This is a genomic window from Gilliamella sp. Nev5-1 (genome assembly GCF_001690895.1).
In the GTDB taxonomy this organism is placed as follows: domain Bacteria; phylum Pseudomonadota; class Gammaproteobacteria; order Enterobacterales; family Orbaceae; genus Gilliamella; species Gilliamella apicola_C.
On sequence record NZ_LZHO01000056.1, the window covers coordinates 1 to 57,671 of the forward strand.

The 57,671-nt window shown below is 34.7% G+C and carries 42 protein-coding genes and 2 pseudogenes (1 of these 44 running past the window's edge); 11 read left to right on the forward strand and 33 right to left on the reverse strand.

The genetic code is table 11. The features are described from left to right. Positions 1 to 397 (forward strand): annotated as a pseudogene (locus tag A9G41_RS14300) (antA/AntB antirepressor family protein); the annotation flags it as partial. A gap of 1,315 nt (positions 398 to 1,712) precedes the next feature. After that, positions 1,713 to 2,351 (forward strand): LemA family protein, encoded by a 639-nt coding sequence (locus A9G41_RS07410; protein ID WP_065582493.1) that lies wholly within the window; start codon positions 1,713 to 1,715, stop codon positions 2,349 to 2,351. A 131-nt stretch (positions 2,352 to 2,482) separates the two neighbouring features. Here A9G41_RS07410 and mukB read toward each other — a convergent pair whose 3' ends face one another. The 5 genes and pseudogenes from mukB to A9G41_RS07430 all read right to left on the reverse strand — a co-directional run bounded on the left by mukB (position 2,483) and on the right by A9G41_RS07430 (position 11,224). Further along, positions 2,483 to 6,901, reverse strand: a complete 4,419-nt coding sequence (mukB, locus tag A9G41_RS07415) for a chromosome partition protein MukB (RefSeq protein ID WP_075539505.1) — start codon at positions 6,899 to 6,901, stop codon at positions 2,483 to 2,485. A gap of 2 nt (positions 6,902 to 6,903) precedes the next feature. After that, complete coding sequence (gene mukE / locus A9G41_RS07420) at positions 6,904 to 7,590, reverse strand: chromosome partition protein MukE (protein ID WP_065582551.1); 687 nt, start codon at positions 7,588 to 7,590, stop codon at positions 6,904 to 6,906. 88 nt (positions 7,591 to 7,678) lie between these two features. Beyond that, positions 7,679 to 9,001, reverse strand: a complete 1,323-nt coding sequence (mukF, locus tag A9G41_RS07425; protein ID WP_065582495.1) for a chromosome partition protein MukF — start codon at positions 8,999 to 9,001, stop codon at positions 7,679 to 7,681. Between the two features lie 331 nt (positions 9,002 to 9,332). Continuing rightward, positions 9,333 to 9,717, reverse strand: a pseudogene (locus A9G41_RS15050) (transposase); the annotation flags it as partial. 142 nt (positions 9,718 to 9,859) lie between these two features. Then, on the reverse strand, positions 9,860 to 11,224 hold the full coding sequence (locus A9G41_RS07430) for a hypothetical protein (RefSeq protein WP_075539506.1): 1,365 nt from the start codon (positions 11,222 to 11,224) through the stop codon (positions 9,860 to 9,862). A 280-nt stretch (positions 11,225 to 11,504) separates the two neighbouring features. Here A9G41_RS07430 and pntA point away from each other — a divergent pair, with 280 nt between their 5' ends. Both pntA and pntB read left to right on the forward strand, forming a co-directional pair. Then, on the forward strand, positions 11,505 to 13,037 hold the full coding sequence (gene pntA / locus A9G41_RS07435) for a Re/Si-specific NAD(P)(+) transhydrogenase subunit alpha (RefSeq protein ID WP_065582497.1): 1,533 nt from the start codon (positions 11,505 to 11,507) through the stop codon (positions 13,035 to 13,037). A 15-nt stretch (positions 13,038 to 13,052) separates the two neighbouring features. Further along, on the forward strand, positions 13,053 to 14,444 hold the full coding sequence (pntB, locus tag A9G41_RS07440) for a Re/Si-specific NAD(P)(+) transhydrogenase subunit beta (protein ID WP_065582498.1): 1,392 nt from the start codon (positions 13,053 to 13,055) through the stop codon (positions 14,442 to 14,444). 1,137 nt (positions 14,445 to 15,581) lie between these two features. Here the strand turns inward: pntB and fabR are convergent. Together fabR and oxyR are read right to left on the reverse strand one after the other, a co-directional pair. Continuing rightward, complete coding sequence (gene fabR, locus A9G41_RS07445; RefSeq protein WP_075539507.1) at positions 15,582 to 16,226, reverse strand: HTH-type transcriptional repressor FabR; 645 nt, start codon at positions 16,224 to 16,226, stop codon at positions 15,582 to 15,584. A 38-nt stretch (positions 16,227 to 16,264) separates the two neighbouring features. Further along, positions 16,265 to 17,191, reverse strand: coding sequence for a DNA-binding transcriptional regulator OxyR (gene oxyR, locus A9G41_RS07450; protein WP_065566849.1), 927 nt, complete (start codon positions 17,189 to 17,191; stop codon positions 16,265 to 16,267). Between the two features lie 490 nt (positions 17,192 to 17,681). Between oxyR and pcnB the strand changes: the two genes are divergently transcribed. The 6 genes from pcnB (at position 17,682) to sppA (ending at position 26,255) form a co-directional block, all read left to right on the forward strand. After that, positions 17,682 to 18,956, forward strand: a complete 1,275-nt coding sequence (gene pcnB, locus A9G41_RS07455) for a polynucleotide adenylyltransferase PcnB (protein WP_065582501.1) — start codon at positions 17,682 to 17,684, stop codon at positions 18,954 to 18,956. Between the two features lie 75 nt (positions 18,957 to 19,031). Continuing rightward, positions 19,032 to 21,395: an LPS assembly protein LptD gene (lptD, locus tag A9G41_RS07460; RefSeq protein WP_075539508.1), complete on the forward strand. Its 2,364-nt coding sequence runs from the start codon at positions 19,032 to 19,034 to the stop codon at positions 21,393 to 21,395. Positions 21,396 to 21,477: 82 nt separating this feature from the next. Then, positions 21,478 to 22,791, forward strand: a complete 1,314-nt coding sequence (gene surA / locus A9G41_RS07465) for a peptidylprolyl isomerase SurA (protein ID WP_075539509.1) — start codon at positions 21,478 to 21,480, stop codon at positions 22,789 to 22,791. Next, on the forward strand, positions 22,784 to 23,581 hold the full coding sequence (gene rsmA, locus A9G41_RS07470) for a 16S rRNA (adenine(1518)-N(6)/adenine(1519)-N(6))-dimethyltransferase RsmA (RefSeq protein ID WP_065566853.1): 798 nt from the start codon (positions 22,784 to 22,786) through the stop codon (positions 23,579 to 23,581). The genes surA and rsmA overlap by 8 nt, the downstream gene beginning before the upstream one ends. Before the next feature lie 4 nt (positions 23,582 to 23,585). Then, positions 23,586 to 24,404, forward strand: a complete 819-nt coding sequence (gene apaH, locus A9G41_RS07475) for a bis(5'-nucleosyl)-tetraphosphatase (symmetrical) ApaH (RefSeq protein ID WP_065566854.1) — start codon at positions 23,586 to 23,588, stop codon at positions 24,402 to 24,404. Between the two features lie 27 nt (positions 24,405 to 24,431). Further along, positions 24,432 to 26,255 carry a signal peptide peptidase SppA gene (gene sppA / locus A9G41_RS07480; protein ID WP_075539510.1) on the forward strand — a complete coding sequence of 608 codons (1,824 nt, stop codon included), beginning with the start codon at positions 24,432 to 24,434 and terminating at the stop codon, positions 26,253 to 26,255. Between the two features lie 39 nt (positions 26,256 to 26,294). On the opposite strand, the gene A9G41_RS07485 is transcribed toward sppA, so the two are convergent. The 5 genes from A9G41_RS07485 to moaC form a co-directional block, all read right to left on the reverse strand. Further along, a complete protein-coding gene (locus tag A9G41_RS07485; protein WP_075539511.1) occupies positions 26,295 to 28,139 on the reverse strand; it encodes a DUF3413 domain-containing protein in 1,845 nt (614 codons plus the stop codon). A 178-nt stretch (positions 28,140 to 28,317) separates the two neighbouring features. Further along, entirely contained in the window at positions 28,318 to 29,016 is a 699-nt protein-coding gene (locus A9G41_RS07490) for a Bax inhibitor-1/YccA family protein (RefSeq protein WP_065566857.1), read from the reverse strand. 59 nt (positions 29,017 to 29,075) lie between these two features. Next, positions 29,076 to 29,519, reverse strand: coding sequence for a molybdopterin synthase catalytic subunit MoaE (gene moaE, locus A9G41_RS07495; protein WP_143425438.1), 444 nt, complete (start codon positions 29,517 to 29,519; stop codon positions 29,076 to 29,078). A 4-nt stretch (positions 29,520 to 29,523) separates the two neighbouring features. Further along, on the reverse strand, positions 29,524 to 29,769 hold the full coding sequence (moaD, locus tag A9G41_RS07500) for a molybdopterin synthase sulfur carrier subunit (protein WP_065587928.1): 246 nt from the start codon (positions 29,767 to 29,769) through the stop codon (positions 29,524 to 29,526). An 18-nt stretch (positions 29,770 to 29,787) separates the two neighbouring features. After that, positions 29,788 to 30,264, reverse strand: coding sequence for a cyclic pyranopterin monophosphate synthase MoaC (gene moaC / locus A9G41_RS07505; protein WP_065587929.1), 477 nt, complete (start codon positions 30,262 to 30,264; stop codon positions 29,788 to 29,790). A gap of 214 nt (positions 30,265 to 30,478) precedes the next feature. On the opposite strand from moaC, the gene priA reads away from it, so the two are divergent. Beyond that, positions 30,479 to 32,647 carry a primosomal protein N' gene (gene priA, locus A9G41_RS07510; RefSeq protein WP_075539513.1) on the forward strand — a complete coding sequence of 723 codons (2,169 nt, stop codon included), beginning with the start codon at positions 30,479 to 30,481 and terminating at the stop codon, positions 32,645 to 32,647. A gap of 43 nt (positions 32,648 to 32,690) precedes the next feature. Here priA and A9G41_RS07515 read toward each other — a convergent pair whose 3' ends face one another. The 21 genes from A9G41_RS07515 to accD all read right to left on the reverse strand — a co-directional run. Further along, entirely contained in the window at positions 32,691 to 33,002 is a 312-nt protein-coding gene (locus A9G41_RS07515; protein ID WP_065587931.1) for a ComEA family DNA-binding protein, read from the reverse strand. A 153-nt stretch (positions 33,003 to 33,155) separates the two neighbouring features. Further along, positions 33,156 to 35,012 carry a SurA N-terminal domain-containing protein gene (locus A9G41_RS07520; protein WP_075539514.1) on the reverse strand — a complete coding sequence of 619 codons (1,857 nt, stop codon included), beginning with the start codon at positions 35,010 to 35,012 and terminating at the stop codon, positions 33,156 to 33,158. 135 nt (positions 35,013 to 35,147) lie between these two features. Beyond that, entirely contained in the window at positions 35,148 to 37,583 is a 2,436-nt protein-coding gene (gene lon / locus A9G41_RS07525) for an endopeptidase La (protein WP_082259635.1), read from the reverse strand. 183 nt (positions 37,584 to 37,766) lie between these two features. Next, complete coding sequence (gene clpX, locus A9G41_RS07530; RefSeq protein WP_218837687.1) at positions 37,767 to 39,032, reverse strand: ATP-dependent protease ATP-binding subunit ClpX; 1,266 nt, start codon at positions 39,030 to 39,032, stop codon at positions 37,767 to 37,769. Between the two features lie 19 nt (positions 39,033 to 39,051). Further along, positions 39,052 to 39,654, reverse strand: coding sequence for an ATP-dependent Clp endopeptidase proteolytic subunit ClpP (gene clpP, locus A9G41_RS07535; protein WP_065582516.1), 603 nt, complete (start codon positions 39,652 to 39,654; stop codon positions 39,052 to 39,054). Between the two features lie 92 nt (positions 39,655 to 39,746). Further along, entirely contained in the window at positions 39,747 to 41,048 is a 1,302-nt protein-coding gene (gene tig, locus A9G41_RS07540) for a trigger factor (RefSeq protein WP_075539516.1), read from the reverse strand. A gap of 122 nt (positions 41,049 to 41,170) precedes the next feature. After that, positions 41,171 to 42,184, reverse strand: coding sequence for a UDP-3-O-(3-hydroxymyristoyl)glucosamine N-acyltransferase (lpxD, locus tag A9G41_RS07545; protein WP_075539517.1), 1,014 nt, complete (start codon positions 42,182 to 42,184; stop codon positions 41,171 to 41,173). Beyond that, on the reverse strand, positions 42,184 to 42,672 hold the full coding sequence (locus A9G41_RS07550) for an OmpH family outer membrane protein (RefSeq protein ID WP_075539518.1): 489 nt from the start codon (positions 42,670 to 42,672) through the stop codon (positions 42,184 to 42,186). The genes lpxD and A9G41_RS07550 overlap by 1 nt, the downstream gene beginning before the upstream one ends. 37 nt (positions 42,673 to 42,709) lie before the next feature. After that, positions 42,710 to 45,133 (reverse strand): outer membrane protein assembly factor BamA, encoded by a 2,424-nt coding sequence (bamA, locus tag A9G41_RS07555; protein WP_075539519.1) that lies wholly within the window; start codon positions 45,131 to 45,133, stop codon positions 42,710 to 42,712. Positions 45,134 to 45,158: 25 nt separating this feature from the next. Next, positions 45,159 to 46,529 carry an RIP metalloprotease RseP gene (rseP, locus tag A9G41_RS07560; RefSeq protein WP_179854691.1) on the reverse strand — a complete coding sequence of 457 codons (1,371 nt, stop codon included), beginning with the start codon at positions 46,527 to 46,529 and terminating at the stop codon, positions 45,159 to 45,161. Between the two features lie 13 nt (positions 46,530 to 46,542). After that, entirely contained in the window at positions 46,543 to 47,400 is an 858-nt protein-coding gene (locus tag A9G41_RS07565) for a phosphatidate cytidylyltransferase (protein WP_075539521.1), read from the reverse strand. Positions 47,401 to 47,409: 9 nt separating this feature from the next. Beyond that, positions 47,410 to 48,126, reverse strand: a complete 717-nt coding sequence (locus A9G41_RS07570) for an isoprenyl transferase (protein ID WP_065582522.1) — start codon at positions 48,124 to 48,126, stop codon at positions 47,410 to 47,412. Between the two features lie 52 nt (positions 48,127 to 48,178). Further along, positions 48,179 to 48,811: a cAMP-activated global transcriptional regulator CRP gene (gene crp, locus A9G41_RS07575; RefSeq protein WP_065566905.1), complete on the reverse strand. Its 633-nt coding sequence runs from the start codon at positions 48,809 to 48,811 to the stop codon at positions 48,179 to 48,181. An 82-nt stretch (positions 48,812 to 48,893) separates the two neighbouring features. Then, complete coding sequence (locus A9G41_RS07580) at positions 48,894 to 49,100, reverse strand: YheU family protein (RefSeq protein ID WP_065566873.1); 207 nt, start codon at positions 49,098 to 49,100, stop codon at positions 48,894 to 48,896. Positions 49,101 to 49,242: 142 nt separating this feature from the next. After that, positions 49,243 to 50,325, reverse strand: coding sequence for a hypothetical protein (locus tag A9G41_RS07585; protein ID WP_075539522.1), 1,083 nt, complete (start codon positions 50,323 to 50,325; stop codon positions 49,243 to 49,245). A 143-nt stretch (positions 50,326 to 50,468) separates the two neighbouring features. Then, positions 50,469 to 53,156, reverse strand: coding sequence for an inverse autotransporter beta domain-containing protein (locus tag A9G41_RS07590; RefSeq protein WP_075539523.1), 2,688 nt, complete (start codon positions 53,154 to 53,156; stop codon positions 50,469 to 50,471). A 464-nt stretch (positions 53,157 to 53,620) separates the two neighbouring features. Next, on the reverse strand, positions 53,621 to 55,138 hold the full coding sequence (gene purF, locus A9G41_RS07595) for an amidophosphoribosyltransferase (RefSeq protein ID WP_065582525.1): 1,518 nt from the start codon (positions 55,136 to 55,138) through the stop codon (positions 53,621 to 53,623). A 17-nt stretch (positions 55,139 to 55,155) separates the two neighbouring features. Continuing rightward, the gene (locus A9G41_RS07600; protein ID WP_065566906.1) at positions 55,156 to 55,641 is read right to left on the reverse strand and encodes a CvpA family protein; all 486 of its coding nucleotides are present in this window, start codon (positions 55,639 to 55,641) and stop codon (positions 55,156 to 55,158) included. Positions 55,642 to 55,730: 89 nt separating this feature from the next. Further along, positions 55,731 to 56,318: an SPOR domain-containing protein gene (locus A9G41_RS07605; RefSeq protein WP_065582526.1), complete on the reverse strand. Its 588-nt coding sequence runs from the start codon at positions 56,316 to 56,318 to the stop codon at positions 55,731 to 55,733. A 12-nt stretch (positions 56,319 to 56,330) separates the two neighbouring features. Next, positions 56,331 to 57,602 (reverse strand): bifunctional tetrahydrofolate synthase/dihydrofolate synthase, encoded by a 1,272-nt coding sequence (gene folC / locus A9G41_RS07610; RefSeq protein WP_065582553.1) that lies wholly within the window; start codon positions 57,600 to 57,602, stop codon positions 56,331 to 56,333. 6 nt (positions 57,603 to 57,608) lie between these two features. After that, positions 57,609 to 57,671: the end of an acetyl-CoA carboxylase, carboxyltransferase subunit beta gene (gene accD / locus A9G41_RS07615; RefSeq protein ID WP_065582527.1), read on the reverse strand. The gene runs 828 nt beyond the window's last position; the window shows 63 of its 891 coding nt (coding positions 829-891); the start codon falls outside the window, past its right edge — the gene reads right to left on this strand; its stop codon occupies positions 57,609 to 57,611.

Here is a 57,671-nt window from a genome sequence, read left to right on the forward strand (position 1 = left end):
ACACCTTAAAGAAATCGCACCAGCAATCCAGAAGAAAGCGCTTAATCGATTAAAAGCACGTTTAAAAGTCGCAGATTATAGCCGTCCTATGTGTGACGCTTTAACAGAGCAACGTAAAGCACTGGGAAAAAGCGCAAATAACACCGTATTTACTAATGAATTCGATATGATTAACCGCATCGTATTAGGTACTACATCAAGCAAATACAAGAAAGCCAATAATCTTACTGGTAATATTCGTGACCACCTAAACGAATTTGAATTAAACCATATCGCATACCTTGAGAACGCAAATATAACATTAATCCATATTGGTTACGACTATCATCAGAGAAAAGCTGAGCTAATAAAGTTATCTCATGCTTATTTGATCCGTCATATGGCACAGGTGGCTTAATTATGATGACTACATGCTCATTTAACACCCTAGCTACCCAATCTCTAAATAATCGCTTAAATTGCTATTTTGACGGGATTAACGCCACCAAAAAGATTAAATCATTTTTCTTGATTAGCAATAATTCTAGTTTCCAGTCAAAAAACTATTTTAATGGAAGCCAGTGCAAAAATGCGCACTCAGTGCGCAGCGAAAACCGTTTTTTAATGCGTACTAATCATTACATGGGGTTGAATTTTAAAAGTAGGTTTCTTGAGTTCGTGAAAAGCGCCAAAACAATAAACAGCAACATTCTTTTAAACCCTACAAAGCACATCAACCCCAATAATAACAAGCCTTAAAGTCTATTTTATTGCCCATTAAGTATCAGTAAGGTACATTTACAACCATCGCTTTAGCTATGTGATTTGTTATACAGATAGTATATAACGAAAACCATATAACCACCCTATTGACAGGCTTTCAAATCAAAACAACCAGACCACTGGGTAAAGATTATTGATTGTTAGGTGGTAACAGATTATCTTTATTGATAAAAATTAATGTGTAAAAAGTAGGTGGTTTAATTATTATTGCCCTATTATTAGGCTAGTTCATCCATTAACTTTGGTAGTTATTCTGGAATTCCATTACTACACGCTAGAAAGCAAATAGATGAATTACGCACCAATAACATATCAATGCAAATCAGCCAAAGCCAACAAAATCTTTGTATATAAACAGATCTTAGATATTTATTATTGAAACTATGCAATAAACAAGCACTGTAAGAAAGCAGAAAAGAATCTAAAATAAAGAATATAAATATAAATTTAATTATAATGAATAAATCGGTAGTTAACGCGGGTGGATAATTATAAAAAATAGTATAAATAATTTACATATGTTCTATTTGCGAACAAATTCTTTAACTTATGAAATAAAATTTATTTTGAAAAAAATTCATTCACACTATTTCAAACTAATAAACAGTGTTAGGTTTAAAACTCCATCATTTATCTCACCTGTTATCTACAGACCCTATTTACTGAATAAATAAAATAAGTTATTGTTTTAACATAAGTTGAAAGTAACAAGAATGTGTGATAACGTGCCTATTAATTAGCAAGGTTATAACGGGCTTGATGCGAGCCATATTTACTGAATAGGTGATACTTCTAATATCAATAAGCCAGCTGTAATATATGCTCAATTCTATATATTTATTCAAACCCGTTTCATATTGGCTTGCTTTTATCATATCTTCACAATGAAATATAAAGAAATATTAATTATCTAAATTATAGAAATTTAATTACAACAAAGAGGCAATAATATGTTTTTCTTATTTTTTATTTTGGTCATTGCTGTTTTAGTTTGGCTATTTTTTGCATACAATAAGCTTAGGAGCTTAGCTGAAAATGTAAAACAAAAACAATCAAATATTTATGTAACGATAAAGAAAAGGCACGATATAGCACAAAGATTGTCTGATATCGCGTCTAGTTATGGCGATCATGAAAAGTTAACTCACTTTACCGTGACTGAGAGTAATAATATTGCTACCGCAAATAATGTTGCATCTGAAGCATCTCGAGTTATCGGTAATGTTCAAATGCTAGCAAATCGTTTTCCTGATTTAAAAGCAAACTCGACTTATCAGCAATTAATGGTGCAACTTGATGAGATTGAAAACACGATTTTAAAAAGAAGAGAAGATTATAATGCGGCAGTTCAGATCTATAATTCAACTCGTGGTAGTATTCCTCATTTATTCTATGCAAGTAAATTGGGGTTTGTTGAAGCAACCTATTTTGAAGTCGATGAAAATGGTATAGAACAGCTTGCTTCATTTAAAACCGATGATGGAAAAATTCTTAGAGATACTATGGGAAGAATGGCCTCGGTAGCAACTGAAAATGTCAAAAAAATAAAAGCGAAAAGAGATAATAATACTGAAGAAGTCGAGCCGTAAAATTAACAAAGATCTAGTGATAACATTGGCGCTTTTTTGGTTTGGTTGGAAGAAGGTATATTTTTATCACTTATCATTAAAAATTCGCCGACAATGTCGGCGAAAAAATAAGTAAATATAATTAAAAATTATTACGCAAAACCTTTCAAACCAACCACATGGACATGTTCTTGGTTATTGATAACTTTACGCACAAGTTTATACGTTGTACCTTTTTCAGGACTGATATTTTCTGGGGCAGCTATAATTAATTGCATCTCCAAACGTTCACATAACTCAAATAATGTTGCAATGGATTTTGCATCTAATCGAGCCGCTTCATCTAAGAATAACAAACGACATGGTAAGATATCTTTATTACGTAGCCGCTTGGATTCTTCTTCCCAACTTTGAATCACCATGAGTAAAATTGACATACCAGTACCGATGGCCTCGCCCGTTGATAATGCGCCACTTTCAGCACGTAACCAACCATCAGCTCCCCGATTGACTTCAACATCCATTTCAAGATAATTTCGATAATCAAGTAGCTCTTCACCAATATTTTGAGCGGTTCGTTGTCCCATATCAATATGTGGATTTAAGCGCTGATAAAGTTTAGCTAAAGCCTCTGAGAAAGTAATACGATTGTTACTAAACAGATCTTGATGTTCATTTTTTTCATCAGCAAGTGCAGCTAAAAGTGAGGAATGCGCCTCTCGAACATTAACATTCAAGCGTACCCCATTAACTTGACCAAATGCCACTGCTTGTAATCCTTGGTTAAGTAGTCGGATACGGTTTTGCTCACGTTGAATAGTTTTACGGATAATATTTGACACACTTTTGGAGCTTATCGCTAACTGCTGCTCTCGAGATGTTAATTCTTCGGTCAAACGCGATAACTCAATTTCCATTTGTTCAATAGCTTCAATTGGATCATCAGTTTTTACAATATCTTGGCGAATTCGTTCGCGTAAATGCGCATAAACTGCAATATAAAATTGAATTTTGCGTTCTGGACGTTTTGGATCTTCAGATAATCTTAAGACATCCCGTAGATGTTCATTATCGTTAACCGCTAAACGTAATGATCCTAATGCTTTATCTGACATTGAACGCAGCTCATCGGCACTTAAATAAGCAAGCTCGCGACGATGTAAACGGCGTTCAACGCTATTATCTTTAACTAGTCTTAGTACTAAACACCAACCCACTTTCGCTTGCACTACTTGTTCTCGAAGCTGTTTATAATCACGCAACGTTTGAGTTAAGCGTTTTTGCATTTGCGTCATTTCGCTTTCACACATAATCAGTTGTTTTTCAAGCGATGTACAATGCTGGCGATTACTATTTAATTTGTGATGGATTTCATCACGGCGAGCTCGTGCCCGCTCTTCAGTAATCGCATCGGCTTTTACACCGATTTGCTCAATTTCTTTATGTAGTTCATTTAGCATATCGCGCTTAGTTTCAAAAGCACTTTTTAGCGATGCAAGCGTTTGATTATATTGATTGTATTTATCTTGGTACTGTTGCATTTGGCTGCGTGCTGCAACTTTTTGAGCTTCAACGATTTCTAAGCGAGAACGTAATTGTTCATTTAAATCGCTATTTTCATTTAACATGCCCGCTGAATCTTCATAACTAAAATGAGCACGGCGTTGTATCACTTCAGTTAATGCAAAGACTTGTTGCCGAATGGTTTGTTGCTGTGCTTTGACTATATTGTAATGTTCTCGCAATGCTTCATTTTGCTCTGGATCGCTTTGTAATACCGTCACAATCGGTTCAAGTTCAGAAACTGTGTTACGATTACGGTTAACATATTGCACTGACTCTTGCGCTTCGGCTAATTGTTCACGCAATTCATCAACACGATCAGCTAAATCATCATCAGCAAGTAGATGCATCTGGGCAACAAGTTTATTAATAGTTGCTAATTGCTCTTTATAATTAGCAACTTGTTGTTGGTTTTGTTGATCGATACTTTCTTGAGATGCGAGTTGGCGTTCAATTTCACTACGTCTCATTGTTAATTTTTGAACTTCAGCTTCTGGATCAATATCAAAAGCTACGGCAAGATATTGACCGATAAATTGTCCAACATTTTGCTCAATGCGTTGTAACTTTTGTAAATCAAATGAAATAGTTGCATAACGTTCATGCAATTCATCTCGTTCAGCAGATAATTTTTCTAGATGAATTTCACGTGCTGCACGACCAAATAATGGTACATTAGGAAAACTTGAGAATCGCCATTGGCGCTCACCGGTTTTAACTAACACCGCTTTATTCATCTCTTCACAATCAAAAACACTATCATCAAATGATGATGGATCTCCTTCGATAAAATAAATATCTTCTGGATAATCCTCATCACTTGCGGTCAGGCTTTCTAACTGCTGTTTAACTAGCGATAAATCTGGTACAACAATCGCTTGCCTTGCTGGGCCGTAAAGCGCTGAAAAGTAAGGGGCATCATCGATGGTTACATCTTCATAAATTTCAGAGAGTAAGACCCCATTAAATCGCTCTGAAAGCACAGATAGTCGACCATCATCAACGCCACTAGGTTGATTCAGTTGTTCAATTTGAACATCTAATTGATTACGTCTAAAACTAATTTGATCTCGTTCAGCAACAAGCACACGCTCTTTCTCAAGTAACTTTTGCATATGTTGTGTAACATCTTGGCTGTTACTAAAAGTTTCGCCTGTTTGTTCTTGCAAAGCAATTAGGGAATCTTGAGCTTTTAACCATAATGGTGCTTTTTGGCGATAATCAGCAATTTTCGATTGAATCTGTTCAAACTCTTGTCTAGATTCAATTCTTTTTTCACTCGATTTGTTAGCAAGCTCTGCGACTTCGTCTAATTGCATTTCAAGCTCTTGCTTTAAATCATCAAGCTCATCGTAATTAACTTGACGATTAACGCGTTTACAAAATTGTGTTAATAATGATTCCGCCTCTTTCTGCTCAAAAAAACGTTGTTCAAGTTCATCTAGTTGTAACTGTAAATGTTCGGCTTGTTCGGCTTGGTAACATTGTGATGGCCATTTTCTTAACGATTCTTTTGCCGCAGCAAACGCATCACTACGAGTCACATCACCAACTAATTTAACCACCAATTGATAAGCACGATCAAACTGATTAATTGCCGCATCAGATACACTTAATTTTTGTTCTAGCTCAAGCACTTGTTCGGTAATTTCTTTTTGCTTTTCATCAAATACAGCAAAATGATCTTCAATATTACTAATGCTTAGTTTTGGTAGTTGGCATAATGATTGCGCATTTTTTAGTGCTTGCAAGGCTTGTTGATATTGAATTGCACGTGTTTGTTGAACATCAAGTGCTTGCTGATAATCTGCTAGCTGGGTTTTGATTTCATCAACTTCTTGTTCAGTTTGTTGAACTTGATCACGATAAGTTTGATATTGTTCATTTGCTTCAAGCACCACTTCGTTTTGCTCTTCAAGCTTTAAATTTAAATCATCTAAATCAGCTTGATAACGATCGATCTTCTCTTGTTGACGCAATGCGGCTTGCGCTAAATTCAGGTGATCATTAGCAGCTTGTAAATCCGTTTCTAAATCGCTTTGCGCTGCTTGATGTTCTTTAAGCTCTTTAGCCATTTCAACTTGACGATATTGATTGCTAATAAGCAAATCTTGTGTTTTAAACATATCACGGCGCAAACCAAGTACTGATTCAATATGCACTCGGCGTTCGTTAGAATGGCGCATATAATCAGCGGCGACATAATTAGTCGATTCACTAATAAGATGTTTAAATAAATCACGATCCGATTGCGTGACTCGAATAGCCTCTAAAGTCATTCGGTTTTCACGTAATGCCGCTTCCATATCTTGAAAGGCTTTACGTACACCGCTATTTTCAGGTAATAAATAGTCACGCAGTGAGCGGGTAATAGCACTTGAGATACCACCATAAAGTGAGGCTTCGATCAATCGGTAATATTTACTTCTATCTGATGGTGAACGTAATCGTTTTGGTAAAATACCAAAATCAAACATGACCGAATGATAATCAGTAATAGAGTTAAATTGTTTAAAGATAATGCCTTCCATCAATTCAACTTTTTCTTTTAACTCTGGCAACGACAAAATACGTGCCTGTTTGTCATTTAATCTTTCTGTTACTAATTCAGTTGGGCTTATATTTACCGATAAGCCTTGCAATAAAAATGGTTTGATATCAACTTTTTTGTCACGCCCTGCTACTTGCTGTAATCGTACACCACAAATAATTCGTTGGTTACGAGAGTTAATTACATCAAGCATAGAATAGCAAACACCTGGTTTTAATTTACCATGCAATCCTTTATCTCGCGATCCTGATGTTGCCCCTGCTTCGGTTGTGTTTCTAAAATGTAATAAGGTTAAGTCGGGAATTAATGCGGTTACAAATGCTGCCATCGTGGTGGATTTACCCGCGCCATTACCACCCGATAGCGTTGTGACTAATTGATCAAGCTCAAAAGTTCGCGCAAAAAAACCATTCCAGTTAATTAGCGTTAATGAGTGAAATTTACCGTGGCCAATCATGTTTATTCTGTCTCCTCATTAACGTCTTCATATTGCTCTTCATTATTATCATTATCTAAGGTAAGTGATGATTCAATTTTAATTGCTTCTCCATCCCTAATTAAGCGTAATTGGGCTTCTTGTACATCATCACCACTACGTACATCTGCCCCAAAGCGGAAAATAGCTTCGTTGATACGAAAACGATTACTATCGTTACCAACAATAAAAAAGATCATACCCAGCCGGCGTAAACGATTTAACGCTGTTTTCACTTTATCAAAGAGTTTTTGGCGGTCCAAATCAGATCCTGTTGAACGCTGGTTCACTAATTTAAGTAATTTACTTTCATCAGCTAACGAAACTAACTCATCAAACAATTCTTGTAGGGTAAAAATGCCTTCATGAGCCAATCGTTCTGGGCTTAAGTATAAATAGCAAAGTACCTTGCCAACAAGCATATCAAGTTCAGAAAGAACTGAGCGAGGAATTAATGTTGTAGAACGAGGGCGTAGGTAAAAAAAACCTTCTGGCGCTCGAATTAATTCTACATTATAACGTTGATAAAATTGTTCAAGCTCAAGTTGGAAATCCATTAGGAATGCATGATGATCAAGTTCATCAATACCAATATGGCGCCCAGATCGCAGTAAACTATCAAGCTCAGGAAAAATAGGATTAGCAATTGCTTGCGCCAATTTAACTGACATATATTTATCAATAGATGCTTGAGAACTTGTGGCTATACGCTCCTTAACTTCATCAAGATGATGTGCGGTTCGTTGTGTTTCAAAATCGTTAATATCTGTTGATGACATGTGCTTGCACCTTAGCTCCATAATCGTTAATAGGCTTCCACTCAGCAGGAATTCCAAGCAAATCATCTTCGGCAATACCTAGACGAATAGCTTGTTCAATAAATAATCTTGCAATATCAAAGTGTTGTTCGCGTGGGAACTGTTCCAAATAGCTATAAATGGCAAGACCTATATCAAGTGGTTTATGTTCTTGCTTAAAGACCAATAAATTTTGCTCAATATGAGCAATTATATGTTCTTGAATCTCTTCAATCATTTCAAATTCAAGTTCTGACGGTAATTCTCCTGTTACTTCTGCTTCATGTAAAGCTAGTTCTTCATCACGCATATCAAGTAAGCGATCAGCATTAGCAAAAGTCAGCGACCAAGGCAACTCAAAATATCCTTGTATCGATTTACGTAAACGCTGTGAAAACACACGATTTTTATCTAAGTCAATAGCAGTACGAATAAATTTATGGACATGGCGATCATAACCGATCCAAAGGTCTATCGCTTTTTGCCCCCAACCAATAATTCGATCTAGTTTACCTTGTAAATCCATAACAACATTGTTAATTTTATCAAGATCAGGATTATCAAGCGTCGCATCTTGTATTAAAAGCAAACTGGCTTGCAATTTATCCCCAGCCGCTGCTAAAGTGTCTTGTAATTCGCGCAATGTTTGCGATGTTTCGGTAAGTAAACCTTCACAACTGCTAATTGCAGCTTGCCAATCTTGGCTTAATAAGGCTGAAATGTTTTGCTTCACATCTGCCTGCTGCTCATCCATAACACGTTGCGTGATATCAATACTGTCAAAAATCTCAGCAACGGAATATTTTAACGGCGCAAAAACATTGCGATGCCAATGCAGATCATCACCACCTTCAAGCGCAGCATCGGCAGCACGTTTTAACTCTTGTGCAACAATAGAAAGTTGGAGAGATAAACGTAAGGTGGAAAACTCTCGCTGACGAATATAATAATCAGTAATACCTATTCCCAATGGCGTCAAACGATAGATAGAAAACCCATCAGTCATTTCACTAGTAAATCGAGTAATAAACCGTTGTCGGACTAAATCATTAATTGCATTATTGGCACGCACAGTAATGGTATCTTCACTTTGCTCAAAAATTTGTGAAACATGCCTAAAAGCGTCAATTAATTCCGATTCTGTCATCTCTCCATCAAAACGCTCGCTGTTTAATACAGCAATAGCTAATAAAAAAGCTAACCTTTCAACAGGCAAGACGATCGAAAAATCATTCTTTTTTGCCCAAGAGACCAGTTCTGGCACTGATTGGGAAAAATCAATCATAAAAAATCCTTAATTTAAGGAGATAAAAATCGAATCATACCTCAAAGTTTTATATCTCAAGGTAGAAATAAAAATAACGCCAATTATATAACAATATAGAGTAAATTTGTAATGGAATTCGATGAAAGCTCGAAAACTATAATTATTTAACTTACATTGCCTTTTAACGGTATAATAATAAAAAATAAGATAATCTGAAAAGACCAATACTTTTATATTGGTCATAATAACATGAAGTTAATTAAGAGTTGTTGAGCTTTTGTGTTCGTATATTAATCAACAATGCATTGGCAGCCACAAAAGTATAAGTGCTAGCGATATCATGATGTTATCCTTGCGAAAGCTCGAAACAAATCGGTAAACTACCACTATCAACAGCGAGATGGATTTTAGTTGAATTGCCCCGCAGCTTTTTCTTATCTGCTGTGAATACTGAGTTGTTACAACTGAGTTATATCGATGCGCTCGCACAATAAAACCATCGAGGAAAACCCATTCAAAACAGCTATACTTAATAGTTGTTTGAAAATATACATTAATATGACTTTTCTAGGGCATAAATAAAAACATCTATAGAATGTATTTCATTAACCAAATGTAATTGGTAAATCTTGCCAAGGAATACCCGTTCTTATTCGGAACAGTATTCCTTCAAATGTCACCCTATTATTCTGGTTTATTATAAGCTTGACCGTACTTTTCATTATTTTCATCATCGTTTCTTACTGCTTATCTGTTAACATTGTTCTTGGTATAGTGAACTAAGTTATGGTTGTTTTTTGGCAAAATTATTATAAAGTTCACTATGCTATTTAAAAAACTACCATCAGAGATAAACACACGCTAATAATATAAAAATTAATCGCCTCTGCACACCGCAATAGTACTAGGATAATTCGCACGATCTAGAGAAACGTTACCTCTAAGCCCCATTACTCGATATACTTTTCCCCCCAAAAAACCACCGTTTATTTTCTCTAACTCACTGGTCCATCTTTCACCATCTTTACTCCAAATTCCACCATATCTTTGAGTTATACCCCATTCTCCCATAAATGTCCCTACAGCCCGAATAAAATGATCCCAATTATTAGTTAGCTCATTGATATCATACAAATATTGACGTCGAAAATTATAGTTCATTGCTTCCTCTTTTGTTGTTCTTCCTTGTCTTGAACCTCGACAAAAATCTAATGCTGGGAAACGAGTTGCAGAAGCTAACATTCGATTGTTTGCAAAGACTATTTCCGAACTACCAGCTCTTGCCCATTTATTTGGGACCGGAATAGTAAAATTATCTAACCATATCCATGATTGACCATTAAAATATTCCATTGTTATCGTCGGTGTTCCATTTTGGATAAACTCCCCTTTTGTTGCCGACTCATATATCACAGAACAGTTTTGTGCAATTCCTCCTGCAGTCCATAAAGAAATCTTTCCTGCTCCATTATGAGAATAGCAACGATATCGAGTTTGATCGGCTCCTGAACCAATTAAACTAAAACCAGCTTTTTTAAATCCAGTTGTAGGAAAACCTGACCAACGACTAAAACCGTTTATTTCATTAAACACACTACTATCGTGCCCACCATAATTAGTCATCTCATTTGGTTTAAGATAACAAATACCTTGTCCATATGGCATAAAAGTATATACAACAGGAGGAGCACTACCATAAAATCGACTATTAGGAATACCATATCTGGTAGTTACACTTACATCATTTACCTCAACTTTTAAGGTATATGGACCACCACAGTTCCATAATTCCCAATTTAAACGATCGTTAGGTATCGGTATATTATTGTCATACCATGTAGCTTTCATAGTACCCGAAATTGTTCCCTCCTTTTCGTCACCATCATCATCACCGATTAATACACCAGCAACATTATGAAAATTTCCATCAGCAGGAACTAATGTCCATACATCCGAAAAATGCATGTGTTCTGGTGCACGAATAGCGACAGAGGAATCCCACGCATTTAGCCATTCTATGCCACCACGGACATCTCGTCTCGGCATATTAAAGCCTTGAAGTTGGTTTAAATTTGATAGTTTTGTAACTCGATCTGTTAATAATAAATAAGGTGCGTTACCAATAATTGCTTTTTGAGAGATCGCTGAATAGGATTTAGCAGCATGAACAGAAAAAGTTGAAAGAAATAAAAAAGAAATAACATATATAAAAATAAAACTTCTGTAGTTATTTTTTTCCATCATAATATCCTTATGTTTTTTTAATTTATTTTTACTCTAATTAAGATCCCTTACCTATAGCGCATTAAAAAGTTTATAAATAAATTAAAATCGTAAATTCATAATTTTACTTTTACCTATAAAAATTAATAAATAACATATTAATTATAATTGTTTTTTATTTTATTTCAAACAGTATAAAAATAAATTTGAATTTATTTATTCCGTACTCGCACAAACGCTTATTTATGCTAAAATCAGTATACATTCTATCTATAAACTAACATAAGGACGTAACGAAATGCATATCGGTATACCTAAAGAACGGTTAGCCAATGAAGCTAGAGTTGCAGCAACGCCTCAAACTGTTGGACAACTGTTAAAACTTGGCTTTACAGTCTCTGTAGAACAGGGCGCTGGACATGCTGCTCATTTTGAAGACCAAGCTTTTATTGATGCTGGAGCAACCATTCAAAACGCGCAAGAAATTTGGCAAAATGATCTGATTTTAAAATTTCATGCACCAACAGATGATGAAATTGCTTTAATGAAAGAGGGATTAACCCTTATCAGTTATATTTATCCAGCTCAACATAAAGAACTATTAGAAAAACTTGCCACTAAAAATATTACTGTTATGGCAATGGACTGTGTGCCACGTATTTCACGCGCACAATCTTTGGACGCATTGAGTTCAATGTCTAATATTGCTGGTTACCGTTCAGTTATCGAAGCAGCAAATCAATTTGGTCGATTCTTTACTGGTCAAGTTACTGCTGCTGGTAAAGTGCCTCCAGCTAAAATATTAGTTATTGGAGCAGGTGTTGCAGGCCTTGCAGCAATTGGTGCCGCAGTGAGTTTGGGGGCAATTGTTCGTGCTTTTGATACCCGACCTGAAGTTGCCGAACAAATTAACAGCATGGGCGCTGACTTTTTAGAGTTAGATTTTGAAGAAGAAGCAGGTTCTGGTGACGGTTATGCTAAACAGATGTCAGCCGCCTTTATTGAAGCTGAAATGGCCCTATTTGCTGAGCAAGCGAAAGATGTTGATATTATTATCACAACAGCATTAATTCCAGGCAAACCTGCACCAAAACTCATTTCGAAAGAAATGGTTGAATCAATGAAACCTGGCAGTGTTATTGTTGATTTAGCAGCATTAACTGGCGGAAACTGTGAATTGACTAAACCAGGTGAAATTTTCGAAACAGATAACAACGTAAAGATTGTTGGTTATACTGATTTAGCTAATCGTATGCCAGCGCAAGCATCACAACTTTATGGTACGAACATTGTTAACCTATTAAAACTACTTGCTAAAGAAAAAGACGGGAATATTGATATCAATTTTGAAGATGTCGTAATCCGTGGTGTAACGGTGGTTAAAGACAAAGAAATTACTTGGCCAGCACCGCCAATTCAGGTATCAGCTCAACCTCAGAAAAAAGCAGCTGAACCAATTGCTAAACCTGAACCTAAACCAATGGATGTTCGTAAAAAATACGGTATTTTAGCTTTGGCTATTATTGCTTTCTTCTGGCTGGCTCATTCCGTTCCTGAAAGCTTTTTAGGTCACTTTACTGTGTTTGCATTATCTTGTGTTGTTGGCTACTACGTAGTATGGAATGTCACACACTCTTTACATACACCTCTGATGTCGGTAACAAATGCAATTTCTGGGATTATATTAGTCGGTGCAATATTACAAGTCGGCGATGATAATAGTTTAACTACGGCGATTGCCTTTGTTGCTATTTTGATTGCTAGTATCAATATTTTTGGTGGATTCTTTGTTACTCAAAGAATGCTGAAAATGTTCCAACGTGGCAAGTAAAGGAGAGCATACATTATGAGTAATGGAATCATTCAAGCAGCCTATGTTATTGCTGCATTACTTTTTATCTTTAGCTTACGAGGTCTTTCTAACCAAGAATCGGCCAAATCAGGAAATATCTACGGTATGATTGGAATGGCAATTGCACTTATCGCGGCAGTTGCTAGTATCAAAGGTGGATTACACTGGATCATCATTGCTATGGTTATTGGCGCTGCAATTGGTCTATATCTGGCCAAAAAAGTGGAAATGACACAAATGCCAGAACTTGTTGCACTACTTCATAGCTTCGTGGGAATGGCTGCGGTTCTTGTTGGCTTAAATAGCTTTTTAGATTCTCACATTCAAGATTTTCACGGTGGTGAACTGACTGTACATTTAGTAGAGATTTTTGTTGGCGTCTTTATCGGCGCAGTAACCTTCTCAGGCTCTATTGTCGCATTTGGTAAATTAAATGGACGCATTAGCTCGAAACCATTATCCATACCAAATAAACATTATTGGAACTTAGCTGCAATTGTTGTTTCTACCATTTTAATGTTTGTCTTCGTTAAATGCGAAAATGGAATAGGTGCTACAATTAGTTTGTTCATCATGACAATTATTGCATTCGTTTTTGGTTTCCATTTAGTTGCCTCAATTGGCGGTGCTGACATGCCAGTGGTTATTTCAATGCTAAACTCTTATTCGGGTTGGGCAGCGGCAGCGGCAGGCTTTATGCTAGGTAATGATCTTCTCATTGTAACTGGTGCATTAGTTGGTTCATCAGGTGCCATTCTTTCATATATTATGTGTAAAGCAATGAACCGTTCATTTATCAGTGTTATTGCGGGTGGATTTGGTAGTGATGGTAGCACAGCTAGTTCATCTGATGAAGAACAAGGTGAGTACCGTGAAATGCAACCAGCCGAAGTAGCACAAACACTAAAAGAGGCGCGTTCTGTTATCATCGTTCCTGGCTATGGTATGGCTGTTGCACAAGCACAAGGTGCTGTAAGTAATATTACCGAAAAACTACGCGCAATGGATATTGAAGTAAGATTTGGTATTCATCCTGTTGCTGGACGTTTACCTGGTCATATGAACGTGTTGCTCGCAGAAGCCAAAGTACCTTATGATATCGTTCTTGAAATGGATGAAATCAATGATGACTTCCCTGATACGGATGTCGTTTGGGTTATTGGTGCAAATGATACAGTAAACCCAGCTGCTGAAGAAGATCCAAATAGCCCAATTGCTGGCATGCCTGTTCTTGAAGTTTGGAAAGCAAAAACGGTCATTATTTCTAAACGATCAATGAATACCGGGTATGCAGGTGTACAAAATCCACTATTCTTTAAAGAAAATAGCTATATGTTATTTGGCGATGCGAAAGATAGTGTTGAAAAAGTATTACAAAACCTTTAATTAACCTCAACCAATACTATTGTGGCATTTTCCACAATAGTATTGGATATATGTCCTTACCACTTATCTGCAAACTTGAGTAATAAAATTCATACTATTGATAATAACTCAGCTAGCCAAATAATATTCATCTGTAGAAATTACTCGCCCATTGACAGTAATTGAAGAAAATACTGTAACGAATACACAGAAAAAACAAAACTAATGCCGTATCACAAACGAGAGATATAACAGTTATATCATAAAGAAAAGATAACCATTACCGATTTAGCTGCTTTATGGTTAGTCGACCGACCATCTATAATGTGCTAAAAAAACCAATTGAAACTGTTTATCCTCTTTAACCGGTAAGAACAAACGTTATAAAAACATGAGTTATGGTATTAACCATCTGGTTAAAATAGAAAAATCCAATGAATATAAAACATGAATACAGGTAACGTAATTTTTTACGTGAGTTTTGCACTCACTATGGGATATTTACACAACTGCTCACTTTTTCAGTTATATTTTTTGTAAAAAATATTCAGGATTCTATACCGTTTCGCGGTTAATTGAGAATTCACAACATCGATTGGTTAAACAAGCAATAACCATGGTATCAATCAAAACTTCGCAAAACCTAACAGTTAATAAATGAATGAGCAAGCCGAAAGCGATAGGTACTTTAATGGAGATGTGATATTTACTTTTAGGTTAAATTTTTGTAAAAAATATTCAGGATTCTATACCGTTTCGCGGTTAATTGAGAATTCACAACATCGATTGGTTAAACAAGAAATAGCCATAGTATCAATCAGAAATTCGCAAAAACCACCAGTTAATAAATGAATGAGCAAGCCGAAAAGCGTGATACGGACTTTCATGGCAAGGTGGCATCATCAACAAATCGTTAGCGATTAAAAAGATAGAAAACAAAAGATTAAGTGATTTATTCACTTTTATAATGTGGTTCAACCGTATAAAGCGGTTCCCAGTAAAATACTTTATGCATTTTTAGAGGATTATTTTAATCATAACAAATAAACAACCCGATGTTTTCCTACAATTAATCTATTTATTACTCACTAAATACATATTTTATTTTGTTAAATAGTTTCAGGAAAGTATGTGTTTCAGTATAAAATAGCATTTATATTAATGATTATCTTTTTTGATTTGTTCTTTATGATAAAGATAATAAGCACCTCGAGATACCATTCGAAGTTGGAAAATAAGATCTTCAATTAATTTTTCACGCTGTACCAAATCAAAATCAATCGCTTCTGCACCCGCATTAAATGCAATAGTGACCATCGCTTCTGCTTGAGCTTCGTTGTAATGGTGAGGCATTTGGTTGGCATCATCAAGATAATCGACAAGCTCTACAATAAAGTGCTGAATTTCTCGAGCAATAGCAGAACGAAAAGCGGCTGACGTCCCCGCTTTTTCGCGAAGAAGTAATAAAAAGACTTTTGGGTTTTTATCAATAAATTCAATAAATGTGGTGACTGATGTCCGTAATACGCTACCGCCTTTTTCAATACGCTTACGCGCTTGGCGCAATAATTGGCGAAGCGTTAAACCGCTTTCATCAACCATAGCTAAACCCAACTCATCCATATCACGAAAATGCCGATAAAATGAAGTAGCGGCTATTCCTGCTTCACGCGCTACTTCTCGCAGGCTTAAACTAGCAAAACCTTGCTCTGCATTAAGTTGATTAAATGCGGCTTCGATTAAAGTACGACGAGTTCTTTCTTTCTGTTGAGCTCGAACACCACCAATCTTGATATTTTTCATCTAATAGCTCAATTCTGATATTCCTACATCCTCGAACATTAATTTGCTGATTTCAATAATTGTTCTTTTTCAGCAAGTACTTTTGGCATATGCTCACGGATAGTCTTAGCTATTGTTTCATAGCGAGAGCGTAATGGTGAACCAGGGCGATAAATCAAAGTAATACTACGTGATGGCACTGGGTCTGTACAAGGGATATAACAGATATTATCACGAATTCGCTCATTAGGCGCAGCAAGTTCTGGAAATAAAGTGATACCACGACCCGCAGAAATCATACTCCTAAGCGTTTCAAGACTAGTCGCTTTGAACTGTTTATCTTCATCAATGCCAACTTGAAAACAATACCCCATTGCGTGATCACGCAAGCAGTGGCCATCTTCTAACATTAAAAATTTATGTCCTTTTAAGCCAGATAATTTAATGGTCTTTTTATTTGCTAGCTCGTTATCAGATCGAACAGCTAAAAACATCGGTTCCTCAAATAAAGGCAATTCAATAAATTGAGATGTCTCTTTAACTTGCGCAACAATAGCACAATCAAGTTTACCACTTTCTAACTGAGCAACAATGCTAGCCGTTTGTGCTTCATGTAAGTAAAGTTCTAATTTTGGAAAAGATTCATGTAAAACGGTAATAACATGAGGTAAAAGATAAGGCGCTATAGTAGGAATTAATCCGATATGCATCGGTCCTGACATTTCTTCACCTTGACGGCTTGCCATTTCTTTTAGAATTTGAATATTACGCAAAATCTCTTTAGCCTGTTCAACTAGCATCATACCTGTTTGTGTAAATAATACTTTGCGGCTCGTACGTTCTAATAACATTACGCCTAATTCATCTTCTAATTTTCTAATTTGGCCACTAAGAGTTGGTTGACTCACATTGCAAGCATCTGCTGCTTTACGAAAATGGCGAAATTCAGCTAACGAAACAAAATATTCCAAATCACGAATATTCATAATATCCCCAATAAGTTATTAGTTAATGGTATATACTCAAATAGCTTCCATATGTAAGATTAATAGCATTAAAAATGCGCGTTATAATTTCTTAAACTATAATGCTTTATAAATAATATCCTACGAAACAAATAAACAAGAAGAAGTTCTGAGTATAGTTTTATTTCATCTTAATCAGTTAGTCAAAAACACTAACCAAAGCAAAACGAAATTTGTCGTTTTTAATTAGGTATTACTAATATTACTATATTAAGTACTATTGTTGATAATTATGTTCAAAAAATCAAATATAATATTTAAATCATTTTGGAAAAATCATTTTATTGAGAGAAAAACATCAATTTTAAGAAACATGGAAACTTATTAGCAATTGCGATATAATCACGCACTATAACTATTTTTAAGCCAAGATACTTTTTTGAGGTGTGCTATTTTTAAACAAGTTTCACGTTTTTATCAAAAGTTTTTCCGTCATGAAGATAAACAGAAAATGGGCTATGTGTCCATTCCACGTAATGAACATACTATATCCCGCAAAGAAATTAGTGAAAATGCATTAAAAGTCCTTCATCGATTAAATAAACAAGGGTATGAAGCTTATTTAGTAGGTGGATGTATTAGAGATCTCATTTTAGGCAAAACACCAAAAGATTTTGATATCACGACTAATGCAACGCCCGAGCAAATTCAGAAGCTTTTCCGTAACTGTCGTCTAGTGGGAAGACGATTTCGCCTCGCTCATATTATGTTTGGCAAAGAAATCATTGAAGTTGCGACTTTTCGTGGAGATCATGCGTCCCAAGAAGGACAAACTAATATATCTAAACGTTCACAATCAGGTATGCTGTTACGAGATAATGTGTACGGAACCATTGAACAAGATGCAATTCGCCGCGATTTTACCATGAATGCCCTTTATTATAGTATTAATGATTTCACTTTACGTGATTATTGCGGAGGATTGAAAGATTTACAAAAAGGTATTATTCGATTAATCGGCGATCCACAGACTCGTTATCGAGAAGATCCTGTTAGAATGTTAAGAACTGTTCGTTTTGCTGCTAAATTAAATATGGCAATTGAACCAGCTACTGCTGAACCAATTAAACACCTTGCACCTTTATTAAAAAATATTCCATCTGCTCGGCTTTTTGATGAGTCTCTTAAACTATTACAAGCAGGCAATGGCTACAAAACTTATGAACTACTGAGAGAATATTGTCTTTTTGAGCAATTATTTCCGATTATTGGGCGGTTTTTTACCAATAATCAAAATGGTTACCTAGAAAAAATCATTGCGCAGGCTCTAAAAAATACCGATTATCGTATTGCCAACAATAAACGGGTCAACCCTGCATTTTTATTCGCTGCATTTTTCTGGTACCCAATTATTGAGCAAACACAAGCAACCTGCGTAGAAAGTGGCTTACCATTCCATGATTCATTTTCGATGACAATTAACGAAGTGCTAAGTGAGCAATGCAAAAATATTGCCATACCTCGACGTTTTACCTCTACAATGGGAGATATTTGGCGCTTGCAGCTACGTATGAAAAAACGAGAAGGTAAACGAGCATTTGTTATATTAGAACATCCTAAATTTCGAGCAGCTTATGATCTGTTAGAAATGCGAGCCTCAATCGAAAAAGGAGAACTCTTAGAACTGGCTAAATGGTGGGATGAATTCCAATACTCTTCGGTAGAAAAAAGAATATTGATGGTAAAACAACTTAATAAAATCAATAAACGCAAAGTGAAACGTTAATTTTTAATTCGCACTTTTATAAATAATCGTTATAATGTTGAAATTAAAATAATCATAATAATTTTATAATCATTGATGAAAAAATTAACGCCTTCTCTTATTGCACTAACCATCACTATTTCTTTGTATAACAACGCTAGTTATGCTATAGATTTACCGAAAGCTGTTAGCAATAATCCTCAATGCCTTGTAGACGTACCTAGGTTTGATCGCCCTTTAGTCAATGGAAATATAAATACCTTACCAGTCAATGCTGAAGCTAATCAATTTGAAGCGATTTATCCAAATATTGCCATATATCAAGGTGAAGTATTTATTGAGCAAGGTAACCGCACTGTTCAAGCAGACAAAGTAACCATTGACACCAATGATGATAATAATCGAACTGTAACATTAGAAGGGAATATTAATTATCAAGATAATTTGATAAAAATGAAAGGCGAGAATGCATCAATGAATCTCAATAACAATGATGCCAATATGAGCCCAAGCCAATATCACCTTGTTAATCGACTTGGTCGCGGTAATGCTGATCAGATGAATCTTGAAAAGAACCGCTATGTTATTTTAAAAAATGGTAGTTTTACATCTTGTCCTGTTAATGATAGTACATGGAATATTAAGGGAACAACGGTTATTCATGACAATGAAGAACAACTACTAGAAGTTTGGAATGCGGTATTTAGTGTTGGTAAAGTCCCTGTTCTATATTCACCTTATTTACAATTACCAACTGGTGATAAACGCCGTTCTGGATTATTGATGCCTAATTTTGGCTATGACAGCATTGATGGCATTGATTTTTCAATACCAATCTATTGGAATATTGCACCAAATTATGATGCAACTTTTACGCCCAGAGTTTTACAAAAACGAGGTGTACAATTACAAACAGAATTTCGTTATTTAAATGAAATAGGTTTAGGCACACTTGCCTTTTCTTGGTTGCAACATGATAGACAATATGACGAAGATAGAAAAAATCATTTTAATGGCAACAATTATGATGACAATAAACATCGTTGGTTATTCCATTGGAAAAATGAAGAATTAATTAACTATAATTGGCGTTTTTATACTGATACAACGCGTGTCAGTGACAATCAGTATCTTACCAATCTAAACTCTAAATATGCATCTCAAACTGCTGGCTACTTAACACAGTTCTATAAAATTACTTATAATGACGAAAATTGGGATCTTACGCTAGGCTATAAGCATTTTCAGCCATTTCACTCTGAATTAAAAAATTCACTTTACCAAACCGAGCCACAATTAGATATTAGTTATTATAATAATGATTTGGGACCTTTCAAATTTAGAGCATTTTCTCAACTATCCCGCTTCTTGACATCGGGTCGAAAGAAACCTAAAGCATGGCGAGCACATCTTGAACCAACGCTTAATTATACCTTAACCAATTCTTGGTCATCATTAGCCACCGAAGCAGGTTTTATGGCTACTCACTATAAACAAGATAATATTAAAAATTATATTGATCAATATAAATACTTAGACAAAAACGTAAATCGTTTTTTACCTAAATTTAGTATTGACGGTAAAGTCATCTTTGAACGGGATATGCCTTATCTCCATAACTATACTCAAACCTTAGAACCACGAGTAAAATACATCTATATTCCATATCGAAAACAATCAAATATTTGGGCATATGATTCCACTATACTGCAATCAGATTATATTGGCTTATTCAGAGATCAGCCTTATAGTGGTCTAGATAGAATTGCTTCAACTAATAAGATATCAACGGGTGTAACAACACGAATTTATAATCAGAATAAAGTTGAAAAATTCAACTTATCAATTGGGCAAATTACTTATTTTACCAAATCAAAAACGAGCGAACACAATAATGATTTAGACGAAAACTCTGATACTGGTAGTATTACTTGGGCATCAGATAATTTTTGGCGCATAAATGATGACATGATCTTTAGAAGCGGGATCCAATATGATACTCGAATTGATACAATTTCATTAGCTAATGTAACATTTGAATATCGACCGTCTGCAGATAAGTTAGCACAATTATCTTATCGCTACGCAAATCGTAACTATATTGACACTGTCGATAAAAATTCTGCTTATAGAGGTTACAAACAAGATATCTCCCAAGCAGGAGTGATGACAGCATGGCCATTATCACAAACAGTCAGCGCTGTTGGATCATATTATTATGATGTAAAATTAGGTCAATCCGCAGATGGTTTTGTCGGATTACATTATAGTGATTGTTGTTGGGGAACAACAATACAGTATGGTAAGAAACTAACAGATTGGAACAATACTTCTCGTAGAAGCAAATATGAAAATAAATTATCTATTAATTTCGAATTGCAAGGATTAGGCAACAATCGAGACACCAAAGCCAAAATGCTAAATTTCGGAAAACTACCATATACAACAACATTTGAATAAGATATTTCTGTAAAAATAATAGATAACCAATAAATTTATTGCAAGCAGTGAATGCTGCAACAACAAAATGAGTTGAGTGAAGATGAAATTATTAAAACTATTTATCGCTTTAAACCTAAGCGTAAGTTTAGGTGTTTTAACGCCATTGTCTGTCAATGCTGCACCTAAAGTTGTAGAGCAAGTCGCTGCAATTGTAAATAATAACGTTATTTTAGAAAGTGACGTTAATGACATGTTAAAAACAATTAAAGCTAGTACCGATTCTAGAAACTTACCCAATGATAAGGTGCTCAGACAACAAATCATTGATCGTCTCATTATAGAAAACCTAATTTTACAAAAAGCAGCTAAAGCTAAAATCACTGTTAGCGATGACGAGGTAACTAGTGCTATTAGCAGAATTGCTGCCCAAAATGGTATGACTATCGATCAGCTTCGAAGCAAGTTGTCAACAATGGGGATCAGCTATGGAGCGTATCGTGAAAGAATCCATAATGACATGTTGATTGAAGAAACACGAATGCATGAAGTAAGACCTAGAATCAAAGTTTCAGAAAAAGAAGTTGATAACTTAGCTAAAAACATTGCTCGTCAACCAACTAATAATATTGATGTAAAAATTAGCCATATTTTGATTTCTATTCCAGAAAGAGCATCAAAACAACAAATAGATAATGCAACAAATAAAGCACGGGATATTATTAATCGAGCTCAAAAAGGGGAAAATTTTGCTAAATTAGCCACTTCATATTCAAACGATGATCTTGCTTTAAAAGGTGGTAGTATGGGTTGGCGTAAACTTAATGAGTTACCGACTATTTTTGAAGAACGCTTAATACGTGCAGCAAAAGGCAGTATTATTGGCCCTATCCGCTCTGGTGTGGGTCTGCATATTTTAAAAGTTGATGATACACGTTCAGAAGCACCAAAAACAATTACAGTTCAAGAAGTAAATGCTCGTCATATTTTGATTAAAACAAATGTGTTAGTCACAGACCAAAATGCAAAACAAAAACTTACTGATATTCGTAAATCAATTACTAGTGGTGCAACAACTTTTGAAGCAGCTGCTAAAGCTAATTCTGAGGATACAGGTACAGCGAGTAAAGGGGGAAACTTAGGTTGGAACCGTCCTGAGATTTATGATAGCGGTTTTAGAAATGCACTAGCTCAATTAAAAAAAGGGGAAATAAGTCAACCAATAAAATCATCTTATGGTTGGCATTTAATCGAATTAATCGATACAAGGCGGATTGATGGGAAGAATGCCATGGAAAAGGCACAAGCTTATCAACTTATTTTTAATCGTAAATTTGTTGAAGAGGCCCAAGTGTGGATTCAGGAAATAAAAGGTGATGCCTATATTAAAATTACAGGTGAAGATAAACATGAATAGCCGTGTTCATCAAGGGCATTTTGCCCGCAAGCGATTTGGGCAAAACTTTTTACATGATAATTATATTATCGAAAATATAGTTGCAGCTATACAGCCCAAAAAAGAGCAGGCTCTAGTCGAAATAGGCCCTGGCCTTGCAGCATTAACTGTACCTATAAGTCAATGTGTTGATCATTTGACCGTTATAGAGATCGACAGAGATTTAGCCAACAGATTAGTGGAAAACCCACTATTGAAAAATAAACTAACTGTCATTGAACAAGATGCACTGACCTTTGACTTTAATCAACTAGCTGAGCAATTAGACAAACCATTAAGAGTATTTGGAAACTTACCTTATAATATTTCAACACCTTTAATGTTTCATTTATTCGAATATGCAAATATCATTACTGATATGCATTTTATGCTACAAAAAGAAGTAGTAACTCGCTTAGTTGCTGCTCCTAATAGTAAAGATTATGGTAGATTGAGCGTCATGGCTCAATATTATTGTCAGATCATACCTGTTCTCGAAGTTCCACCAACATCATTTAAGCCAGCACCAAAGGTTGATTCAGCTGTTGTTAAATTAATTCCTTATAAAGAAAAGCCTTATATTGTTAATGATATAAAAATACTTTCTCGTATTACGATGGAAGCATTTAATCAACGACGTAAAACTATTCGTAACAGTTTAAGCAACATGTTTACTGCTGAACAGCTAGAGGATTTAAATATTGATCCAAGTTTACGTGCAGAAAACTTAACAGTACAGCAATACTGCCAACTTGCAAACTCATGGTGTTAACTATATGGCAAACTTACTTATTGGCGATATTCATGGGTGTTATGATGAATTTATGCGAGTACTTGAAAAAGCAAAATTTTCATCATCAGACACGCTATGGCTAACCGGTGATCTAGTTGCCAGAGGGCCAAAATCATTAGATGTCCTAAGGTTTGTTAAACATAATGCCAATCAAATTCGATTAGTATTAGGTAATCATGACTTACATTTATTATCAATTTATGCAGGTGTTACTGTTTCTAAAAAGAAAGATAATCTTGAATGCGTAATCAATGCGCCTGATTTTGATGAATTAATGAATTGGCTACGTAAACAACCATTGGTTCAAATTGACGAGTCACTAAAACTAATTATGACCCATGCTGGTATTTCACCACAATGGGATCTTGAAACACTAAAAAAATGTGCCAATGACTTGAACATTATGTTATCTAGTGACTCTTATGCCTTATTCCTTGATAAAATGTATGGTAACTTTCCTGATGAATGGTCACCTGAACTAAAAGGTTTAGATAGACTGCGCTATATTGCTAACGCATTAACTCGTATGCGTTTTTGCTATGAGGATGGTCGCTTAGATTTTTATTGTAAAAAGTCGCCAGAGCAAGCACCTTCAAAGCTTAAACCTTGGTTCTTATTATCAAGTAAAATTCCAAAAGAATATAGTATTGTTTTTGGGCATTGGGCTGCGTTAAACGGAAAAGGCACACCTGAAACCATTTACGCACTTGATACAGGGTGTTGTTGGGGCGGAAAATTAACATGCTTACGATTTGAAGATAAAAAATATTTCAAGAAACGTAATATTGAAACAAAAAGTTAAAGTTACTACTAAAAAGGACCAATTATTATGTCTACTTTATCTGTCATTAAATCAATATGGAAAATAATTAACTTTATTAGAGAAATATTTCTTAATCTAATATTTCTAATTATTATTATTTTAATTTTTAGTGTTATCACATTAATCAAAGAAACACAAAAACAAGAAATTGTTCCACAATATGGAGCTTTGGTTTTGGATATTGAAGGGATTATTGTTGATAACACACTCTATAGTGATGAAATTTATGCCTTACAAAATAAAATTTACGGCAAAAAAATAAATACCTCCCGTGAAAATAGTTTATTCGAATTGACGCAAAAAATAGCTCAAGCGGCCAATGACCCAAAGATTACCAGTATGGTCCTAAAATTAGATAATTTTGTTGGTGCAGACATGAGCGCTCTTCAATATATGGGTAAATATTTGGCTAAATTTAGCGAATCTAATAAACCAATTTACGCTTTTGGTTCGAGCTTTAATCAAAGCCAATATTATTTAGCAAGCTATGCAGATAAAATCTATTTGACACCTATTGGCGCTGTTAATGTATATGGATTAGCAGCCAACAACCTATACTATAAAACCCTACTTGATAATTTAAAAATCAACACACACGTTTTTAGAGTCGGTACTTATAAGTCTGCCATTGAGCCATTCATTCGTAATGATATGTCTGAAGAAGCAAAAAGCAATACGACTCGTTGGCTAACACTTATGTGGAATAACTATCTTGACGATATATCAACGCAACGAAAAAAAACTAACACACAATTGGTTCCGGCACCAGATACTATGTTAGCTAATTTAAAAGCAGCGAATGGAAACATGGCTCAATATGCTATATCTAATGGATTAGTTGATGCCATTGCATCTAACTACCAATTTGAGTCCGAATTGACTCAGAAACATCAATTAAGCATTTATGATTATCAACTTAAATCAAAAGATAAAGAACCAGATAATGATAACAAGCCACTTATTGCTGTTGTTTTTGTCAACGGTACTATTAGCGATGGAGAAAACAGTAGTAATATTGCGGGTAGTCAAGACATTGTAGAACAATTAAGAAATATTCGTAAAAATTTAACTAAACATAACATACAAGCAGTAGTATTGCGAGTAAATAGCCCTGGAGGCAGCGTAGATGCATCAGAAGCAATCCGTAGTGAATTGGATGCATTACGTAGCTATAAAATTCCTGTTGTCGTCTCTATGGGCGGAATGGCTGCATCAGGTGGATATTGGATATCAACCGCATCTGATTACATTATTGCAAGCCCAAATACCATTACAGGCTCTATTGGTATCTTCGGTATTATTCCAACATTTGAAAAATCATTATCTCATATTGGTGTTTACAGTGATGGAGTAGCTACCTCACCGTTAGCGGGAAATAGCTCAACGCAAGAATTACCTACCGAAATGAATCAACTAATTCAAATGAATATCGACAATGGCTATCAAACATTTATTTCTTTAGTAGCAAACGCAAGGAATATGACGACTGAGCAAGTTGATAAAATAGGACAAGGCCAAGTTTGGTTAGGCTCAGAGGCAAACAAAATTGGGCTTGTTGATAAGTTAGGCGACTTCGATGACGCCATTGAAACGGCTGCAACATTGGCTCATATAACCGATTACGAAATTGACTGGCAAAAACCAAATGGAAATTGGTTTAATGCATTTTATTCAAATATGATAGCGATGTTGCCTCAATCAACTGCTGAAATAGTTTTTGAACAACTACCTGAAGCAAAACAACTTAAACAGCAGGTTTCTTTATGGAATAAGTTTCACGACTCTCAAAATCGATATATTTACTGCTTGAATTGCGCCGATGTGCGTTAGTAATAATTTATCCGCCTAATGGCGGATATTTCCTCTAATTTAATCTAATTTATTGCTTAAACTATTTTTCTCTGGTTGAAAAAAATAGCGCATATGATTCATGGCCTCATAAATGTATTGATAATTCGGTGTTTCATTAATTTCACGATTATGTAAATCCATATGATGACTAATACCTAATCGATTCACAAGATAGATATCACTAGATGTCTTTACCGCATAAGAACTATAATTTGACATCAAAAGCCAGTTACGATCGACGATGGAGCTAAATAAATCATAACCTGTCGAATAATCACTTATATCATTTTTCACATATAAATAGTGTTTCATTAAGGTTGGAACAACATCTTCATGACTGGTTAGTTTTCTGCTATTACCTTTGATTTTTTCTAACTCTTTTCCTCCAATGATAATAAAAGGAACTTTTGTTTGCGCATCCGTATAATTACCATTATGCCCCCAAAATCCTAATTTATTATCATTCATCTCTTGAGAATGATCGCCAGTAATGACTACTATTGTGTCTTCTAATGAGTTTGATTTAACTAGTTCATCGTAGACATTTTGCAATAAAGAATCGTCATAATAAACACTTTGCTTATAGCGATTAAAAATTGGCAAAGGATCGGTGTCATTATTCAATGTCATATAATTTAAATCACCAATAGGTTTAAATTTTACCAATGAATCGGCAGGGAAATCATAAGCATGAGGAGCATCATAAAATAAAAATGAAAATGTTGGTTTAGAAGCATCTCGTGTTTTATACCATGCCAACCAATCGTCTGTGATTTGCTTATCTCGATTTGATGCCGAACCATCTTTACTACTGATTCTTAAATTTTTGATAGTGACAAATACGGTTCGATCAAACTCAGGAGCAGAAACTTTAGCTGACGTAAAGATGCCAATATTATAATTTTCTTTCTGTAATGTAGTAATAAATAGTGAAGGAATACTATTTCGTAAAAACGCATCCCAATAGGTACCAGGAATACCATAAAACAATCCAAAAATACCAGTACGTGTTGCATTACCCGTTGAATAATGGTTATCAAAAACTACACCATTATTTTGCTTAACAAAACGAAATGTATTAGGAGAAATTTCTTCACTAAATGTATCATATCGCCAAGAATCTAAAACAATAAACATAATATTTTTAGGTTTATTATTATCTGGATTAATCACCAGTGGATTTTTTGGATAATAAACACTGGCATTACTATTGTCCTTATTATACACAACTTTTCTTTGCCCTTTTTCATCAAAAAAACTCATAATTTTTTTTGATGTAAATGGGCGATAAAGTGGAATATATTCTTTTACTGCCATAATAGGCGAATAAGCATAATAAAATGCGATCATATGCACTACATGACTAATCAAAAATGAACTAAAAAGAAATATTGTTGATAGTAAGATAATTCTTGATTTTTTTTGCGATAAAACCAATTTATTATTAACAAAATAAAGAATGAAATACTCTGCACAAAATGAAATAACAATAAGCACAAGCATTAAAAGGTAAGTCAACATTGAAAAATCAACAATTTGACCAGAAAAAACCATCGATAAAACAGATTGATTTATATGAAACCGGTATTGTTCAAAAACAATCGTATCAATATATAATCCAATTTGGAAAAAACTAAATAAAATAGCAAGAATGATATTACGAATAAATTGCTTAAGTAAAAGCAGAGGAGTACAAATAATTAAAAGTAGCAAGTAGGCAGAGAAGAAATGCCCCAATACCGCAAATATTGAAAATACCATCCCTAGCCAATGAAATGAGCCCCCAGGAACAAGAAAGAATCGAATTGCTATTATTGATGAAATAAAGATATTAATTAGAACAAAGGGGTATAATTTTTTCATAGTATTTGTTATCAAGAAGTTCACTTTATATTATATGAATATTACAGCATTTTATACTTAAAAGTGGTTCTTTCTTGAAACTTTTTAACAAACTAGCACTGCTAAATAAATTTCTCATAAAATATTAACAAAAAGGGCTCACTTTAGGAGCCCTTTTCACTTAATTGGAATAAAAAAATTATCGACGATCGGCAAAGATTCTCAATAACATAATAAATAAGTTAATGAAATCGAGATAAAGCGTTAATGCTCCTAAAATAACAAATCGTCTAAACATATTGGGGTCATCTTGTGATAATTGATCGCCTAACTCTTTAAGTTTTTGTGTATCATAAGCCGTTAACCCAGCAAAAACAAATACACCTATATAAGTAATTGCCCACATTAATGGCTGACTATGCATAAAGATATTTACTATTGAAGCAATGACAATACCAATTAACCCCATAAACAAGAAACGTCCAAATCCCGATAGATCTCGTTTAGTGGTATAACCGTAAAAAGCCAAAGCAGCAAACATACCAGCTGTAATAAAAAATACGCTTGCTATCGAAGATGATGTATAAACAATAAAGTAAATTGAGAACGTACAACCATTTAAAACTGAATAAAGCATAAATAACGTTGTCGCAACAGCCCCAGAAAGTCGATTAATTAAGCCAGAAATGACAAAAACTAATCCAATCTCAGCAATCAACAATACCCACATGCCTTGGTATAATAAGTTCAAAAGCTCAACATTACTAGATGCATACCAAGCCACCAAAGCTGTTAATAACAATCCAACAGTCATCCAACCATAGACATGGCTCATATATGTTTGAATACGGCTACCTGTTTGTTCAATGATTGAACCATTAGGCGAATAATTTTTCATTAATAACCTCTCATTAAAAAGAATGATATAACTTTGTATCATTATAACCTAAATTATATCTAAAGCCATTTTTTCAATGCCTCTTTATCTGTTTTTTTAGCTTCTACCCAATTTTGCCCGTTAGGTGTTCTTTCTTTCTTCCAAAAAGGCGCTTCGCTCTTTAATATATCTATAATAAACTCTGTGGCAGCAAATGCATCTAAGCGATGTGCACTACTCGCGCCCACAAAAACAATTTGCTCATTGGCATTAATTTCACCCACCCGATGAATTATTGCTATTCGGCTTAATTGCCAACGTTCTCTTGCTTGAGCTGCGATATTAGCTAGCACCCTTTCTGTCATACCTGCATAATGTTCTAAAAATAGGCTTATCGTTTGCTTTTCAAGACTACGAACTTTGCCCATAAAAGTGACAATAGCTCCATCTTGCGGTAATTGAGAAAGCCAATCATTAAGCTGATTAACATCAATAGGGTCGTTATTAACTTTGATAAGATCCATAATGCTATCCTCCTGTTACAGGTGGAAAGAATGCAATTTCATCGTTTTCTTGAATAATATAATCAAGATCAACCAAAGTTTGATTTACTGCACATAAAACAGCACTTTCCGTAAAAGCCAATAGCCACCGTTCACCGCGTTGACTTAACTGCTCAATAAGATGAGAAACTGAAAGTTCATTAGCATCTAACATAACACACGTAGTTCCCACTAATTCTCTAATTTGTGCAAAAAAAATAACTTTATTCATCTTATCTCTACTAACTTTTTAGGCTATAAAATCACCCGACTTACCACCACTTTTGGTCAGTAAACGCACCTGAGAAATCACTATATCTTTTTGTACAGCTTTACACATGTCATAAATAGTCAAAGCAGCGACAGAGGCAGCAACCATTGCTTCCATTTCGACACCAGTTTGCCCGTTTAATCGACAAAAAGATTGAATCTTAACACAATTGTTTATTCGATCTGGCTCGATTTTAATTTCAATTTTACTCAAAAAAAGCGGATGGCAAAGCGGGATAAGCTCCCATGTTTTTTTAGCCGCTTGAATACCAGCAATTCTTGCCGTTGCAAAAACATCTCCTTTATGATGTTTACCATCAATAATCATATTCAGTGTTTCAGTTTTCATTAAAACCAATGACTCAGCGCTTGCTTCTCGCATTGTTATCTGCTTATCTGAAACATCAACCATATGAGCATCACCACGTTGATTAATATGCGAAAATGATTTGAGCATTATTTGACCCTTTACAATTTATTCTCATTAACTATAGCCAAGATAGCAAATTTTACTAATAGTTACCACTATTGCATATTAGTTTACCAACTAATATATATCGGTGAACAAACAAATTTTTCTGTAATAATAAATTGCCTTTGATAGCTTTTGCGGGTTAAGTAAAAACTGCGTACAATATAGCTTTATATTAATTGTAATATTTGTGATTTTGATGCTTATTGCTCATATAGCCTTGCCTGTACCACTTTACCAACTGTTTGATTACCAATTGGCGAAACCTGCTCAGATTGGAATGCGGGTGAAAGTACCTTTTGGCAAACGTAATATAATAGGAATTATTGTTAGTATTGATGAAAAAACTGAGTTTGATATTAAAAACTTAAAATCAATTACAGCAATTATTGATACAGAGCCTGTTTTCCCCCCTTCTATCTGGCAATTATTAGAGTGGGCGGCTAGTTATTACCATTATCCTATTGGTGAAGTTTTATTTCATGCTATGCCTATTTTACTCAGACAAGGGCACCAAGCGGTCAAAGATGAGGCAAAACGATGGCAATTAACAGCATTGGGAAAGCATATAGATCTGCAATCGCTATCTCGTGCTCCAAAACAAAAGTTATTATTATCTTCATTTAGAAATAATACTATACCTGACACGAATGTAAGTAGTGCCACGTATAACGAATTACAAAAGAAACAACTTATAGAACAAGTCACCTATCTGCCTAGTAATATTCAATGGCAAACAAATTTTTCAACTAATGCTAGCTCTATTCAACTAAATAAAGAACAGACCCATGCTATAAATGCAGTGAATGAGGAAAATAACCAATTTAAGGTATTTTTGCTAGAAGGAGTGACTGGATCAGGTAAGACAGAAGTGTATCTAAATGTACTATCGACTATCTTAGCAGCAGGGAAACAAGCGTTAGTATTAGTTCCTGAAATTGGCTTAACACCACAAACAATAAAACGTTTTCAACAACGCTTTAATGCACCTATTGATATTTTACACTCAGGATTAACAGATAAGCAAAGGCTTAACGTTTGGTTAAGAAGCAAACATGGAGAAAATGCTATTGTTGTTGGTACTCGTTCATCGCTTTTTACCCCATTTAAAAACCTAGGAATGATTATTATTGATGAAGAACATGATAATTCCTATAAACAGCAAGAAGGCTGGCGTTATCATGCGCGAGATTTAGCAATTATTCGAGCTAAATTTAATAATATTCCAATTATTTTAGGTTCAGCAACCCCATCTCTTGAAACACTTAATAATGCGCAAAACAAAAAATACCATTTATTGCCATTAACGGAAAGAGCAGGTAATGCAACACTAGCTAAACAATCGATTTTGGATATACGTGGGTTAGTGCTTACTTCTGGCTTATCTCAACCTTTAATTGAACAAATAAAAAAACATTTGTCCAACAATAATCAGGTAATGTTATTTTTAAATCGTCGAGGATTTTCACCACTATTGATATGCCATGATTGCGGTTGGATTGCCGAATGCCCTCGTTGTGATAGACCTTATACATTACATCAAAAAAAACACAAACTAATTTGCCATTATTGTGATACACCAAGAACTATTCCCAAACAATGTCCAAAATGTGGTTCAACTCATTTAATGCCAATTGGATTTGGAACTGAACAACTTGAACAACAGCTTAAAGTGCTTTTTCCTTACATCAAGATCAGCCGTATTGATCGCGATACAGTTAGTAAAAAAGGTTCATTAGATACCTATCTACAAACTATTCAACAAGGTGGTGCACATATTTTAGTTGGTACACAAATTTTAGCTAAAGGACATCATTTTCCCGATATTACTTTAGTTGGAATTATTGATGTCGATGGTGCTTTATTTTCAAGCGATTTTCGAGCAACTGAACGATTTGCTCAAATTTATACTCAAGTATCAGGAAGGGCTGGTCGTGAAGCAAAAGCGGGGGAAGTTATTTTACAAACACATCATCCAGATCACCCTTTGTTGAACATTTTACTAACTAAAGGCTATCAACAATTTGCTAAACTAACACTGCAAGAACGGAAACAAACACAATTACCGCCATTTAGTTACCAAGCATTAATTCGTGCTGCAGATCGGAATAACCATTATGCTCCTGCATTTTTACAGCATATTCATGATTGGTTAAAAGTACATTATGAGCCTGCTTTATGGCAACTTGGACCGATGCCAGCTAGCCAACCAAAGAAAGCAGGTTACCATCGTTGGCAATTACTCCTTCAACATACAAATAGACAACAATTACAGCAAATATTAGATCAATTATTAATAACAATCGCTAAATGGAGTGAAACATCAAAATTAAAATGGAGTATTGATATAGATCCTATCGATAATTAGCATAATATTATTTCCACCAATACCAATTGGTGGAAATAATAAATTATAATGTTATTTTACCAGCATTTTTGTCCAGTGTTGCCTGCCCAATACCTGAAACTTCTTTTAACTGCTCAACTGAAACAAAAGGCCCAAATTTTTCTCGATATTCTATAATCTTCTGAGCTTTATTCGGACCAATTCCACTCAACACTTTTGATAGCTCTTCTGCTGTTGCAGTATTTATATTCACTTGAACAATTTGTTTTTGTTCCTGTTTTATTGGCTCTGGTGTTGTAGAAGCCGAATCGGCAAAACTTGTGTTTGAAAAAATAAAGCTTGATAGCATAATACATAATAATGGAAATACTTTCATTTGATTAACCTCTTAAAATAGTTACGCAAATAAATTTGCTTTACAACTATCTCACTTAATCAAATGAAAAAATTTCATGAATAATAAAAATGAGAAAAGTCACCTAGGTGACTTTCCATTTTTGCTATTATTTCTACTATTTTGGAGGTTAAATCACAAATTTGCATCAGGCATAATTTCTATCTTAGCCTTAGAACGTATATCTGTGGCAAGATAATAATGCATATCATTAAGTAATATAGGTAATAGTTCTGAAGAAATATCTTCATACACTGGAGTCTCCACCTTAGCCATAGCTAGAACATAAGCACTTTTGTCATTAATAAATGCTGCTCCATAAACATTTTTCCCAGAGGCTGATGGAAGTAAATCGAAAACTTTACTAACGACTTTCTCATCAATATCCTTCGAATGTCGGGTTAACTTATATGATTTAACAAATTGCACATTTTTGTTTTTTCCTGACTGATTTAAGTCGGATAAAAAACCATCAACAGTTGTTTTAAAACGGTTATTAGCAATATCCGTATAAAGTTTATTGCGAATTTCCTCTTGTACCTCTTCAAATGGTGCAATACCTTCTGGCCGATAATCAACTAATTGGATAACAAAATCATACTGACTTTGAGCATTGTCAACGAATATCATATCGGAAAGTTTCTTATTAACTTTACCGTCAGCAATCATTTCTTCACTAAAAACAACATCTCTAACTTCTGGATAATAAAGAATTGAGAATCTATCATTATAAAAAGCCCAATCAGGAGTATATAATTTAAGCCCAGTTTTTTCAGAAAGCTCTTCAATAGATGCTGTTGACTCATTCAAATTAGCCTTAATTTTATGCTCCACTGCTTCAAAGGATTCTTGTAATTTTTGTTGTTTTAGTTTTGATTCTATTTGATATTTCGCATAATCAAAGTCCATAGCTTTTGCTTTTTGCAAGCCATCTAACTTAACTATTACATAACCACCATCGGCTTGAATTGGAGCTGAAACTTGCCCAACTTTTTTTAAACGAGCATCTTTAAATACTCGTGGCAAGGAATCATCATCAACAAACCAACCTAAGAAACCATTTTTTCCATATGGAGATATATTATTATCCTGATTAACGATTTCGGCAATACTTTCAAAATCCCTCCCCGAAGTAAGTTCTTTTAAAATACTATCAGCTTGTTCTTTACCTATAACATAAATTGCGCTATAAGATTTTTTTGCTGGAAATGTATATTTTTTTATATTTTGATTAAATTTTTGTTTAATTTCTTCATTACTAACTTTAATTTTTTTTATTAAATCATCCGTACTATTAACAATATATTTGATTTTCACTCTTTCTTTCTTAAAAAACTGCTTTTGATGCTCATTGTAATACTTTTGTTCATCTTCTAATGTTATTTTTACATCATCCATATTCACAACTGAAGGATCTATTAAAGCAGAATAAACTTGTCTAACTTGATTTTTCAATAACGATATTTCTGAATCAATAGGTAAAACAAAACCACTATTAGTTATGGCATTAACAAACTGTTGTTGTTGTAATACACTTCTTATAATTTCGGCATAACTATCTGGAGTGAAATGATTTTCAGCAAGAAGATTTAAATAAGTTTGATTATCAAATTTACCATTTTTGAAAAAGTCTCTTTGTTTCTTAATAAACTTTTTAATCTGATCATTACTAATAGCTACACCAATACTTTGCGAAAACTTATAAGCTAAATAATTATCAATTTGATGAGATAATACATTACGGCGTAGCTGTTTAATAAAAGAACTATCACCGCCAGCCTTTGCTGTTACAGCCCTTGCTTGGGCTTCAAATTCGGCTCTACTAATACCCTCACCATCAACTTTTGCAATGTACAGCTGCTGATCTCGCGGGCTATTACCGCCACCAAAGCCCAAAAATCCGACGCCTGTGAAAATAAAACATAAAATAATTATTGCAAAAATAATCTTAACAAAAATATTATTTGCTGCTGTTCGGATTGTTTCCATCATTTCTTGCGATTCTCCATATACCTAATGTTGAATTTCGAAAGTATAGCATATTTAACCAAATTGGCTATTGCCAGAATGTTAAGCCTCAAAAAAAAGATCAACATAAGTTGATCTTTTTTGAAATTATAAGATAGATTAATTTAATCTAACAGAATTCCCAACATTATTTTTTACTTTCTTTATAGCTTTTTTCGCTGGTTGCTTCAATGTGACTTTTTTATCTATTGACTCTATACCTAATGGGTTGTTTTTTAGCGCAATTGTGAGCACTTCATCAATCCACTTTACTGGGTGTATATCAATTTCAGATTTCACATTATCAGGGATTTCTTCCAAATCTTTAACATTATCCATTGGAATCAATACCGTTTTAATCCCCCCTCGGTGAGCAGCTAATAACTTCTCTTTTAGTCCCCCAATAGGTAATACCTCTCCACGTAATGTTATTTCGCCCGTCATCGCAACATCAGAACGAACAGGATTACCGGTTAATGTGGAAATAAGTGAAGTACACATTGCAATACCTGCACTTGGTCCGTCTTTTGGCGTTGCGCCATCAGGCACATGCACATGGATATCGCGTTTTTCATAAAAATCGCTATTAATACCCAATTTTTCTGCACGAGATCGAACAACTGTCAATGCCGTTTGAATTGACTCTTGCATTACATCACCTAATGAACCTGTATAAGTTAATTTCCCTTTACCAATTACACTTACTGATTCAATAGTAAGTAAGTCCCCACCTACTTCTGTCCATGCAAGACCAATAACTTGACCGATACGGTTTTCATTATCCGTTTTACCATAATCAAAACGCTGTATCCCCAAGAAATCTTTTAAGTTATCCTGTGTCACAGTTACTTTCTTCAATTTGCTATCTAACGCCAATTTTTTAACAACTTTACGGCAAATTTTTGCAATCTCTCTTTCTAAGCCTCGAACGCCTGCTTCGCGCGTATAGTAACGAATGATTCCAATAATGGCTGAGTCATCAATACTAATTTCTCTTGATTTTAAACCATTGTTTTCTACCTGCTTAGCGATCAAATGTTGCTTAGCAATATTCAGCTTCTCGTCCTCCGTATAACCAGAAAGGCGAATAACTTCCATTCTATCCAATAATGGCGCTGGAATATTCATAGAATTAGCAGTTGCAACAAACATTACATCGGATAAATCGTAATCAACTTCCAAATAATGGTCACTAAATGCATTATTTTGTTCTGGATCAAGTACTTCTAATAATGCTGATGCAGGATCACCACGCATATCAGTTGCCATCTTATCAATTTCATCTAGTAAAAATAATGGATTTTTAACCCCCACTTTTGCCATACGTTGAATCAATTTACCTGGCATCGAACCAATGTAAGTGCGTCTATGCCCTCGAATCTCAGCCTCATCGCGCACGCCACCTAATGCCATACGAATATACTGACGTCCTGTTGCTTTAGCTATCGATTGACCCAGTGATGTTTTACCTACTCCTGGGGGACCAACCAAACATAAAATAGGTCCTTTCACTTTATTAACGCGACTTTGAACTGCTAAATATTCTAAAATTCTATCTTTTACACGTTCAAGCCCATAATGATCTTTATCTAAAACTTTTTGTGCCCCTTCAATATCTTTTCTAACTTTACTACACTTATACCAAGGAACTTGAATCATCCAATCAATATAACCTCGAACAACCGTTGCTTCTGCGGACATTGCTGGCATCATTTTTAACTTATTAAGTTCAGCTAATGCTTTATCCTCAGCCTCTTTTGGCATTTTAGCTTTAGTGATTTTTTCTTTTAGCTCTTCGTATTCATCAGTCTTATTATCTATATCACCTAATTCTTTATGGATAGCTTTAATTTGCTCATTGAGATAATACTCTTTTTGAGCTTTTTCCATTTGCTGTTTAACACGTTGCCGTATATTTTTTTCAACTTGTAATAATTCAATTTCTGATTCCATTAATGAAATAAGCAATTCAAAACGCTTAGCAAGGTTAACTGTTACTAAAATCTCTTGTTTTTGATTAACTTTTAAAAATAGAGTAGCAGCAATAGAATCAGCTAAATGAGATGGCTCTTTAAGTAAACGAATAGAATCAACCACTTCCTGAGCTATTTTTTTATTAAACTTTGAGTACTCATCAAAATTAGATAAAGTTAAGCGAATCATAGCCTCACTTATATCTGAAGCCATTTTTGTTTCACTTAATGGTTTAACCTCGGCAATAAAAAATTCATTGTCATCATGCTCAACTAAATCAAGCATTTTTGCCCGTTCAATACCTTCAACAAGAACCTTCACTGTTCCATCTGGTAATTCTAGTAGCTGTAAAACATTAGCTACAGTTCCAACTTCATATAAATCATCTATAGCAGGATCATCTTGAGATGGATCTTTTTGGGTTACAAGAAAGACTTGTTTATCCATTTCCATTGCCTTTTCCAAGCAACGTATTGATTTACTTCGACCAACAAAGAGAGGGATTACCATATGTGGAAATACAACAACATCACGTAATGGTAAAATAGGCATAATTATATGTTTAGTTCGTTTTATATTCATTTTATTCTCTCTAGTAGTACAAACCCATTAGATAAATATTGGGATCGTTTTTAGATATTCAAGCCTATCTTTTTTGATTAAAACTACACTAGTTATGAAACATTATTAGCAGTATTGGCAACTTTAATATTAATTCTTAGTTTACATATTTTGCCATCATACTTATGATGGCAAATTTATATTTTAAGCAGAAAGTTCATCATCTTCACGATGTACTAATTTCGGAACTTGAGATCTTTCAACAGTGTCTTTGTCTACAATCACTTTTTTAATAGTATTCATTGATGGTAAGTCATACATTGTATCCAATAATATATTTTCCACAATTGAACGCAAACCTCGTGCTCCTGTTTTTCGTTGCATCGCCTTTATAGCAATAGCATCTAGAGCTTCTTTAGTAAACTCAAGCTCTACACCATCTAACTCAATTAACGTTTTAAATTGCTTAGTGAGGGCATTTTTAGGTTCAGTTAGTATATTAATTAAGGCATTTTTATCCAATTCAGATAATGTACCAATAACAGGTAATCTTCCAATGAACTCTGGAATTAAGCCAAACTTAACTAAGTCTTCAGCCTCGATTTGAGCTAATAGTTCCGATTCAGAAACTTTATTTTTAGTACTTTTAACCTCAGCACCAAAACCTATTCCTGTATTAGTTGATACACGATTTTCGATAACTTTATCCAATCCACTAAATGCACCACCACAAATAAATAGAATTTTTGAAGTATCAACTTGTAGAAACTCTTGCTGAGGATGCTTACGCCCACCTTTTGGAGGAACTGAAGCAATCGTACCTTCAATAATCTTCAATAAAGCCTGTTGAACGCCTTCGCCTGATACATCTCTGGTAATAGATGGATTATCGGATTTTCGTGAAATTTTATCAATTTCATCAACATAGATAATACCCCGCTGAGCTTTTTCAACATCATAATCGCAATTCTGTAATAATTTTTGAATAATATTTTCTACATCTTCACCAACATAACCAGCTTCAGTTAATGTTGTCGCATCAGCCATGGCAAAAGGCACATCTAAAAAACGAGCTAGTGTTTCAGCTAATAACGTTTTGCCACTACCAGTGGGTCCTATGAGCAAGATATTACTTTTGCCTAATTCAACATCACTGTGACTCACATGATTACGTAATCGTTTGTAATGATTATAGACAGCGACAGATAAAACTTTTTTGGCTTTCTCTTGACCAATTACATATTCATCAAGATGTTCTCTGATTTCATGTGGTGTTGGCAGTGTCTTATTAATAAATTCTTCATAGGAAAGAGAACTTTTCGTTTCTTCTTTTAATATCTCATTGCATAAGCCTATACATTCGTTACAAATATAAATAGATTCTGGCCCAGCAATAAGTTTACGGACTTCATGCTCACTTTTACTACAAAAAGTGCAATAAAGTAATTTTTCTGAACTTTTCTTATTCACTTTTACCACCTACCTAATATTAAGATCGTTTACTAAATATGGCATCAACTAGACCATATTCAACTGCTTTATCGGCAGACATAAAATTATCACGATCGGTATCTTTTTCAATCACACTAATATCTTGGCCGGTGTGCATGGCTAAAATATTATTTAAGCGGTTTTTTACCTGTAAAATCTCTTGTGCATGTATTTGGATATCTGAAGCCTGCCCCTGGAAGCCACCTAATGGTTGGTGAATCATTACACGGGCATTAGGTAAGCAATAACGTTTACCTTTAGTGCCTGCTGTTAAAAGTAATGATCCCATTGAACATGCTTGTCCTAAACAAATCGTGCTGACATCGGGTTTTATAAATTGCATTGTGTCATAAATAGCCATGCCAGCAGTAACGACACCACCAGGTGAATTAATATATAAATAGATATCTTTATCAGGATTTTCAGCTTCTAAAAATAACATTTGAGCGATAATCAGATTTGCCATATTATCTTCAACTTGCCCAGTCAAAAATATAACTCGCTCTTTTAATAATCGTGAGTAAATATCATAAGCTCTCTCACCACGAGAATTTTGCTCAACAACCATTGGAACAACACCCATATATGATTCTAAAGGCATTTTTATCTCCTAATTAACAAAATAGCCCAAACAGACAATTCTTATTTGGGCTTTATAGTGATCTTTTTATATAAAATGAAAAGACTAGTAAGTTAAGCTGTTTGCTGATTCATTAATTCGGAAAACGAATAATTCTTTTCTGTTACTTTGGCACTAGCCAACAACAGATCGACAACTTGATCTTCTAGTGCTACCGCTCGAATATTATCCATCGCTTTTTTATCTTTACGATAATATTCTAAAACTTCTTTTGGATCTTCATATGCAGTTGCAATTTCATCAATTAATGCCTGAACATGCGATTCATCTGCTGTTAATTTATTGCTCTCAATAATTTCGCTAAACAACAAACCAGTAACAACGCGTTTTTTAGCCTCAGCTTCAAATAATTCTTTTGGTAATTCCATACCAGGTTTTACATTACCACCAAAACGAGATAAAGCTTGCTGACGTAATACATCAACCTCACGGTTAACTAATGCCTCAGGCACATCAATTTCATTATTTTTAACCAAACCATCAATAGCTTGAATTTTGACTTTATTGCGAATTGTCGCATTGAGCTCTCTTGTCATGTTCTTACGAACTTCAGATCGTAAGCTTTCAATAGTGCCATCAGCAATACCGAAGCGTTTAATGACCTCTTCAGTAAGTTCTGGCAATTCTAACTCTTCAACTTTTTTAAGTGTTGCCGCAAATACAGCTGGCTTACCTTTTAGATTTTCAGCATGATAATCTTCAGGGAAAGTCACATTAATTTCAAACTGATCACCCACTTTATGCCCTATAATTGCATCTTCAAAACCAGAAATCATACGACCTTGCCCTAATACTAATGCAAAATCATTAGCCTTACCGCCTTCAAATTCGGCATCATCAACTTTACCAACAAAATCCAAAGTAACACGATACTGCTCTTTAGCTTCTTTATCAATTTCTTTCCAAACACCTTGCTGTTTGCGTAAGGTTTCAATCATAGTTTCAACATCCGCATCAGCTACTTCAGCAATAGGTTTTTCAACTTCAATTTTATCTAAATTTTCAACTTTGACTTCTGGATAAACTTCAAATTCAACAGTAAAGGTATAATCTTCGCCCTTTTTATATTCTTGTGGTGTATAAGTTGGAGCACCAGCTGGATTTAATTTTTCTTGAATAATTGCTTCAACAAAATTTCGTTGCATTAAGTCGCTTAATGCATCTTGTAAAATAGAAGCACCATAACGTTGTTCAACAATTTTTAAAGGCACTTTTCCCTTACGGAAGCCATCAATACGTACTTTTTTTGTCGTATTAATAAGTTCTTTATCAACCGCTTTTGTAATATCTTCAGCTTTAATTGTAATTGATAAACGTCGACCTAAACCTTGTGTTGTTTCTACCGAAACTTGCATCTTTATACCTCGAAATTATTGAATATTATCTGCCCATATTTATATAAAAACGATAACTGAGCTAAAAAATTTAAAAAATAGGCGTGCATTATACCGACCGCAACCGCTTACGTCGAGACATTTCAGTGTTTCTTCTCAAGTGCCTTCAAACGTTTATTCATTTCGTCAATATGTAAAACTAATGAAGCCGTTTTTCGCCAAACTTTATTTTCTTGCAATGGAATACCTGATGAATAAACCCCTGGTTCAGTAATTGGGCGCATAACCATACCCATACCAGTTATGGTAACTTGATCACATATTTCCATATGTCCATTAATAACACTTGCACCACCAATTAAGCAATGACGGCCAATAGTTAAGCTCCCTGCCATAATAACGCCACCGGCAACCGCTGTATGATCCCCGATAATATCGTTATGAGCAATCTGGCATTGATTATCTATAATAACGCCGTTACCAATAATAGTATCATCAAGCGCTCCCCGATCGATTGTTGTTGAGGCGCCAATTTCAACGTTATTACCAATAACAACTCGACCTAGTTGAGGAATTTTAATCCACTTACCTTTATCATTAGCATAACCAAATCCATCTGCACCAATTACAGTTCCTGATTGAATTAAGCAATTGTCGCCAATAACACAATTATGATAAACAGAAACATTAGCCCATAATTTTGTTCCTGCACCTATTGTGGTATTTTTACCTACAAAACTACCAGCACCTATAACGCAATTATCGCCTAACACTACACCGCTTTCAATAACTGCGTTAGCGCCTATTGATATATTACAACCTAATTTAGCTGTTGAATCAATCACTGCTGAGCTAGCGATATCCTTAGCTGGAGCAGGCGTAGTATCAAGATATTGTGCCAATTTTGCATATGCAAGATATGGATCTTTAACAATCAGAGCTGCACCATGCCAGAACTTAAGGCTTTCTGCTGTCATTACAACAGCAGAAGCCTTGCACTCTAACAAATTATTTTGTAATTTTTTGTCAGATAAAAAAGTAATTTGACCTGACATTGCACTTTTCATTGATGCAATACCAGTGATAGTTAAATCAGCATCACCGTGTAATTTAGCATCAAGTTGCTTAGCTAGTTGCTCTAAACGAAAAGCAAACATTATTTTTTAACCTTTGCCAATACTTTATCTGAAATATCAACCGCATCTGAAGCTGATAATGTAGCTTCGGCTTTTAAGATAAGATCGTACTTTTCTGTCTCAACAATATCTTTAACAGCTTCTTGGATTTTAGTTAATAATTTGCCTGCTTCTTCTGTTTCACGTTTACGATAATCAGCTGAAAAAGCTTTCGCTTTATTTTCAAAATCAGAAATCACCTTATTTAGTTTAGCTTTTTCAGAAGAAGACAAAGTTAAGCCATCTTTTTTTAGGCGAGCAGCGGCATCACCAGCTTTCTTTTCTTCGACTTGTAATGATTTGGCTCTCGCTTCAAATTCATTATCCAACGCCTTACCGACCGATTCACGTTGAGGCATACGTTGTAAAACAGACATAACATCAACCACACCAATTTTAATTTCTGCATTTGCAACGCCTGCAAAAAGAAATGCTAAACTAACACCAAAAATAGATATAATTTTCTTCACTTTAATCACCTATGTGTTTTTTATTTATAACATGGAATTACCATGTAGACCCTATATTAAATTGGAACTGTTGTGCTGAATCGCCATCATATTTCTTAAGTGGTTGAGCATAAGAAAAGACCAAAGGACCTAATGGCGACATCCATTGCACAGCAATACCAGCCGACATTCTAATATCCGATGGAGAACTATAATCTGGAATATTATTTCCTTTTAGTTTCCATTCGGTATCCCATACAGTCCCTGCATCAAAAAATAACGATGTCCTAATATTATCAGCATATTTTTCACCAGCAAATGGGGTTGGAACAATCAGCTCTGTACTAGCAAAAGCTATAGCATTACCGCCTACTGCATCTTTTGATTTTGTACACCCAGAGGTATTATCTAAACTATCACACACACCACTTTTATTAAGATATACTGCTTTAGGACCAACAGTATTGGATTTAAAACCACGTAATACTGATGCTCCTCCAGCATAAAAGTTTTCGTAAAATGGTAACTCTTTACCACCAAAACCACCTCCATAGCCAATTCTTGCCCGAGTTAAGAATATCCAATTATGGTCATTGTCAATCGGATAATAGTAAGAGGCATCTGAAACTAGTTTATAGAATCGGTTATCAAATAATGGCGCAGTGAATTTAGCGCTAGCTGTCATTTTTAAGCCATCAGTTGGGAAGAACCCACGATCTAAAGAATTATATGTCCAATAAGCACTTAGCAATAAATCATTGGTATCGAAAGAAATAGAATTTTTATTTTTCAAATTTTCACCCATGGAGTCAAAATAACGCCACATACTATATTGCGCTTGCATATCGGACAAATTATGATTAGCGTATTCAGTGCCAAAACGAACAAAATTATTTTCACTAATAGGGAAACCTAAATTAGCTGAAGCGCCCCAAGTCTTGCTCGCATATTCTGACTCATCATCTTTATCATCGTTTTTATAGGTGTTATAGTAAATGCTACCGCCTAAACTTACACCATCAACAGTAAAATAAGGATCAACAATAGAAACAGACGCTGTTTTATCTGTATCAGTAGTGTTAATATCAAATGAGACACTATTACCTGTGCCTAACCAGTTATCTTGAGAGATACCTGCATTGAAGCTAAGACCGCTATCAGAACCGACGCCAACACCAAATTTGATACTACCCGTATTACGTTCAGCAACTTTATAAATAATATCAACTTGATCATCAACACCAGACACACGCTCAGTGTTTGCTTCAACAGTATCAAAAAAACCAAGTCGATTTAAACGTTCTTTACCTAATTCGACTAACCCGTTACTTAACCAAGCTCCTTCCATTTGCCGAAGTTCACGACGGATTACGCTTTCGCTTGTTACGGTATTACCTACTATCTTAATATTACGAACATAAAAACGCTCACCAACATCAACAAGAACAACTAATTTAGCCGTATGTTCTGAATCATCCATTTCTGGCTGAATGGAAACTTTTGGATATGCATAACCAAAATTAGCAAGTAAACGTTTAATGCTATCCTCAATTTCAGTAATTTTTTTACCATTATAAAGCTCACCAACGGTTACTTTTTCGTTAGCGATTTTAGCAATTGCTTCTTTATAGCTTGCGAAATTACCCATAAACTCAAGTTTAGAGAGCTTATACTGTTCACCTTCATGGATATTAATTGTAACGTAAATACCTTTTTTATCTGGCGTTAAACTAACTTGTGTTGACTCAATATTGAAACGAGCATAACCACGATTTAAATAAAAACTTTGTAACTCATCCAAATCAGAGGCTAATTTTTGTTTTTGATATTTACGATCACCAAGCATATTCCACCAAGGTACTTCATCACGCAAGGTAAAACGTGAAATAAGTTCTTCTGATGAAAAAGCCTTAGCTCCAACAATATTGATCTGATCGATTAATGCTGATTTACCTTCAGCAACAACTAATTTTAAATCGACACGATTACGAGATAATGGAGTTACAACAGCTTTAATTTGAGCATTATATTTACCAACGCTATAATAAAAATCTTCTAAGCCCTTTTCAATACCTGAAAGCATAGTGCGGTCTAATGCTTCCCCCTCACGGATACCAGAACTATCTAGATTTTTCTTAAGCATGTCATTTTTAACTGACTTATTACCAGAAAAACTTATACTAGCAATAGTTGGGCGTTCTTGAACATGAACAATTAACCGATCACCATCACGAGAAATAGTAATATTATCAAAGTTTCCACTAGAATAAAGCGATTTAATTATACGCCCTAAATCCGCTTCATTAACATAATCACCAACTTGGATTGGCATTTCAAGCAATGCTGCCCCAACAGTAACACGCTGTAAACCTTCAAATTTGATATCTTTTACCACAAAATCATCAATACAAAATGCGTTAGAACTATATACTGCTGTAGTACTAAGCAACAAAGATGCTATAAGTAATTTATTTATTTTCATCGTAAATATTTATGCCCTCATTCCATCACAACCGTAAAATATCATTAAATAGTGCAATTCCCATTATTACCATTAATAAAAAAAAGCCAATACGAGAAAAACGCTCTTGTGCTTTATTTGATAAGGTTCGCCCTCTTATCTTTTCAAGTAATAAAAAAACAAGGTGTCCCCCATCTAATATAGGTAATGGAACAAGATTGATAACTCCCAAACTTATACTTATAAAGGCTAGAAAATATAAGTAAGAAGTAAAACCATAACTTGCTGTTTGCCCTGCGCCTTTTGCTATTGTTATTGGGCCAGATATATGTTCTAGACCAATAACCCCCGTTAATAATTGATAAAGCGAACGAATAGTTAACTTTGTAGTTAACGCCGTTTGCGCTATACCTTTATTAAACCCTTCGAAAAAACCATACTGCACAACTTTTACATCAGTTGTAGGATATAAGCCCACAACACCTTCCCCGTTTTTTTGAACGGTTGGCTCGAGTGTAAGATAAATTTCTTTGTTTTCTCGATTAACCTTCAACGTCATTGTTTGAGCTTTTTTAATCGTGTTGGAAAAATCATGCCAATTTGTATATAGCTGATCATTATAACCAATAATTTTATCGCCAACACGCAAACCCGCACGTTCTGCTGCCGAACCTGATACAATTTTACTCACAATTGGATAAATTTCCACCTCTTTAGGAACAAAACCAAATGCGGTAATAGCTGAGTCTTTTTCTATATCAAAATACCAATTACTAATATCTACACTTTTCTTAACTTCTTTTTTTTGATCGCTATTATTGGTACCATCAATATAGGTGAAAGACATATCATTCTTTCCCATTAGAGAGATTAAAGCCAAGTTTACATCTTGCCATGTTTCAATTTTGATATTATCAATAGTTTCCAATTCAGCACCAACTGGAATTGCTATTGTGGAAGCAGGTGTGTTAGGTATCACTTCCTTTATTTTAACGGGATAAACATTTACACCCATTAAAAAAATAATCCAATAGCTTATCAAAGCTAACACAAAATTAGCAAACGGACCTGCAAAAATAATTGAAGCCCTTTGCCAAATTTTCTTTTGATCAAATGCCAAGCTATTGCTATTGCTATTGCTATTGCTATTGCTATTGCTATTGCTATTGCTATTGCTATTACTTGATAATGCTGTTGATCCGGTATTTAACATTTTAACATAACCACCAAGTGGAATCATAGCAATTACCAATTCGGTTCCACTTGAAAATTTATGCGACCATAATTTTTTACCAAAACCAATTGAAAAACATTCAACTTGAACCTGACATAAGCGAGCAACATAAAAATGCCCAAACTCATGAATAGTAACTAGTATACTAATCGTAATAACAAATAATAACAGTGACCACAGCAAAATCAATCTCCATTTATAATAAATAAAAAGATAATGTAGTAAAAACAGGAACAGCAGCAGTTAAACTATCAATACGATCTAAAATTCCACCATGCCCTGGAATTAAGTGACCACTATCTTTTATACCTGCTTCACGCTTAAACATGCTTTCAGTTAAATCACCTAAAACCGAAACAAAAATTGCCGATAAAGAGCTAATAAAAAATGTACTAAATGTCATATCAAATAAATTAAGCATATAGGCAATGATACTAATTATGATAGCCACACTTATACCACCGATAAACCCTTCTATGGTCTTACCTGGAGAAATTTTTGCAGCTAATTTTCGTTTACCAAATGCGCGTCCTGCAAAATAAGCACCTGTATCTGTTGCCCAGACCAACACAAAAACATAAAGTAAGCAAACTGCACCAGTATAAGAATTAGACATATAGTTAATTGCTCTTAGTTCAATCATACCAATAAAAAATGGCACTATCGTAAAAAAGGCAAATAGTAGCTTTATAAAAGTTGAATGAATAACCGTTGAATCACTCCAGTATTTGGTTGTATCTGGATAGCTAACCACCAAATACAAAGCAATTAGCCACCATATAATTGATAAAGATAAAATCACGGTGTATAGCTTTATTTTTAATTCAACTGAATTTGGAATCAAATAAAGTATAGTTAATAAAACAACGATTGAAAGAGCAAATATTAATTTTGAATGTTTTTTAGTAATATGAAGAAACTGAGCCCATTCCCATGCTGCTAATCCACAAACCAAAATAATAGTTAGAGAAAATACAGATAAAGGAACAAAAAAAAGAACGACTATGACAAGTGGAATAAGCACAGCTGCAGCAAGTATACGATGAATTAACATAAATGATCCTTAATTGCGAATGCCGCCAAAGCGTCTCTCTCTGGCATTAAAAGCATTGATTGCTTCATCAAATAAAGCTTGGTTAAAATCAGGCCATAAGGTATCGGTAAAATAGAGTTCAGAATAAGCAATCTGCCATAACAAAAAATTACTGATTCGATATTCGCCTCCAGTACGGATAACTAAATCAACATTAGGAAATTCTCCCATACACATTATTGAAGCAAAACGATCTTCTGTTACTTCATCTAAAGTGATCTCCCCCTTAGTCACTTGGGTAGCCATTTTTTTTGCCGATTGCAAAATATCCCAACGCCCACCATAGTTGGCGGCAATATTTAGTACTAAACCCGAATTGTTTTTGGTTAAATTTTGCGCTTGAATAATCATATTTTGTAAATTATCACTAAAACGAGATATATCACCAATAATATTCAAGCGAACATTATTTTTATTCAAACTTTTGATTTCTCGTTTTAATGCATAGATAAAAAGGGAAATTAGAGCGGAAACTTCATTGGGTGGGCGCCTCCAGTTTTCACTGCTAAATGCATATAAAGTAAGAACTTTAACTTTTAAAGTTGCCGCGTAAGCCACAATTTTCCGTACCGTTTTTAATCCTGCCCGATGACCAACAGCGCGTAACTGGTTACGTTGCTGAGCCCAACGACCATTACCATCCATAATTATAGCCACATGACTTGGAATACCTCTTTTTTGTGTCATGCGATATCTCGTATTGTATTAATCATTGTATTAATTATATCATCTTGGTCAATCAACGCGTACCATAAACAACAATTGTCTTGCCATGAGCTGAGATTAAATGCTGATCTTCAAGCATTTTTAAAATTCGCCCCACCGTCTCACGCGAACAACCAACAATTTGACCTATTTCTTGACGTGTAATTTTTATTTGCATACCATCAGGGTGTGTCATAGCATCAGGTTGTTTAGCAAGGTTTAAAAGCGTTTGCGCAATACGCCCAGCAACGTCTAAAAAGGCTAAATTACTGACTTTTTCAGATGTGACTTGTAATCGACTTGCCATTTGACTGGCAAGATGCATTAAAATATCTGGATTGACTTGAACAAGCTGTTTAAATTTTTTATACGAAATTTCTGCAACCTCACAACTTGTTTTGGCTTTAACCCAAGCAGTTCGCTCAGTACCTTCTTCAAAAAGTCCCAACTCGCCCAAAAATTGATTTTGGTTTAAATAAGATAAAATCATTTCATTACCTTCATCATCCTTAATCAATACTGCTACAGAACCTTTTAAAATGTAATAGAGAGTTTCTGCTTTTTCGCCTTGATGTATAAGAGTACTCTTAGCTGGATATTTATGAATATGGCAATGAGATAAAAACCATTCTAACGTTGTATCCGATTGCTGTTTACCAATCATTATTCCCACCTCTCCATTTAATTTACAACAATAACACTATAACAAAGTTACACAATAAATTATATACAAACAATCATTTTAACCATTATTTGATTGGCTTAATATCCATTGTTTCGTGCAATTGCGACCAAAAAATTGCAACAGAGCCATTAATTAATTGCAGTTTAACTTCATCAACCTTTTCTTGTAGTGATTTTTCTTGTAAACCGTAGTCAGTACCTTCGCGTAATACAAAATATTCAATTAGATTAGTTAATGTTTGTGGATCGAGGTCTTGCCAAGGAATAATCATATATTATAACAATAAATTCAAATTATAATTATTTTATAACAAAGCTTCGATAATATAAAGCATACAAAGTAATGCTTCATCACTAACAAAAAAACCACTCAAAAGAGTGGTTTTTTTATGCTGTATATAAGCGAATTTAAAACTATTTTGTGTTAACTCTAAGATTAAAACCTTGAGCACCCGCCTTAAATCTAGTTGCGTAGATACTATTGTGTTTAGCGCCAGGAGTTAGTGCACCTAAAGTATATAGATCATTATTTCCAAGATCTTTAGATGAAGAGGCACCTCTTGTCAATGGCAAAGTGTACGAATTCGCCGAACTTCCTCCAGCTTTTACTCCTTCATACTCGCCATCTAAGCGCCATTCAAACTGATAAGAATCGGTTACTTCAAGTTCGTTTGCATCGACTACACCATTACCATCATTATCTTCCCACACGATAGCCGCAAATTTATCGCCATATGTAGGAACTAAAGTTAAGTCAGGTTTAGATGTATTAGCATAGTTTTTAGCTTTATTTGGCGCACCACCTTCCACTAAGAAAATACCAACTCTAAGTTTTTCTGATCCAATTGGTCCAAAACCATCATCACCAGTTACATCACCTGGACCATGTTTTTCTGTCTCTGGATCTGGTCCTAAACCTTCTGGCGGTGTATTCTCAGGATCATCTGGTTTTATTGGATCTACAACCGATGGGGCAGAACCTTTAGCCCAAATATCGTTTACTTGTAACCATTGGTTAGCATAAGGCAAACCATAGTCTGTTCTTTCTAAAAGTTTAAAACCAACATAATTTGCACCTATGAATGAATTATCAATTTTAAAAGATATTTGACCTTTTGCACCATCATTAGTTGCCTTGAGTGAGTCTAGATTTGTGATCTCACTCCATGCACCCGTAGATTTCTTTATATAAACTTTAAGTGTATCTTTAATTTTACCGGTATCAAGGTCACCATCTGCATCACTTACATTAAATTTAATAACGATATAGTCACCTGTTTTAGCCGCTCGGTTACCGATTTGGTTTTTTCCCTCCTCATCAGAGGTAATACGAACAGTCAAAGTATGGTCTTGTGCGCCATCTTTTTGAGCAGTTAATATGGGCTTATTCCCCGAAATTAAAGATGTGGTTTTAGCATCTAATGCAAATGCACTACTTGACGCATAGCCGGCAAGTAAAATACCAAACGCTATTTTTTTAATTGTTAAATTTTTCATGTTTAACTTCCTATTTTTTATTTCTAAATTAACATGTTGTATTTATATAAATACACCACTTTGGTTGGTGTTCCTTATTATAGGCTTGCGGAACTATTCACTAGCCTAAAATCTATATTATCCTTTTTGTGCTACTAGCTAGGCTAGTTAACAACTACTTGTAATTTAAATCCTTGGTCTCCAGCACAAGCTAGTCGAGATACATTTATCGGTTTTAAATCTAAATGGGTTGGTGCTCCATCAACCTTTTCAATACTCCTACCCATGCCTGTTGATGCATAACTCTGAGTTTTCAAACTCCTTATAGTATAGTGCTCATCAAATCCCATAGCGACGTTAAACCAAGGCCCATTAGTATTCGATAATGCATCAGGTAGTTCAGCTGTTGCCATTTGCCCTGGGCATGCTTTCTCATTTGAACCAACAAGAGACCAGATAACAAAAGGTCTATTAATTATTGTTTTACCATCAGCAGCATAAGCTTTAACAAAATATTCACTATTGACTATCCATTCTTTTGGACCGTGTGGGTCAAATACAAGTGAATGACCTTCCTGCTTAGCAACTAACATACCATCGCTTCGATAAACTTCTAGGAACGAAGCTTTACCACCAGAAAAATCTATAGATGCGTTATTAAATGATCTACCAAATCGATCAATCTCAATAGAAAAATCTACAATGCCTTCAATGTTTGAAGCAACATCTAAAACATAACTATCACCTATTACTTCAATATCTGCTGCTGTAGAGGCCTTAGATGAAACTCTTTGCCCTTTTTTAACTTTTTCAAAAGACTTAACAATAATACAAGCCTCTTGTTCTGGACAGACATTAATATCACCAGATGTGCCATTAATTAATGCTATTTTTTTACCATTACTTGTTGCTGTCCAACCTTTTAGCACCGATTCAAAAGTATCTGGGATGCTATTCATTAACTCCTCGTCACTAAAACCCTCTACATCTTTTTCTGTAGTAATTTCCCCATTCGGAACTTTAGGTTGAACCAACGTAGCTAACACGGTCATTGCACTTACACCATCAGCTGGGTTCACGGCAACACTAGTTTTATTTCCACCTCTATCTATTGCCCAAACACCAATTTTTCGCATCTGTGGGTCAGGTAAGACTTCAAAGCTAATCGAGTTAGATGTTGCTGATTTACCGCGTCCATCGGTAACCAATACCGATAAAGAATATTTACCATTTGTACTCACTGGACGACGTTGACCATTTTGATCAACATAACTTGGTGCAACAATTTGCCAGTTATTCGTGTCAACTGGTGGGTTAAGCCATGAAGAAGCAGTACATACACCTGTTGTTACACACAAAAAGCCACCACCTGCATCTATTTCCAGCATATCGCCTGTCCACGATAAGCTAGATAGATTCTTAGCATTATGCACACTAATACTTAATGGATAAGTTTGTCCTTCGATCAACTGCGTTTGTTCAAGCCCTAGATCGACAGACATTTTCTTTTCTTTATATTCAAGAACAATATAGTTATTGCGGTCAACTAAATCATAACGGCTACCCTTTAAAGAACGAGCTGATTGAACCATATCTGGATCCAGTTGATCTTTTAATGGTGTGCCTATACGATAGTTCATCGTTAATTCTGCTTTAGTTGCCTTTTTATTATCTTGACCTCGTTTATGTTCAGCTTTAATCGTGAAAAGAGGAACTGGCGTATAATCAAGGCCAACAGTAACTGCTCTTGGATCTTTTTGTAGATTATCTTTACCAAATAAAGCTACTTTGTCACCATAGTATTGCTCATACATCAATGATCCACCTAAATGTGGATATTGTGGTAAATACCCTTGGAAGCGAATATCAAAACCTCTTGCTGCACGCTCTAAATAATCATCGAAATCCTTAGAATCTTTCCAATCAGATAAGGGGTGATAATAGTTAACCGCAAATTTCATGTAATCACTCCACGCTTCAGCACCAATACCTAAGCGGTTGTGATCACGCTGGAAATCATGATCAAAAAATACGTTATAACCAAGTAACCATGTTTTATCAGCAACATCCCAACGTTGACCAATACCAAAGTTACCTATGCGGCGCTTATGTTCATATTCTTGAAACGATATTTGACTAAATATTAACGTATCTTCAGAATCATATAATGGACTAAATAATTTTAGGTTAACGTTATTAAATTGCCCTTTATCACTCAGATCAAATTGCAACTGAGCGGTACCAAACCGCCCTAAAAAATCCTGCACAGCGTTACGAACTGGATCAACTACTTGGCTTTTAACTCCATTGCGTACATAACTTTCGGCGTAATCTCTACCTTTATTTTTTAAATGCCCTGATATACCACCGTTGTCTGGCGAAGTTATCTGTTTCCAATCCTGACTAGCTAAAGTTTGCAAAGTTGAAGCAATTTGCGTTGAAAGTGCATCTTTGTCTTTTTTTACATCATAGTTATCATCTGAACCAAGCTGAGGCAAATTAACATGTTTGTCATCTTTGTCATCTTTTATTTTAATTGCTGGCAATAAAGGAGAGTTTTCAGGCAAAACAATACGCTCACCGACATTAACAACATCTTTTTTATCAAAACGCCCTGCGTTCATTGCACGTAATTCTGAAATAGAGATACTACTTAAAAGCGCAATCTGATAAAGACTACGTTGCTGATTATTAATCATTTCACGAGCTTTTGAGCCATCTTTTAATTCAATTATCGTATTGCTATCTACAGGACCTTGCGATACCTGAGCATCAGTAGCATAAGCAGATTGCCAACCTAATGTGGCAATTACAAATGCAGAGATAATTGTTAAATTAAGATTCTTTCTCATCTTAATAGTCCTTATATTCCACCGACAATGGTCATAACATAAAACTTATAGCCAATATCAATTTATCTTTATTAAATATCAATGTTATTATTTATTAATATATTTTAGAGTACAGTTTATTCTTTTGTGCTTTACATTTCTTTACAAAGCTTTCTTAAGTTTTGCAATTTTATTACAAAAAAGTCATTTATCAAAATATTTTATTACTTTTTTTTGATCTTTTTTTAATAGTTTAGAATTTATCAATATAATTCAATCCATTAATTTGTGTTTTTTTGTTAATTTCATTACATTTGATTATATCTTTATGAAAAATAATGATTAAATAACACCCCTATTTTACCTAGCATAATATAAAAAGAGTTAAAAATAATAAGCTAAAAATACTATTTCAATAAAAACTTAAATTTTGGGGTTAGGTCTTTATATAATATTTCTGCTCTTTTACAACAGCTATTGTTGTTTTATTGTCCTTCATTATAAATCTCTAAGTTTTCAGGCTCTTTAGATTCTGAAGATTTTTTACTTTCAGTTCTTTTTTGTTCTAATAATGACAAATAGTTATCATCAATCCCTTCAGTAATATATTTTCCATCAAAAACAGAACACTCTAAATGATGAATATTGGGATTTTGCTGTGTAATTGAATCAATTAAATCAGATAAATCTTGAAAAATAAGTTTATCAGCACCAATATCTTTTGCTATTTCATCAACCGTTCGATTATAGGCAATAAGTTCACTGGCAACAGGCATATCGATCCCATAAACATTGGGATGTCTAATTTCTGGTGCAGCAGATGCTAAATAAACTTTTTTGGCACCAACTGAACGCACCATTTCAAGGATTTCTTTTGAGGTTGTGCCACGAACAACAGAATCGTCAACTAATAGTACATTTTTACCTTCAAATTCAATACTATTCGCATTGAGTTTTCTTCTTACTGATAATTTACGTGCGCTTTGTCCTGGCATGATAAAAGTGCGACCAATATAGCGATTTTTAACAAATCCTTGGCGATAAGGTTTGTTTAAAATACGTGCTATTTCAAAAGCCGCATCGCATGATGTTTCGGGGATAGGGATGACAACATCAATATCAATATCCTTCCACTCTCTCGCTATTTTTTGCCCAAGCTTTTGCCCCATCAAAATACGTGATTGATAAACCGATACGCCATTCATTAATGAATCTGGTCTTGCAAAATAAACATATTCGAAAATGCATGGGTAATATTGAGGGTTGTTAGAACATTGTTGAGAATATAATTGGCCATCTTGAGTAATATAGATAGCTTCGCCTGGTTCGACATCGCGCATAAATTCAAAATCAAGAATATCTAATGCGACGCTTTCAGATGCAACCATATATTCGACTTTTTGATTTTCAAGAGTACGTTTGCCTATCACTAAAGGGCGAATCCCATAAGGATCACGAAAAGCAACAAGGCCATGACCAATAATCATCGCAACACAAGCATAGGCGCCTTTAATAATATTATGTACATTATGTATTGCGGTAAAAATATTATCTGCGGTTAGTGGATAAGTTGGGAATTTGTCGAGTTCATGAGCAAAAATATTGAGTAAAACTTCAGAATCAGAATTCGTGTTGATATGCCTTCTTGCTAGCTCAAATACTTTATTGCGTATTTGTTCAGTATTGGTTAAATTTCCATTGTGGGCAAGAGCAATACCATAAGGTGAATTAACATAAAATGGTTGCGCTTCGGATGGACTGGAACTACCTGCTGTTGGATAACGAATATGCCCTATGCCCAAATTACCTTGCAACCGTTGCATATGATGTTCTTGAAACACATCTCTAACTAAGCCATTTGCTTTGCGTAAACGAAAGCGATTTTGATTATCAATAGTCACAATCCCTGCGGCATCTTGCCCTCGATGCTGCAAAACAGTCAATGCATCGTAGATCGATTGATTAACTGTACTATACCCTACAATACCAACAACACCACACATGCTATAGTTACCTCTATTTATTGTACTAAAAAAGAAGAAGACTGCTGTATAAAATCAAAAAACCAACGAATAATAAAATGAAAATGTGGAATTAACTGTGATTGCACCCAGTAAGGTGATTGCGATAACGGCGTAAAGGTATCAACTAAAAAGAGTATTGCTGCAACAACCAAAACTCCTCGTAGCACACCAAAACAGATACCTAATATGCGATCAGTGCCAGATAATCCCGTTTTTTGAACTAATTGACCAATAACATAAGACACTATCGCACAAACCAATAGTGTAGTAATAAAAAGGAGAACAATAGCCACAGCAATACGTATTATATCGCTATCAAAATAAGTTAAATAATCGGTAATATAGATATAAAATCGGCTGGAAATAAAAAAAGCTAAGATCCAACTAATTAATGATAATGCTTCTCGTATAAATCCTCGCACAATGCTAATCAATGCCGAGAATGCAATCACTCCGATAATCGTAAAATCAATCCAATTCAACATAATAATTCACAATTTTATATTAATAATATTTTATTTTAATTACTATTTACAACATAAAAAAACGATAGCAACCAATAAAACAGCAATTAATTAGCAACGATCATACCTTTTAATTTTGTTAGGTTATTTAAGTTAATAATGACTTGTTCTGCTTGCTTTTTATTAGCATATGGACCAACCTGTAATTTTATTAATTGATTCGGTTCAGGCTTTTGAGGTATTGTTCTAACGTTATAATTATTTAACCTTAATAATGCAACTAATTCTTCTATTTTTTGCCTATTTTTCAAAGCGGTAAGCTGGATCATATAAGGTTTAAGTTCTTGTTGCGAAGCTGAAGAATTAGCTATCGTTGTTGAAGTATCGATATCATTATCAACAATATCTGGCGAAACAAATGAACTTGGATTTTGCTCTGAGTCAGAGATATAAGGATCCTTTGACATATCATTGGTTAAATTACCATCGAAATCATCTGAGGATTCTACTTCACGATTTTGCTGAGTAATCACTTCTGGTTGCAAAATAGGTGTTGTCGAAGTTCGTAAGTTGGATTTATCCGTTATAATGGAAGGGATAATTGCTGCGATAATAAGCAATAATGTAGCAAAACCTACAAGGCGATTCCTTACTCTATTTTGGTTTTTGGGGCTAATTTTTTGATTGTTCACCATGTTCAATTTCACTTAATGCTCTGTTTCAGCTAAAACCTCTGATACCGTATGAAATGAGCCACATACCACAATAATATCATCCTCTTTAGCATCTTGTATTGCTGTTTGATAAGCAGTAGAAACCGTATCAAATGTTGATATATTAAGCTCACCTTTACTTAATAAGTGCTGTTTTAATACTGCTGCGCTACAACCTCGCTCACCATAAAGTGAAGCGCAATACCATTTATCGCCTTTTAAAATGGACAACGTACTTTTAATATCTTTATCTTTAAGCATGCCAACAACAAATCTAACTTCACTAATACTTGGATATTCCATTTTTAGTTTTTCCAATTGTTGTGTTAAATAGCTTGCGGCATGTGGATTATGCGCGACATCAAGGATCACAAGAGGCTTTTTCTGAATAATTTGAAAGCGCCCAATCAATTTAGATTTTGCCAAACCTTTAGTTATTTGGTCTTTGGTTATTTTAAGTGGTGAGTAACTTAAAGCAGCAATTGCGGTTGCGGCATTAGCTAAAGGGACATCGGCAATAGGTAGATTGTCATATTGCTTTATTGGTGATTTAAATGCCCAAGCATCTTTGCTAACTTGTTGATAGTGCCAATCGCCATTGACCGCATGGATAGGACAACAGGCTAATTTAGCTGCATTTAAGATAGATTCAGGTATTTCTGGCTCGCCTACAATAGCAATACTTTTCGGCTTGAAAATACCTGCTTTTTCACGTCCGATGCTTTCACGATTTTCCCCTAAATAATCAACATGATCAATGCCAATTGTGGTAACTACGGCTACATCAGCATCAACAATATTAGTTGCATCAAGCCTCCCACCAAGCCCAACTTCTAAGATAACAACATCTAATTTTGCTTGTTTAAATTGATAAAGCGCAGCCAGTGTTGCATATTCAAAATAAGTAAGCGATATATCGTCTCTGGCCTTTTCTATTTCTACAAAGGCTTTTATGGTGTTTTGTTCACTTGACTCTTGATTATTAATACGTACACGTTCTGTAAACCGTAATAAATGAGGTGAGCTATAAACACCAACTTGTAAGTTAGCCTCAAGCAATATCATTTCAAGAGTTCGGCATGTTGTGCCTTTGCCATTAGTGCCTGCAACGGTAAAAACATAAGGTGCAGGTTGCAATAAATTTAGGCGTTGAGCTACCGTTTTGACTCGTTCTAAACCCAAATCAATAGTTGTAGGATGTAATTGCTCTAAATAACAAAGCCATGTACTTAAATCGGACATGGCATTGGGTTGTTTGTTTTGCATACTCAATTAAACTGTCTCGTTTAGAGTAACATCATTAAAAGGATCTGGCAGTTTCATCAGCTTTGTTAT

What these genes read in the sequence shown, in the direction of transcription:
- moaC (WP_065587929.1), bottom strand. Translation starts at nt 30,264, where the DNA reads ATGCTCAAATCATTTTCGCATATTAATCAACGTGGTGATGCTCATATG.
- pntB (WP_065582498.1), top strand. Translation starts at nt 13,053, where the DNA reads ATGAGTAATGGAATCATTCAAGCAGCCTATGTTATTGCTGCATTACTT.
- A9G41_RS07430 (WP_075539506.1), bottom strand. Translation starts at nt 11,224, where the DNA reads ATGGAAAAAAATAACTACAGAAGTTTTATTTTTATATATGTTATTTCT.
- lpxD (WP_075539517.1), bottom strand. Translation starts at nt 42,184, where the DNA reads ATGTTTGCTTTTCGTTTAGAGCAACTAGCTAAGCAACTTGATGCTAAA.
- apaH (WP_065566854.1), top strand. Translation starts at nt 23,586, where the DNA reads ATGGCAAACTTACTTATTGGCGATATTCATGGGTGTTATGATGAATTT.
- A9G41_RS07410 (WP_065582493.1), top strand. Translation starts at nt 1,713, where the DNA reads ATGTTTTTCTTATTTTTTATTTTGGTCATTGCTGTTTTAGTTTGGCTA.
- A9G41_RS07570 (WP_065582522.1), bottom strand. Translation starts at nt 48,126, where the DNA reads ATGACACAAAAAAGAGGTATTCCAAGTCATGTGGCTATAATTATGGAT.
- mukB (WP_075539505.1), bottom strand. Translation starts at nt 6,901, where the DNA reads ATGATTGGCCACGGTAAATTTCACTCATTAACGCTAATTAACTGGAAT.
- priA (WP_075539513.1), top strand. Translation starts at nt 30,479, where the DNA reads ATGCTTATTGCTCATATAGCCTTGCCTGTACCACTTTACCAACTGTTT.
- lon (WP_082259635.1), bottom strand. Translation starts at nt 37,583, where the DNA reads ATGAATATAAAACGAACTAAACATATAATTATGCCTATTTTACCATTA.
- clpP (WP_065582516.1), bottom strand. Translation starts at nt 39,654, where the DNA reads ATGCCTTTAGAATCATATATGGGTGTTGTTCCAATGGTTGTTGAGCAA.
- A9G41_RS07515 (WP_065587931.1), bottom strand. Translation starts at nt 33,002, where the DNA reads ATGAAAGTATTTCCATTATTATGTATTATGCTATCAAGCTTTATTTTT.
- A9G41_RS07590 (WP_075539523.1), bottom strand. Translation starts at nt 53,156, where the DNA reads ATGAGAAAGAATCTTAATTTAACAATTATCTCTGCATTTGTAATTGCC.
- bamA (WP_075539519.1), bottom strand. Translation starts at nt 45,133, where the DNA reads ATGAAAATAAATAAATTACTTATAGCATCTTTGTTGCTTAGTACTACA.
- fabR (WP_075539507.1), bottom strand. Translation starts at nt 16,226, where the DNA reads ATGAAAAATATCAAGATTGGTGGTGTTCGAGCTCAACAGAAAGAAAGA.
- mukE (WP_065582551.1), bottom strand. Translation starts at nt 7,590, where the DNA reads ATGTCAGTTAAATTGGCGCAAGCAATTGCTAATCCTATTTTTCCTGAG.
- moaE (WP_143425438.1), bottom strand. Translation starts at nt 29,519, where the DNA reads ATGGATCTTATCAAAGTTAATAACGACCCTATTGATGTTAATCAGCTT.
- purF (WP_065582525.1), bottom strand. Translation starts at nt 55,138, where the DNA reads ATGTGTGGTGTTGTTGGTATTGTAGGGTATAGTACAGTTAATCAATCG.
- rsmA (WP_065566853.1), top strand. Translation starts at nt 22,784, where the DNA reads ATGAATAGCCGTGTTCATCAAGGGCATTTTGCCCGCAAGCGATTTGGG.
- A9G41_RS07485 (WP_075539511.1), bottom strand. Translation starts at nt 28,139, where the DNA reads ATGAAAAAATTATACCCCTTTGTTCTAATTAATATCTTTATTTCATCA.
- A9G41_RS07520 (WP_075539514.1), bottom strand. Translation starts at nt 35,012, where the DNA reads ATGATGGAAACAATCCGAACAGCAGCAAATAATATTTTTGTTAAGATT.
- mukF (WP_065582495.1), bottom strand. Translation starts at nt 9,001, where the DNA reads ATGATTGATTTTTCCCAATCAGTGCCAGAACTGGTCTCTTGGGCAAAA.
- moaD (WP_065587928.1), bottom strand. Translation starts at nt 29,769, where the DNA reads ATGAATAAAGTTATTTTTTTTGCACAAATTAGAGAATTAGTGGGAACT.
- A9G41_RS07605 (WP_065582526.1), bottom strand. Translation starts at nt 56,318, where the DNA reads ATGGTGAACAATCAAAAAATTAGCCCCAAAAACCAAAATAGAGTAAGG.
- pntA (WP_065582497.1), top strand. Translation starts at nt 11,505, where the DNA reads ATGCATATCGGTATACCTAAAGAACGGTTAGCCAATGAAGCTAGAGTT.
- sppA (WP_075539510.1), top strand. Translation starts at nt 24,432, where the DNA reads ATGTCTACTTTATCTGTCATTAAATCAATATGGAAAATAATTAACTTT.
- pcnB (WP_065582501.1), top strand. Translation starts at nt 17,682, where the DNA reads ATGGGCTATGTGTCCATTCCACGTAATGAACATACTATATCCCGCAAA.
- A9G41_RS07565 (WP_075539521.1), bottom strand. Translation starts at nt 47,400, where the DNA reads ATGTTAATTCATCGTATACTTGCTGCAGCTGTGCTTATTCCACTTGTC.
- A9G41_RS07585 (WP_075539522.1), bottom strand. Translation starts at nt 50,325, where the DNA reads ATGAAAAATTTAACAATTAAAAAAATAGCGTTTGGTATTTTACTTGCC.
- A9G41_RS07490 (WP_065566857.1), bottom strand. Translation starts at nt 29,016, where the DNA reads ATGAAAAATTATTCGCCTAATGGTTCAATCATTGAACAAACAGGTAGC.
- tig (WP_075539516.1), bottom strand. Translation starts at nt 41,048, where the DNA reads ATGCAAGTTTCGGTAGAAACAACACAAGGTTTAGGTCGACGTTTATCA.
- lptD (WP_075539508.1), top strand. Translation starts at nt 19,032, where the DNA reads ATGAAAAAATTAACGCCTTCTCTTATTGCACTAACCATCACTATTTCT.
- folC (WP_065582553.1), bottom strand. Translation starts at nt 57,602, where the DNA reads ATGCAAAACAAACAACCCAATGCCATGTCCGATTTAAGTACATGGCTT.
- surA (WP_075539509.1), top strand. Translation starts at nt 21,478, where the DNA reads ATGAAATTATTAAAACTATTTATCGCTTTAAACCTAAGCGTAAGTTTA.
- oxyR (WP_065566849.1), bottom strand. Translation starts at nt 17,191, where the DNA reads ATGAATATTCGTGATTTGGAATATTTTGTTTCGTTAGCTGAATTTCGC.
- A9G41_RS07580 (WP_065566873.1), bottom strand. Translation starts at nt 49,100, where the DNA reads ATGATTATTCCTTGGCAAGACCTCGATCCACAAACATTAACTAATCTA.